This window comes from Corynebacterium sp. LK10, from assembly GCF_008042455.1.
Lineage (GTDB): Bacteria > Actinomycetota > Actinomycetes > Mycobacteriales > Mycobacteriaceae > Corynebacterium > Corynebacterium jeikeium_D.
Genome location: NZ_NOVT01000005.1, coordinates 173015 through 218175, shown reverse-complemented (window position 1 = coordinate 218175; position 45161 = coordinate 173015). Strand labels below are relative to the sequence as shown.

Below are 45161 nucleotides of genomic sequence, written 5' to 3'. Positions count from 1 at the left end.
AAGCAATCCGAATCCCCAAATGGACTAACTAATTTCCCGCCCCCACATTATCGCACACCCAATCGACACCCCCCCCCCCCCCCCCCCCCCCCCCCCCCCCCCCCCCCCCCCCCCCCCCCCCCCCCCCCCCCCCCCCCCCCCCCCCCCCCCCCCCCCCCCCCCCCCCCCCCCCCCCAGTAATGGCACTGATTTGGGGCTTGAGCAGTCAGCCGCTCAAGCCCCAAAAAATGCCCAACTTCCCCCCCCCCCACAACTCACCCCCAAATTTTCACTTTCCCAGAAACAATTGACCGTTTTCACACACTCGGTTAACACCGCTTCAAATGCTTAAGTCCCTAAAACGGGGTTGCATGAACTGGCGTGTTCCAATCATTATGGAATAGTGACTTCTCTCCTGTGCATCCTGTTCGTTACGGCAGCGCTTGCACCATGGACGATTAAGTGGCTCGGAACCCGCGGGTTCCTCGTACTCAGCCTCCCGCTGGCAGGCGGTGCCATCTACACCGGCACCCATCTCGTTCGCTTAGCTCTAGACAATGGCAACGGGGAAACTTCCGCACTCACGCAACCCGCCGTCACGCATTTTTCGTGGATGCCCATTATCCACTTGGATGTAAACCTGCGATTAGGTCCTATTGAATCGCTCTTCGGCACGCTGGTTTTGACCATCGGCTTTCTCGTACTGGTGTACTGCTCCGGTTACTTCATCAACCCGCCACTCGGCAAACGTCGCCGCGTAGGTTCCTTCGCAGCCCAAATGATCGCCTTCGCTGCGGCGATGTACGGCCTGGTCATCAGCGACAGCATCATGCTGATGTTCGTCTTCTGGGAAATTACCTCGGTTCTGTCCTTCCTCCTGGTGGGCTACTACGCCGAGCGCGCCTCCTCCCGTCGCGCAGCAGGCCAGGCGCTCCTGGTCACGACGCTGGGTGGCCTCATCATGCTGGTCGGTATCGTTCTGATGGGAGTGACCACCGGTTTCTGGAACTTCTCCGAACTCACCGCGCCTGGCGCTCTGACAGCGGCACAGCTGGACTCCACGGCAGTATCCACGGCCGCAATCCTGCTGGTCGTTGGTGCGCTGTCGAAGTCCGCTATCGCGCCCTTCCACTTCTGGCTACCCGGTGCAATGGCCGCCCCTACCCCGGTTTCTTCCTTCCTGCATTCGGCAGCGATGGTCAAAGCCGGTGTGTTCCTGGTTGCCCGGCTCGCGCCGACCTTCAATGACACCAACGCGTGGCAGCCAATCATCATCCCGCTCGGCCTCTTGACCATGATCATGGCCGGCTGGATGGCCCTGCGCCAGAAGGATCTCAAGCTGATTATGGCGTATGGCACTGTCAGCCAGTTGGGATTCATCATCACAGTCGCGTCGATAGGCACGCGTGCGACGATGCTGGCAGCCCTGGCACTGACGCTCGGCCATGCCATGTTCAAGGCCGCGCTGTTTATGGTCGCGGGCACAATTGACAGGCTGACTGGTACGCGCGATATCCGTGAGCTCTCTGGGCTCGGTAGAAAGTCGCCGCAGTTGCTGGTGATTTCGATTCTCGCCGCTGCATCGATGATGGGTGTGCCGCCGTTCTTCGGCTTCGTCGCCAAGGAAGCTGCGCTGGAGGCCACGCTCAATGCTGATCCGCTGCATGGGATGCCGTCGGTGTTTACCACCATTGGCCTCGTCGTGGGTTCGATTCTGACCGTAGCGTACTCGCTGTACCTGCTGCGCGCCGCGTTTGCGACCAAGTCCAGCACCCACGCCAGCGGCGGTGGCACTTCCCCTGCCGTGGCAGAGATGGATTCCCCGACGTGGGATCAGATTGGCCCGGCTTGGCTGTTGGCGCTGGCAGGTTTGGTTTTCGGCCTGGTTCCCCGCGTCCTCGACTCGATTATCTCGCCCTACCTCACCAGCGCATTCCCGAATACGGAAGCAGAAACGCACCTGGCGCTCTGGCACGGATTCACCCTTCCGCTGGCACTGACGGCCACAATTCTACTCGTGGGTGCCATCATGCATTGGCAGCGTAATCTGGTGCGTCAGCTGCAGTTTGATCAGCCGGCTCTCGGTAGTGCCGATGCGCTTTACGACGGAATCCTGGACTTGGCCCGCCGTCTTTCTCTCCGTGTCACTGCTGCGACCCAGCGTGGTTCCCTCCCGTTGAATGAAGCGGTCATTTTGCTGACCCTCATCGTGCTGTCCATCGGTGCGTTGTTGCTCGGCGAGCGCGATGAGCTGCGAATGGAACTGTGGGACTCTGCTCCGCAGGGTGCAGTTGCGCTCATCATGATTATCGCGGCGCTGGCCGCTACCCGGCAGAAGAACAGGCTTTCCGGGGTCATCCTGGTAGGCGTGACAGGCTACGGCTTGGCCATTATTTTCGCCATGTACGGCGCTCCTGACTTGGCCCTGACGCAGCTGCTGGTCGAGACGGTCTCAATGATTATTTTCGTGTTGGTGTTGCGTACGCTCTCCCCGCGGGCACCGGCATCGAACCCGAGGTGGACACGACACCGTGCTTGGTTGGCCATTGCAGTCGGTGTCACGGTTCCCGTGTTGGCCGCCTACGCCATGGGCTCCCGTCGTACTGAGCCAATCTCGGGCGACATTCCGCCGCTGGCGCACGATATTGGACACGGCCAGAATGCAGTCAACGTACTGCTTGTCGACATCCGCGCCTGGGACACCTTCGGTGAAATCACCGTGCTGGTGATGGTGGCTCTGGGGATTACCTCACTGGTCTTCCGCACGCATACCATGCATATGCGTTCAAAGATTAAGCCGCAGCGGAATCGAGCTCGCCGCACCAACCGTTGGTTGAACACTCTCGATGAGTCCGGTGAAGCCGAGCGGTTGCGCTACCCGATCATGGTGCTGGTGGCATCGCGCGTGCTCTTCCCCGCCATGATGGTGGTTTCCTTCTATCTCTTTTTTGCCGGCCATAACGATGTCGGCGGTGGCTTCGCCGGTGGTCTCGTGGCTGCGCTGGCACTGACCATGCGTTATCTCATCGGTGGTCGTCGTGAGTTGGCGGCAACTCTGCCGATTCCTAACGAGATGCTTCTCGGCGGCGGTTTGCTGGTGTCGGCACTCAGCGCGTTGTGGCCACTGTTTGTGGGGTGGGCACCGCTAACTTCTACGTATGGCTCGCGGGAAATTCCGCTGCTCGGAGATGTCACTGTTGTCTCCCCGATGCTCTTTGACCTGGGCGTATACATGATCGTGGTTAGCACGATTGTCTACATCCTGCGCAGTTTGGGCGGTGGCATCGACGCTCAGATAAACCTTCGCGCTGAGCGTGATCGTTCACGTCGTGTGAATCGAGCCGCACTCGGCCAGTCCCGCCAGCTGCGCAGCAAGTTGGCGGCGGCTAAGCCCGCAGGTGTTAAGTCCGCAGGCGCTAATCCCGCAAGCGTTAAACCTGCCGGCACTAAACCCGCAGACTCTGCCAACACAGCCACCTCAGAGGCTTCAGAACCGACAGCCCCAGCTAGGACCGAAGGAAAGGACACACACCCGTGATTCTCAATTTTGTTCTGCTAGCAACTGTCGGCACGCTGATTGCTACAGGGGTGTACCTGTTCCTCGATCGTTCGTTGACCAGGATGCTCATGGGACTGTTGCTGATGGGCAACGGTATCAACCTGCTCATCCTGCTTGGCTCTGGTTCGCCGGGACGGCTACCAATTTGGGATAGGGAATCGCTGGTCAGCGATGCTCAGGCAGACTCACTGCCCCAGGCCTTTATCCTCACCGCAATTGTTATTTCCATGGGCATGACCGCATTCCTGTTGGCTCTGCTCTATCGCCAGCACCGCTACCGCATCGGCGATCACGTGCAAGATGACCACGAGGACCGCAGCCTGGCAATGCGTCGGGCCAGCGACCCATCAGCTGCTCCGGACCACGACAAGTCCGACGATCCCACCACCGGTCGTCCCACAGAGGCCGGCGATAGCTTCGGTCCGGCCAGTTTCGAAAAGCCCGTGACCCCGCCATCAAACTCCCCAGGAGGTGACGACGATGACGACTGAGCAAATAATTCTGGCACTAATTCCGCTGCCTATCATCGTCCCCGCCGCCACCGCCGCAATTGCTCTGCTGCTGGCACGTTTTCCCAAAGCACAGCAGGCGATCGCGCTAATCTCGCTCGGCAGCCTGCTGGGAGTCGCCAGCGCCTTGGTGTATCTCATCTACGCGCACGGCGTCCACACGGTCCAGGTGGGCGGCTGGGACGCACCAATCGGCATCACGCTCGTAGCCGACAACCTCGCAGTGTTGATGATCACCGTCTCTCAGCTGGTCCTCTTTGCCGTGATGTGGTTCGGCATCGGCCAGGGTATTAGCGATGGTGACGAAGATGAGCCGATCTCCGTCTTCGTTCCGACGTACATGCTGCTCAACATGGGCGTCTCCATGGCCTTCCTGGCCGGCGATCTGTTCAACATGTACGTCGGCTTCGAGGTTCTGCTCGTAGCCTCCTACGTGTTGCTCACGCTGGGGGCATCGTCGTCACGCATTCGCGCAGGCGTGTCGTATGTGATGGTCAACATGTTGTCCTCGATGGTGTTCCTGCTGGCGATTGGCCTGGTTTATCAAGCGGTCGGCACGGTGAACTTCGCACACATTTCCCTGCGCATGGAGGACATCCCCGATGGCACCCGCACCGCGATCTTCGCAGTGCTGCTCGTCGCCTTCGCAGTGAAGGCGGCGGTGTTCCCGCTGTCGGCGTGGTTGCCAGACTCCTACCCCACCGCACCGTCGATGGTTACCGCGGTCTTCGCGGGGCTGCTGACGAAGGTGGGTGTCTACGCGATCATCCGCACGCGCAGTGTCGTTTTCCCAGACGGCAGGCTTGACGACGTCCTGATGTGGGCTGGCCTAGCGACAATGCTCATGGGCATTCTCGGTGCCATGGCCCAAAATGACATTAAACGTCTCTTGTCTTTTACGCTGGTATCCCACATCGGATACATGATCTTCGGTATTGCCGTCGGCAATACGCTGGGACTCGGCGGCGCGATTTTCTACATCGTCCACCACATTCTGGTGCAGACGGCATTGTTCCTGGTGGTCGGGCTTATCGAGCGCCAGGCGGGCTCGTCCTCCCTGCGCAGCCTCGGTAGCCTGGCCAAGACGTCGCCGCTGCTGGCGTTGCTATACCTCGTGCCCGCGCTCAACCTCGGTGGTATCCCACCGTTCTCAGGCTTCCTGGGCAAGGTCATGCTCATCGAGGCCGGCGCACAGAACGGATCCGCCACCGCATGGATTCTGGTTGCGGGATCTATCATCACCAGCCTGCTGACCCTCTACACCATGATTCTCGTCTGGTCGAAGGCCTTCTGGCGCGACCGTTCCGACGCCCCCGAGGGCGACACTGTGCTTGCGCAGCCAGCCGCGCTCCGGGAAAGGACTCAGATGGTTGCTATCGCAGAGCGTGACGACGTCGGCAAGATGCCACTCGGCATGGTGATGCCGACGGCTCTGCTGGTGATTGCTTCTGTGGGGGTTACCGTTCTGGCCGGGCCACTGTCCAATGTGGCTACCGAAGCGGCAAGCAACGTCGCGAATGTTGATGAGTACCGCGCAGCGGTCCTCGGTATCGACTCGGCCGATGACAAGGGCCTGGAGCAGCTGGAAAACCCAGGCCGCACCAAGAGCCCATGGAAGTCGGATTCGGCGACCGAACGTGCCACCAGCACGCTGGAAGGAGCAGGTGAAAGCTGATGAGTAAAACGCGCGCCAAGGTGGCTGCAAAGCGACCACCACGTATTTCAATCCTGCTCTTTTTATTCACAGTGATTATTTGGGTCATGCTGTGGGGCGAGGTGACATTTGCCAATGTGCTCTCGGGAATCCTGGTAGCCACGTTGCTGAACCTCGCCATGCCTATCCCGCCAAACAGCGCGCTGGATATCAACTTCGGTGGCATGGTGCGACTGTTCGGTTCTTGGACAATCGACTTTGTGAAGGCCTCTATCAGTGTCGCCTGGCTGGCCATCCGACGAGATGATCCGCCACCGACTGCCATTATCAAGGTCCCCATGCGGACCAATGACGATATTTCGCTCACGACTGCAATGGCACTAATTAATCTGCAGCCGGGCGGCATCATCGTGGACATCGATAAGCGAAAAAAGACGCTGACCATGCATCTTCTCGACGCTTCGTCGACAGGCAAGGTAGCTGAACAAATCAACCAGTTGACCCGAATCGAGCGACGGGTGATTCGCGCGTTTGAGAACCGCGATGTACATGAGCAACCGACTAAGCCAGGCTCTGGCGAAGAGCAGCCGAGCAGTGCGAAAAGCGGCGAGCAAGGCGAAACGAGCAGCGAAAAAGGGGAGAAAGGAGTAGCCGATGAACCCGGAAGTTTTTAACATTCTGCTCGGAGTGGCTGCCGCAGGCTATTTCATTGCGGTGATGATTACCCTCGGGCACATGATCGCAGGACCAAACTCGCTGGACCGCCTGGTGGCGCTGGAGTCCATGACTGCAATGTTGCAGGGCATGCTCGCTGCGTTCATGGCATGGAGTTTGGACACTTCGGTGGTCTACCCAATGCTCATCATTGCGCTGCTCGGTTTCCTGTCTTCGCTGGCAGTCGCCAAGTTCCGTGTCCCAGACGAAGGAAAGAAACCCGCGAAGAGCGCTCGGAAGGGCACGGGGAAAGCTGCAAGCAAGGTCGCCACAAAGAAAACCGCACAGAAAGCAGCGCCTAAGGCAACGCCAACAGCAGCTCCGACAACCATAAAGGGAGAGCCCAAATGATTCTCGTGGCAGACATTATCGCCATCGCACTCATTATCACCGGAATGCTACTGTGCGTTGCAGCGTCCGTGGGATTAATACGCTTCCGCGACACCATCAGTCGCATGCATGCATCCTCCAAGCCACAAACGCTGGGGCTAATTCTGACGCTGTCGGGTTCGCTTTTGCACGTCGCCACGCACGCGTCAGCTCACACAACTACTAGTAGTGACTTGGCTCTGTTGACCCTGATTATCCTGTTTGCTCTGGGTACATCGCCAATTGTTAGTAACCGCGTTGGCCACGAGGCGTTCAAAGAGAGGCTCGTCGACGAGGACAGCCTCGCCCGCGATGACAGCCGGGAATAACGAGAGGACACTCCCCGTCAAGATTGGACCCCGACCTGGAGCGGAACCGGGTTCGACCGGGGCCGCCCAGGGGGGGCGCCTTTCTTCAGTTAGTGGCTAGGTTTATGCACCCCAAAAGTGCTATAGGCCTAGTCACTAATTTTTGTCTGGGCACACACCGCTTAACGACGGCTAGTCGTCTACTTGCTCGTGGAAATCTGCAGGCGCTATCGGATGCCCGGCGCGCAGTTCCTGCACCGCAAGATCCACGGCGGCACGCCACGGGGTGTGGCCAATGCGCTCTTCGTTCGCCCGTACGTCGTCCTCGGTAGCCATGGAAGGCAGCGCCCCGGCCGCATCCGCCACAGTGCGCTGCCGCTCGTATGCCGCGCCCATTTCCACGATGTTGTTGACGAATTCCAGTTCGGCTCGGCAACCCAGTTCGTCGGCAAGCGGGGCGAGTTGAACCACAAGTTCACGGAGTTCGTCGCGAACCCACCGCTCGTCGGTATCGCGATTGACGATGACCAGCGCGTCCATGCCGTAGCGGGCGGCGCGCCACTTGTTTTCGGCGATGTGCCAGGACTGCAGCGACGGTAGCTCCTCGCCAGCCTCCCACATGCGGTCGTAGTAAACCGTCAGACAGTGCGTCAATGCCACGATAGCGGCGAGTTCCTGCAGGTTAGAGGTAGCGTCAGCGACACGAATCTCAATGGTGCCGTACTTTGATGCCGGGCGAATGTCCAAGTGCATCGAGCCGGTGTGATTGATGACGCCGGAGCGGGACTGGTCGTGCATGTAGGACTCCCACTCGGGCCACGTGTAAATCGCCGGCGGCTGACCAGCGGTGGGAAGCTGCTGGTAGAGCAGGCTTCGGTTGGAAGCGTAACCCATGTCCTCACCGTTCCAGGCCGGTGAGGAGGCAGACAGCGCCAACATGTGCGGCAGCTTCGTTGCCAGGGCCTGAATGATCGGCCAAACGCGTTCGGAGTCCTTAATGCCAACATGGACGTGGACTCCCCAGATGATCATCTGGTTACCCCACCACTGAGTGCGGTTGATGATTTCGGAGTAGTGCCCCTTAGCGCTGACCTGCTGAGCAGTACCGCGGGCGAACGGATGCGAGCCCGATGACCACACATCCACCCCAACGCGATCAGCGGCCTCGAGAACCATGTCCAGCTGGCTTTGGAGCTCCGCTACGGCACCGGGCACGTTCGTGTGCACACCGGTGACGAGCTCTACGGTGTTGGCGAGGAACTCTCGCTGGAGCCCATGTCCGGGATGCTCCGCATCGATGATGTCGAGCACCTCGGCGGCAGCGGGGGCGGTGTCGCGCGTTCGTCGGTCAACGAACGCCACTTCCCATTCCACTCCCAGTGATGGCTGCGCCGATCCGGAAAATTGCTCAGTCATACCGCTATTTTTTCACACTAGGAGTCGTTTTCCTCAGTTGGCTCCGTCCAGGTGACGGTTTTTGCGCAGGAGGCAAGGTCACCGTTGGAATCGACAAGCGCAACTGTGGTGAAACTGTCTTCATCCACCTTGGACGGAACGTTCCAGACATCTGCATTCCGTTTGTCATCGACGTGCACTTCGCCGATGACACCCAACCCTTCGGTTGCGGGGCTGCCGATGCCACTGCAGCCAGATGCACCGCGCGCCTGCACTGTGTACTTGCCCTTATCCAAGGTAGTGAACTGACCTTTTTCGTCGGAAAGACCCATCCATCCCTTGGCGCTCATGACCTGTACAGTTGCCAGCATTTTCATTGATCCGTCGTCGTTTGTTCGGATGAAGTTATAGGCGCTGACTCGCTCGGTCAGCTTCGGTGCAGCCGGATCTACGCTCACTGGCGCAGTGCTTGTCGACGCGCCTGCGTTCCCGTCCTTGTCGCTGCTGGATTCAACCCCCGAGCAGGACACCAACAGTGTTGCAGCACAACCCAACGCGGTGGCGACAGCAACACGACGACGCTTTACGGCGAACATAAAAACCTCACAGACCTCACTGGCTACTAGCAGAATTCTAGTACCCCTTTTTCAGCCGTGATCTGTTTGAGACTGCAAAATATGCAAAAGCCCCGCGTAAGCCATGAAATGTGTGGCTTACGCGGGACTTGGAAAGCTATGGGGCTTCGCACCACGGCGGCAGGTTTTGACGCTTAGGCCGCAAACCTTAGTGAGAGACCAAAGCCTGGTGGGCCGGGAGTCTAGTGAGCCGGGTCAGTGGCGACCACGACGATTCCCGCCGGAGCGTCCCGGAGGCGGTCATCGCGAGGTGCGGCTTCCCAACCGTTGTCATGCGCGATCTGCTCAGCGGCGGCCTTTTCCTCTTCGTTCCTCGGGTCGAAGTAGACGGTGGTCTTCTCCCACACACCCATCTTCTCTTCAGGAGCATTGCCGGTCTCGCCGGCGCCCCAGCCCTGCTCGCCCATCTGCTTGGACAGGTCATCGGCGAGGCCCACGACCTCAGAGTTATTCAGGACACTGACCTTGACAGTCTTGCGGTCAATCTGGGGCGCTTCGTTGGCCTCATCCTGTGCCGGCGGATTCTCAGCGGGAGGAACCGGTTTGCCTGGCTCATTTGCCGGTGGCGGCGGCGGAACCTCGCCGTCACCATCTCCAACAGCACCATCCTTTGCCGGATCACTGCCGTTGGCCGAGTCAGCAGGCACACCAGAGTCAACCGGAGCGGATGCCGAGGTGTCATTCTGGCCGGTGTTCTCGGCATCGTCGCCACGTGTGCTGAGTGCATAGGCACCGTAGGCGACCAGGCACACGCCGATAGCGAGCAGCACGATAGCGAGAACGCGCATGTAGCGGCCATCACCGGCACCGTCGCCGATGTCGCCGTCATCAGCACCATCAGCAGCTGCGGAATTGCTAGCAGCAGCCCGAGTGCCAGCACCGGTAGTGGCGGCGGTGGCACCAGCAGCGGCTGCGCCGGCGGCCGGGGCCGCAGATCTTGGCGCTGCGTGTTGAGCATCCGACGGCTCGGAGTACGCGTGAGCGCCGCCAGCGGCGGGAGCCTCCGCGTAATCGCTGTACTCATCGAAGTCGTCGTAGTCGTCATCGAGTCGATGACGGCCCGGACGCGGCGAATTCTGAGGGTTTAGTTGGTCAGACACATCCCACATCCTATATGTTCTGCCGCCGAACCGTGAAGTGAAACTTGAACCTTATGCGTCTTGGTTGTCCCGCACGGCGCGCAGCCGATGAACCAACACGGGTTCGGCCGCTTCGGCTGCCGGAGAATCGAGAAGTCGCGAAAGTACCTGGTGGTAACGGATTGTGTTGTTGCCGAAGTCCTCGGCAAAGCGACGCCGAATTGCCTCCTGCCGCGCACCGGCCATACGCGGCCCACGGCGGGCAACTTTCAGCCATTCCTTCTCAAAATCCAGCATTTTCTGCGCCAAAATGGGCTCAATGCCGCCGGTATCGCCCGCGAGTCCGGGATGCTCGGATGAGTCAGGCCGCAACTCAGTCTCAGGTTCGTGGCTGCCGCCTATGGGCTTCTTGCTCACCATTTTTCTGCACCCCGCTTTCCTTCTCAGTCGCCCTGATTTTCTATTCTGCACGACACTGCTTATGCAGATACTTAGTGAAGATACATAGTAAGGCTCAGCCACCCAGCCCTACATACCACTTCCGACATCGCCCAACGTCTCCAAGACCCCTGACATCACCAGGCGATTTAGAAAAGATGGACGCCGAGTAGAATCAGCGACATGACTATCCGTCCCATTGTGATTGCCGGAGACCCCGTTCTCCACACTCCTACCCAGCCGGTGACCGAGGACATCTCCGAGCTGCGTGAGCTCATCGAGGACATGTACGAAACCATGGACCGCGCCCACGGTGTGGGGCTGGCTGCCAACCAGGTGGGTGTCGGCAAGCGTCTGTTCGTCTACAACTGCCCCGATGACGACGATGTCTGGCACCGCGGCTGCGTCATCAATCCGGTGCTGACCACCAGTGAAATCCCGAAGACTATGCCTAACGACGACGGCTCCGATGACGAAGGTTGCCTCTCTGTGCCCGGCCTGTCCTTCCCCACCAACCGTGCGGAGAAGGCTGTTGTCACCGGCCTGGATGAAAACGGCGAAGAGGTCCGCATCGAGGCCACCGGTTTCTTCGCCCGCTGCATGCAGCACGAAGTCGGCCACCTGGATGGGTTCCTCTACACCGACTGCCTCACGGGCCGTTGGAAGCGCATGGCCAAGAAGGAAATCAAGCGCGCCGGTTGGACCGAGGGCGGCCTGACCTGGATGCCGGGCGTGGATCCGGATCCGTTCGGCCACGAGGATTAAATCGTGACGGATAGGCAATTGGAGTCGTCGGCAAGCGAAAATGCAGCCCAGAAGCTACCGATTTCCCGTTGGGGTGTCGGTGAGGTAGCGGTGGGACGTCGTGTCATTGTGCGGCGCGCGCTAACCGATGAAGAGGCGCTGGCCAGCGGCAAGAAGACTACGGACGTCATTGGGCATGTGCTCAGCATGGATCCGTTCGTCGTGCGTCCGCAGGTTCGTGCTGGCGTGCGTGCCGACGAGTCCGTGGCAGCGGTGGACTTTAGCGATAAGCACATTTTGATTGTGAAGGCCCTGCCGGATCATCCGGTGCGCAATTCGGACATTCGCGCCGTGGAAACTGCGACAGCGAAGGCCTTCCCGGGTATCGCGCATGTGGTGGAGTCGGGCTGGCTGCTGCGTGCGGGCGATGGTATTACGGAGCGTTCCAACTCCGCGCTGCCGCTCGAACCCGGAGCCAGCACTCAGCCGGTGCCGTTGGAGAAGATTAAGTCGTTTTACGATTCCCACGATTTGCCGGTGCGGATTGCGATTCCGGATAGAATCGCCAAACCTGCACAGGCGCTGGTCGCGGGGCCGGAGTGGACGGTCGGGCCGGACATTGTGGTTATGACGCGCTCACTCGATGGGGATTTGCCGCCTGCTGAATTGGCAGCTGAATCGCACAGCGCCGTACAGGTGCTTGATGAGCACAGCGCCGAACAGGTGCTCGATGAGCACAGCGTCGAGCTTGCAGACGTGCAGGTGGATATCGCTGATCAACCTGACGACGACTGGCTGGGGCTCTACCATTTCCGCGGTACCACGCTGTCCGAGCATGCACTACAGCTTCTGCGCAATGAAATTGATGGCCGCATGTGCTTCGGACGCCTGCAAGTGCCTGCCAACAATGCGCCTGAAGGCATACGCACGGTAGCCATTACGCGCGGCACGCTGACCGAATCGGACGACGGCCGTGTGTGGCTCGGGTTCTCCGCTGTGGAAGTCGCAGCCGATATGCGCCGCCGAGGACTTGGCACCCTACTGGGAATTCACATGATGCACTGGGGCGCACAACACGGGGCAGATTCTGCATATCTGCAGGTATTGGGCTCAAATGAGCCTGGCATTGCGCTATACCGGACACTCGGTTTTACCGAGCACCACCGGCACCGCTACGCGGAGCTGACAGGGGCTTAGGGGCCGGGGGTTACGTTTCGGCCCTGCGCTGCTCGCCCTGATCGCCCTACTTCCCGCGCTTAACCCTTTTAATCCGCTTCAGCTGCTTGCCCTGCTGCTCTTTGCTACCCATGCGATTGTCCATGCGGCGCTGCCCGCGCGGCAGCTCGCGCGTCTCCGGCTTTTCCACCACACGGGTGTGGACCGAGAGTTCATGACGACCTCTCCCCAGCGGATCGCGGGACGCACCCATCGCAATCCAGCCAGCCAGGCCCGCAGAGACAAACCAACCGGCGACCGGAATCATCGACGGCAGAATCCAGGCATTGCGCACAAAACCATCGCGGGCTGAGACTGGCATCCCGTGTGCACCTTCGATTTTCATGCCCATGGCGTGTTTACCCGGCGACCCGTCGAAGATGGAGTCCCCCGCCACGCGGTAGAGGTAAAAACCACCGGGACCGAGGAAGAGGCTGATCAGCATCACCATTACGCCGCTGTCCGATGTCCCCACGATGCTAGTGAGAACTGCAATGGAGGCAATCAATGCAGTGTAGATGACAGAATCCACCAACAGCGCACCACCACGACGTGCCACTGAGCCATTGGCCAGATTGGGGTCAAAGCCCAGGTGTACTGCCATTTGAGCGGTCAGCGGCGCGACTTTGGGATTAGCACTGAGCTCACCGAAGGAAGACACCCCATAGCTAGCGGGGTACCCGCTTTCATAGCCGACCGGAATGTTTGCTACCGGATATGGCACTTCCTGATACGGCATTGCCGCATCGTACGCCGCATATGCGTCGTGTTCCCGATAAGCGTTCCTGCCACTACTACCCAGGTAATCCGTCGGACTGTACTCGCCGCCGTAACGGCGATCGTCCCAGTTAGCCAACCTCGAAACTCCCTTTCCTACCGGGCTTCCGCCCACCTTATCCGTTTTTGTCCGCCTATTTTGTCACTGCTTTGTTCAACGCATGAGGCCGCCGTTTCGTTCCCCTTTTACAATCGTTGATATGCGAATCTGTGTCTGGAACGTCAATTCGGCTCGAACTCGCCTCGACCGAATGGTGGAAATGCTGCGCCGGAATGACATTGATGTCCTGGCCGTCCAGGAAACCAAGTGCAAGGACGACCAATTCCCCACCGCTGCTTTTGAAGAGCTGGGATACCAAGTCGCCCACCACGGCCTGAATCAGTGGAATGGCGTTGCCATCATCTCCCGCGTCGGCCTTGAGGACATCCAGGCAGAGTTCCCCGGTCAGCCCGGTTTCAACAAGGACCCCGACGCAACTCCCGCATTGGAGGCCCGCCATATCGCCGCTACCTGCGGTGGCGTGCGCGTCCATAGCCTCTACATCCCGAACGGCCGCGACATCACCGACCCGCACTTCGAGTACAAGCTCGAATTTCTGGAGCGGCTCCGTCAGCACATCATCGCCACGCTTGACGACGACCCGGAGGCCACCTTCATGATGGGCGGCGACTTCAACATTGCCCCGACCGACGGCGATGTCTGGTCAATGGCAGCCTTCGCAGGGAAAACACACGTCACACCGCCTGAACGCGCAGCTTTCTATGCGCTGGAGCAGGCGGGCATGAAGGAAGTAACTCGCCAATTCACCCCAAACCAGTGGACCTACTGGGATTACAAGGCTGGCCGCTTTTTCAAGGATGAGGGCATGCGCATCGACTTCCAGCTCGCCTCCCCCGACCTCGCGGCAAAGGCGTCCGCCGGATTCATCGACATCGAAGAGCGTCAGGGCAAAGGCGCATCCGACCATGCTCCGGTGATTGTGGATTACGAAGTGTAGATAAACGGGCGGAAAAGCGCGTAGGCCTAGTTCCTACTAGGGGGTGTCGCTGGGGCCGTCGTAAAGCGGAGTCTTTGCTGCCAGCCCCTAAAATCAGGGGCAGAAATGGGCGATAAAGCACCCGCACAACACTTATGAGTCTAACTTTTTGTTCAATCTACAAATTTTCACCACAGAAAGTTATTTCGACGATATAAGGTGTTTATTCAGAACATCAATTCATTACGTCGGGAAGGAAGATCATGACTTCTGCACGCTCCCCTCAGCGCACCACTACCCCGGAGCCAGCGAGCGGCTTCCCCACCGCGGATGACTCGACTGAGTCCGATGAATCCCTGCGCGAAAGCGTGCAGAAGATTTCCATCGGCCTGTATGACTTCCTTGCATCGACTCGCCGCCTCGGTGAGCGCCCGAATGCCAGGATGGACATTTCCCAGTCGGAAATGGAAGTACTGCACTTTATTTCAACCCACCCGGGCTGCGGCGTATCCGACATTGCACGCCTGCGTTTCCTACGCCCGTCCAACGTTTCGGCAACAGTTCGCCGTCTACTCGACAACGGACTGATTGAACGCGAGAACAACGCAAAGGATCGCCGTGCGCAGAACCTCTATGTCTCCAGCGATGGCGAAACGCTGCTGGAGCAACTTATCGACCACTGGGGTGCGCTGGTGTACGAAATTGTGCGGACAATGTCGCAAAAGGACGTTCGTGCGCTAATTAAGGCACTGCCCTCGCTACTAAAGCTGGCGGAGCACTCGGAAAGCTATGTTGAGGAGCACCAGCGCCGCCAGGAGCCGTTCTAAAAGCGCGCCGCCAAGCCCTTCTTACTAGGTACGATGATGCTTATGGCTATTACTTTGAAGAAGGCAAAAGACGTAAAGACCGCTCCATTGGTGGCCACCGGCCTCATCGGCGGCTGGCTCACCGCTCGCGAAACAGGCATTCGCCCGCTCGGTGGCGTCATCTTGGGCGCCGCCGGCGCATATGCAGCACGCACCTGGAACGCAAAGACCGGCGCCCTGGGAGCCACTGGTCTGGTGGCCGCCTACCTCGGCGCTTTCGGCCTCTCACACCCGCTGGCCAAGAAGATTGGCGCATGGCCGTCCGTCCTGACCGTCACCGCGCTGGCTGCTGGCGCAGCAGCAGTTGCCGACTCCAAGTAGTCGACGCAGAGAGCGCCGGTAGGTGCGAAGCCGACACCTAGTCAAGGGCCTCCAGCAGTTTCTCGAGGTGCGCGCGCACCCGGGGCCACGATTCCACAAAAGGCGGCAGCAGATCGAGGCTGTCGACGTCGTCAAGCGGAACCCAGCGCAACTCTAGGGACTCCTCGTTCGGATTCGTCTCCAGCTCTTCGGCAGCTAGTGCGTAGACCGTGTGGTATTTCCAGCCGCCGGCGAGCTCGGGGCGATTCGGATCGGCTGGGAAGGGACCGGTGGTGACCTGCGTGTCGAGGATGCGAAGCTGATGCTCCAGCAGCCCAGTTTCCTCAGCCGTTTCACGCAGCGCGGTCGCCTCAGGAGCCTCATGAGAATCACAAGCCCCCCCAGGAACACCCCACGTTAGGGGGAACGATGTCCAGTCAGCTCGATACTGCATAAGCACAGTGCGCTGAGGGCTCACAATCAGCAGCCCTGCAGCTCCGAAGCGTCCCCAGCAGCGCGTACCGTTGGGGCCGGCTGCCCAACCATTTCCATCCTGAAGCATGTCTCCACCCTACGCCAGATACCCTTGTGTTTTCCGTCACAAGCCCGAGCGACTAAGATTTGCAAGGAACTAACGTTGCTCTGAGCGGAGAGATCGTCGCGGGCGACTTCGGTCACGTCGGAAGGACACGTGCACATGGGTGAAACCACTTCAAGTGCGCCTCATTCCCGTGCCCACGACAAAAACCGAAACCCATTCCACCGCAAGAATCGTGCTCCACGCCGAACTCGTTTCAGCGGTCGCACCACTCCTGGTGGCGAAAGCTTAGACACACACACTGCGGCTCAGGCGGCAAAGGAATCGAAAGATACTCCCGACACCACCCCGGCTACCGAGAGTGCGGCACCATCAACTGCTCTGGAAACTACAGAGTCCTCGGCTAATGCCCCAGCAACGGCCACAACCCCAACAGTCCTAACAGACTCTCCGCGTGATACCGACCTGCGTGTGGATGCCCTGGAAATTGGCCCGCGCAACCGGAGATTGACACGTTTTCTCGGTGAGCGTCTCTACGACAAGCTCGGCCCGTCGGCCACGTATGTGCGCCGGTCAGCGTCATTTTTGATGACGTCACCGGGCCGATTGACCACAGTCGCCCTCATCCTCATCGTCGCTATTCTGGCCGCCGGCCTATCCATGTGGCAAACAACCTCGCAACGCCAGCAGCAGCTCACCCGAATTTCGCAGCTGAGCGAGCCGATGGCCAATGCCTCGCAGAATCTCTATGCCTCGCTGACGATTGCCGATGCGTCGGCCAACACCGCCTTTTCCCGCGGCACACTCAACAGCAGCCAGGACTTGGTCAGCAACTTCGACGATGTCATCGCACAAGCATCCATGTCCGCTACCCGCGCAGCTACGGGCATTGAAAACGTCGATGCCCCAGAGATGAAGAATATCGCGACTGTACAGCGGCTGTTGCCGGTCTACACCGGCATGGTCGAGACAGCTCGCGCGAATGCGCGCCAGGGCAATCCCGTCAGTGTCGCGTACCTCGCCTCTGCCTCAAACTTGATGCAGGTCCAGATTCTGCCAGCTGCAAAATCGCTCTACGAACGCACCAGTACCACCACTAATGATGAGCAGCGCCAACTATCGAAGCCACCTCTTTTCCCGATGTCGGGCCTGGCAGCGGCAATTTTGATGCTGCTAATCACACAGTGGTGGCTGACTCGCCGCACCGGTCGACTATTCAACGTCGGCCTGTTTGGTGCAACCATGCTGATGGCCATCGCACTTGTCGGTGTGGGAATTGCCACCACTCAGCCGTGGCAGTCCAACTCTCTCTTCGGAGAGCAGCGCCCGGATGTTCATGCCCTAACCCAAGTACGCATTGATGCCCAGCAGCTACGCGCCAGCGAAACCCTCGGCTTAGTGCGCCGTCAGCCCGCGGATGCGGAGTCCTTCTCGCAGTCGGTGCGCACCCTGGTCGGCGAGCTGGAAAGAGTGGACGCCAATGCGCCGGACGACGATGTCAGAGCCGCCATCCACGGTATCTACAGCTGGGAGTCCGGTCACAACCTGATGATGGAGCACTTGAGTTCAGGCGACTACGCCGGTGCGGTTCGCATCGCGACCGATGTGGATAATGCCAGCTCGTCGGCGGCTGCGTTCAACCAGGTCGATGAGTCGCTACAGAATTCCATCGCCGAGTCCCGCCTGACCGCCCGTGAGAACCTCGACCAATCCCGTCGCGCTATCGCGGCACTGTCCCTCGCCACGGTTACACTGACCGTCATCGCGGCAGTTCTGGTTGTTTTCGGCTTCCGACACCGGCTTCTGGAGTACCTATGATCGTTCCGTTCTCCCCATCGCTCCGCGGTCTCGCCGGCTGGCGGCGCAGAGCCATCCTTGGTGCACTCACCGTCGCGGGCCTCACCGTCAGTGCCTGCGCGACCGATTCGCTTGCCGACGATCCCTACTCGCGCACAATCCTGGAGGCCACCGGTGACTTTCCCCTGCCACCGGGCGCGTTCTACGACAAAGCCTCCTCGAGGAAGCCTGCGGCAGAAGCCAACACCCCAGATCTGTCCACACTCGCCCCCGATGACCAAACACCGGAAGAGCGAATCCCGGAGATTTACCAGCGCGGCCGCATCATCGTTGGTGTTGACCAATCATTGAACCTGCTCAGCTTCCGCGACTTCAGCAGCGGAGAGCTCTCGGGGTTTGAAGTATCCCTGGCACAAGAGATTGCCCGGGACATCTTTGACAATCCCGATGCTGTCGAGTTTCGGTTCGTCGACAGCAACGAACGCACTGCCGCACTCGAAGACGGCACTGTCGATGTCGTTTTGCGCACTATGACGGTCACCGATGCCCGGCGCGAAAGGGTGCTGTTCTCCACACCGTATTTGACAGCACGAGCTGGAGTTCTAGTCTCTTCGCCGGGTGGCGATGCTTCCCCCGAGGACGTCGAGGACGGTCGCATCTGCGTTTCCCGGGGATCCACTACCGAGGATTTGATTCGACGGCTCTCGCCGAACAATACGCTGCTGTTGGTCGGTAACTGGTCGGACTGCCTCATTTCACTTCAAAACAGCCAGGCAGAGATTGTCGTTGCCGATGACACCATCCTCGCTGGTATCAACGACCAAGATCCGGCTACCGCCATTGTCCAGCGGGGCTTGAACGAGGAAAGCTACGCGGCCGGTGTATCCAAGGGGAACCCAGGCCTAGTTCGCCAAATCAACGCGACCCTGGAGCGTATGGCCAGCGATGGCACCTGGCAGTCCCTCTACGACACTTGGTTCGGCCCCTTCCTGCCAAGCGGTACACAGCCATCGCCACAGTACGGCGACGATGAAGACATACTTGGAATCTCCCCCACACCGGAAGCTGCTCCAGAAGGCGAGGTGGATAACCGATGAGCGACGAAAACCAGTTCTCCGAACAAGCCCAGCAATCCGAGCAAGCCCAGCATCCCCAGTACACGCCGGAGCCCCAGGAGGATGCTCACGCAGAGGCAGAGGCAGCTGCCACTCAGGCCGTCGCCTTCGACCCATTCGCCGATGAAGACGACGAACAAGAGCCCGGCACTGCCGCTGTCGCCTTCGACCCTTTTGCGGACGATGATGACGATGACGAAGAGTTCGATATCGCCGAATTGTTGGGGCGCGGGGGCTCGTCGTCAAGCGCGACGACCCAACCCGGCGCCCAGACGCCAGATCCGTCGATGGCCTCGCACCGGAAAGCGTTGGAGGACTTCCGCCGGAGGCGATCGAATGCACACCGCGGACGCACTGTCGCCGACGGCATGGTGCACCTGCCGTACATCACAACGCAGGATCCGCGCGATGCAGTAATGAGTGATGAGAAGATTCGAGCGACGAATAAGCCGGCGCCGAGCCTGAAAGCCGGCGATATCGTGGCGGATCAGTACGAGATCGTAGGCCCGATTGCCCACGGCGGGCTCGGCTGGATTTACCTGGCGATTGACCACAATGTCTCGGATCGTTGGGTCGTGCTCAAGGGCATGATGGCAGCGAAAAACGAGAAGGATTTCGCCGTAGTCCAGGCGGAACGCGAGTTCCTCGCGGAAATCTCGCATCCGGGAATTGTGAAGATCATCAACTTCATCGATGAGACGGACGCCAACAGCGCCACCGGCTTCATTGTGATGGAGTACGTCGGCGGCCCGTCGTTACGCAAGCAGCGACGGAGCTACCCCGACGGCGTCATGCCCTGTGACCTGGCGATTGGCTACATCCTGGAGCTGCTCCCCGCGCTGGATTACCTGCACTCGCGCGGCGTTGTCTACAACGATTTGAAGCCGGACAACGTGCTGCTCAGCGAAGACCACGTCACGCTTATCGACGTTGGCGCGGTCACCGGCATCGGCGCCTACGGCCATATCTACGGCACGCCCGGTTTCCAGGCGCCGGAGATTGCCACGACGGGACCAACGATTGCCAGCGATATCTACACAGTCGGCCGCACGCTGGCCTCGCTGATTCTGAAGTTGCCGGCGACCAACGGCGTCTACGACCCGGGGCTACCCTCACCTGTCGAAGAGCCTCTATTCCGCCGTTTTTACTCGCTCTACCGCTTCCTACTACGCGCTTGCCACGAGAACCCGGAGGCTCGCTTCGGTTCTGCCGAAGAGATGAGTGTGCAGCTCATCGGCGTATTGCGCGAGATTCTGGCGGTGCGCGACGGCGTGCAATTCCCGCAGGCGGTGTCGAATTTCTCGCCGCAGCGTTCCACGTACGGCACCAAGCACCTGGTGTTCCGCACCGATCAGCTTGTCGACGGCATCACCCGCGGCGTGGAAATCACTCCGCAAGAAGTGACCTTCGCGCTGCCTGTACCACTGATTAACCCGACAGATCCGGGTGCGCGCATCTTGAGTGCCTCGTCATTTACGGAGCCCAACGAACTTATCGAGGCACTGACCAATGCTCTGTCCGAACCCGAGTATGGTTCTTCGGTGGAAATTCCACTGGGCATCGTGCGTGCGAAACTGGACCTCGGATTAATTGATGAGGCCCGCGACAGCCTCCGCGATGTCTCTGAACGTTTGCAGCGCGATTGGCGTTACCACTGGTACGAGGGCGTGACTTATTTGCTTCTCGACCAATTCAACGATGCCCTCGCCTCGTTCCACCACGTGCTGACGATGCTGCCCGGCGAGCCCGCCCCGAAGTTGGCGCTGGCAGCGACTCTCGAGTTGATTCAACAGCGCTTGGGCATCGCCAACGCATCTCTCCTCGAGCCCGCTGTCGCCCGCGCCGCCGCGAACTTGAGCAGCGCGCTGGATAATGTCGCTGCCGATACGCCCGAGATCTTCTCCCCCGCCTGGGCCAGCGAGTCCCTGTCGCCTCAGACCATTCGTTTCAACACCCTGCGTCTCTACGCCGTCGTGTGGGCGGCCAACCCGACGACGGTATCCTCCGCCTTCGGGCTAGCTCGTCAGCTGGCCTCTGAGCGCCAACACGAAATGGCTATCTCCCAGCTTGACCGCGTACCCGGTAACTCCCGTCACCATCGCATGGCACGTTTGACGACGATTCTGATGCTCACCTCAGGGATGCCCTCCGAGTTAACTGAATCGAGAATTCGCCGTGCTGCGCGTCGTCTGGTGGAGCTGCCGACGAATGAACCGCGCATGCCACAGCTACGCATCGCCGTGATGGCGTCCGCGCTGAACTGGTTGCGCAGCTCGAACCTCGACCATGCAGCTAGCTCCAATGGTCTTTTCGATGCGCCCTTTACCGTGGCCGGCCTGCGTGAAGGATTGGAAAAAGACTTACGGATGCTGGCACGCTCTTCGCAGTTTCCGCGACACCGCTACAACTTGGTGGATATCGCAAATCTCATTCGGCCACGGACTTGGCGTTAGCTCTCTAACAGCTCCTTACCGAACCTGGTCAAACATGCTGTTGTGGGCCTGAGCGCCACCCCAGAATTGGTGAATAAAGAGAGAATTGCCTTTCGTGGTTTAAGATATCCTCTATGTTTGCCTCTTCGAAATCCTCTCTCCGCAGCGCTAAGCGCGTAATTATCAGCGCTGCAGCCCTCACCACTGCCTTTGGTATTGGGTCCGGCACTGCCGTTGCCCTGCCGGTTTCCCCAGACCTGCAGTCGCTTAGCCAGAGTGTTCGGGACCTCAAGCTGCCGGAGATCTCGACTCTGAATTCGGGCGACCTTGCCCCTGAGCTCTCTGAGGTACTGGATTCCTCTTCGGTGAAGCTGCCGGATTCGGTCGTCGCTCTGATTAATGAAAACTTCAAGTTCGCTGAAAACAACAAGCAGGTGGCGGACAAGGTCAAAACTCAGCTGCTGAGCGCCATCGACAGCCTGCCGTTGCCAGCCGCACAGAAGGCCGAAGCCACCCGCGTTGTCAACGAGATTTTCGGTTTGCTGGGGGGCCAGGACGAGCCGTCGCAGCCTGAGCCGGCGCCTGCCCCTGCTCCACAGCCAGAGCAGAAGCCACGCCCTGAACCACGCCCAGAGCCAAACAACCCGTGCCCGCCGAACGCCCGCGCATGCGTTGACCTGGCTAACCAGAAGACCTGGCTGCAGGAAAATGGCAACATCACCTACGGTCCGGTGCCAATGTCCTCCGGTATGCCAGGTTACGAAACCACCCGTGGCCACCTGAGCGTTACCCGCAAGGTCCGCGATGAGTGGTCCCGTCCTTACAACGGCCCGATGCCGTTCTCGGTGTACTTCACCAACGACGGCGAAGCTTTCCACGAGGGCTCTGTTAATCAGATGTCCCACGGCTGCATCCACCTGAACCACGATGATGCTGTGAAGTACTTCGATACCCTGCAGGTCGGCGACGGCGTCTACATCTGGTAGTTAGCTGCGCTGATGCGTTGAAACGATGACCGGGTGACTGAGCCTGTTGAGGCATAGGCGCAGTCGCCCCGGCGGTGAAAAATGAGCTCGCCCCACTAGAGTCTTCCAGTTTGGAGGACAGTGGGGGCGAGCTCATTTTTGTTGAGTTTTTGTTGAGTTACAGTCGCGGATTCAACAGGTGAGGTACACGGCAGCCGTCGATTACGGGTTACCGCAACCCTGCCTACTCGTCAGGGTTCCGGTCCAAAGAACTAGTCCACGAAGCTCATTGCGTAGCGGGCAATGGCCAGTTCCTCATTGGTCGGTACCACGAAGACCTTGACCTTCGAGTCATCCGCCGAAATCAGACGTGGGCCGTCATTCGGCTGGGAGTTGAGCTCGTCATCAATTTTGATACCGAAGTTCTCAAGCTCAGCCATCGAATCACGGCGGATACCGACGTGGTTCTCACCGACACCGGCGGTGAAGGTGATGGCATCGAGACGACCGAGAATCAGCATGTACGAGCCGATGTAGCGGCGCAGCTGGTGAACATACATCTGGTATGCAGCCCAAGCATCCGGGTCGTGGTCATCCATGCGCTCCTGCAGGACTCGGAAGTCATTGACACCAGAGACACCCTTCAAACCAGACTGGCGGTTGCACAGATTGTCGATCTCATCGATGCTCATGCCGTTGCGGTAGAGGTGGAAGATGACGCCCGGGTCAATGTCACCGGTACGAGTGCCCATCATCAGACCAGCCAGCGGAGTCAGCCCCATCGAGGTATCCACTGCCTGGCCACCTCGGATAGCCGCACACGACGCACCGTTACCCAGGTGCAGCGTAATCTGGTTGATTTCCTCTGCCGGCTTATTCAGAAGGTCCGGCACCTGCTTGGAAACAAACTCATGCGAGGTGCCGTGGAAGCCGTAACGACGGATATCAAACTTCGATGCGACCTCTGCATTTAGCGGGTACAGAGCAGCAGCTGGCGGCATGGTGTGGAAGAAACCAGTGTCGAAGACGGCGACGTGCGGCACGTCGGGAAGCAGCTTGCGAGACTCTTCGATGCCTACAATATTGGCCGGGTTGTGCAGCGGCGCCAGCGGAATAAGGTCGCGGATCATGCCCACGATCTCGTCGGTAATCAGCTCCGGTCCAGAGAACAGGCGACCACCGTGAACGACGCGGTGACCGACGGCGGCAATATCCACCGACTCCGGACCAACACCGTGCTCATCCATCAGCTCGAACGCGCGGTCAAGGCCACTGGCATGGTCAGCGATAGGCTCAGTGATTTCAATCTTCTGTCCGGAGAACTTCAGATTAATAATGCCGTCTTCTTCACCAATGCGCTCCACCAGACCGGAGACATACGGCGGCTGCGTTGAGTCCTTCTCTGGATCTACCAGCTGAAACTTGATAGAGGAGGAACCGGAGTTCAAAACAAGTACGTGACGGGACATAATAATTAGTTTCCTCCAGCCTGAATAGCGGTAATTGCAACCGTGTTGATGATGTCCGGCACCGTGGCGCCACGAGAGAGGTCGTTGACCGGCTTGTTCAAGCCCTGCAGAATCGGGCCGATTGCCAATGCACCACCACAGCGCTGGGCAATCTTGTAACCGATGTTACCGGCGTCCAGATCCGGGAACACGAAAACAGTTGCCTTACCCGCAACGGAGGAATCCGGCATCTTCTTCGCAGCCACAGACGGGTCAATAGCGGCATCGAACTGCAGCGGACCATCGACAGCGAGGTCCGGGGCCAGCTCCTTGGCCTTGGCCAGACCCGCCTTCACACGGTCAACATCCTCACCTGTGCCGGATGCTCCAGTGGAGTAGCTCAGCATGGCGACGCGGGCGTCGATACCGAAGGAAGCTGCAGTCTCGGCGGATACCACCGCGATTTCACCCAGCTGTTCCGGAGCCGGCTTCGGCAGCACCGCACAGTCCGCAAAACCCCACAGCGAGTTGTCCATAACCATGAGGAACAGCGACGACACCGTGGAAGCCGACGGCTTGGTCTTAATGATTTGCAAGGACGGACGAATGGTGTGCGCAGTTGTGTGGGCTGCACCGGACACCATGCCGTCGACAAGCCCGTTGTGAATCATCATCGTCGCAAAGTAGGAGATGTCCTGCATCGTCTCACGGGCCTGCTCCAGCGTGACCCCCTTGGCCTTGCGCATCTCTGCGAACTGTTCCGCGAACTGCTCAACATATTCGGAGGTCTGTGGGTTCCAGAGATGGGCGGCGTCGATGTCAAAACCAAGTTCGGCGGCGCGCGCCTTCATAGCATCCGGGTCACCGAGGATAGTAAGCTCACAGATGTCCTCGCGCAGGAGGTAATCAGCGGCCTCAAGAATGCGGTCATCATCCCCCTCTGGCAGCACAATGTGGCGCTTATCAGTCTTGGCGCGCTGCAACAGCCACCACTGGAAACGCTGTGGAGTCATCACTGCGGTGACCTCGCGGCTTACGACCTTGCGAAGCCCCTCAGCATCGTCAACGGCAACAACGGGAACGTCGAGATCGAGAGTCTTAGCAGCCTCGACTGCTTCCTCCCCTGTGAGAACAACAGCGAGTACCTCGCTGTGACGCTGAGCTGCACTGCTGAGCGCCAAACGAACGCGAGCCTTTGCGGCCTCTGTGTGACAGCCCTCGCCACCAGCGACAACGATGACACCGGCACCGGCGACGGTGGCGATGCGGAAGTCAAAATCGAGGTTGCCGGAGCCGGTCAGAACAGCCGCCCCCTCGTTAGCAGCGCGGTCGTCCTCAACAGCACTGACGATGGTGTCAAGCGCGGATTCCGGATCCACAACAACCTGATCCACAGTGGCGCCGTGAGCCCCACCGACAGTGTGGAGGCAACGTGCCCCACCCAGTGCCTCAGACAATGCCGTAATGACATCCTGTAGATCGTCTGCGCGGTCCACTGAAGTAATCAGGACTGCGGAGTTGTTGGTGGACGCTTGGGCGTTCTTATCGCTCACCGACGTTCCTTTCTCGCACTGCGCTTAATCGTTGACTTATTTGAACGTTGACTTGGCTCGAGCCATTGGACTGCCGGAGGCTCAAGATCATGCTGAGCTTCCAATCCCGCTGAGTCCCAAATCATTATTTTCATCTTATTGTGAGTCACCTTACATCTCACGACGGACTCAAACCTCTTTGGTTACCCCTGGTAGCCACACTTTTCCCCACAGATTCCAACAATTTTCCCGCACAATCGCGCCTTTTATGCGGTTTTTCTAGTGAACTATCCCAAATTCCCACATTGGACGTGACTAAGGTCACATTTAGTTTTGTACGCCTTCAAAAGCATCTCACCGATGATGTGATGCTCGCCTCTCGATTTTTCGTAAGTTATCGCTACGATTGGGGGCGCTACCATTGGGAATGTCGAATAAACCGATAGCTCACCAATAACTCCTTTCCCCACGAGGTCACCGCTGGCAGCTACTTACGCCGCGGTCTCGTGGCCGTCGTAAAGCATTAGAGAAAGAAGGACACGCTTCATGAATCGCCCGCTCCGCGTTGCCGTAATTGGCTCTGGCCCGGCCGGTGTTTATGCTTCCGATGCACTGATGAAATCCAGTACTGACGTGGAAGTCGATCTGTTTGAAAAGATGCCGGCTCCATTTGGTCTAATCCGCTACGGCGTCGCCCCCGACCACCCACGTATCAAGGGCATCATTATGGCCTTACACCGTGTGATGGAAAAGCCGGAGCTGCGCCTGTTTTCCAACGTTGAGTTCGGCAAGGACATCACGCTCGACGAATTAAAGGAGCATTACGACGCCGTCATCTTCGCCACCGGTGCCGTCGGCGACCGCGCGCTGCCAACGCCGGGTGCGGATCTGCCGGAGCACTTTGGTGCTGGTGAATTCGTGGGCTTCTACGACGGCAATCCACTCTTTGAGCGCACCTGGGATCTCTCGGCGGAGTCCGTGGCCGTCGTCGGAGTCGGCAACGTCGCGCTGGATGTCTCCCGAATCCTGGCGAAGACCGGTGAGGAACTGCACGTCACAGAAATCCCGGACAATGTCTACGAGGTTCTGAAGACAAATAAGGCCAAGGAAGTCCACGTCTTCGGCCGCCGCGGCCCGGCACAGGCCAAGTTCACCCCGCTGGAGCTCAAGGAGCTCGACTACTCACCGAACGTCGAGGTCGTTGTCGATCCGCGCGATATTGATTACGACTCCGCATCCGAGATTATGCGTCGCAACTCCAAGATCACCGACCAGGTCTGCACCATCCTGGAGAACTACGCCATCCGTGAGCCGAAGAACGCACCGCACAAGCTCTACATTCACTTCTTCGAGTCGCCAGTGGAAATCCTCAGCGAGGAGGGTACCGACGGCCAGCAGCATGTGACAGGCTTGCGCACTCAGCGCATGGAATACGACGGTGCTGGCGGGCTGCGGCCGACCGGAGAGACCACCGACTGGAAGGTCGGCGCTGTCTACTCCGCCGTGGGCTACCGCTCTGATGCGCTGCCGGGTATCCCGTTCGACAACGTGAAGAATGTCATTTCCAACGTCGGTGGTCGAGTCATCGAATCCGACAACACCGAGGATGAAGCAGCCGAGGCCATCACTGGCCTCTACACCACCGGTTGGGTTCGCCGCGGACCGGTCGGCCTGATTGGTAATACCAAGGGCGATGCCAACGAGGCCGTGGCCAATCTGCTGGCCGATGCCGCAGAGGGCAAGAAATTCAACCCGTCGAAGCCGGAGTTGTCCGCTGTCAACGAGCTGCTGGAGTCCAAGGGTATCGACTACCTGGACTGGGAAGGTTGGCACAAGCTCGATGCTGCGGAACGCGCCGCTGGCGAGGCCGAGGGCCGCGAACGCAAGAAGTACGTCGAGTGGGATGAGATGGTCACCCACTCCAAGGGCGAGTAACGGCGAGTAACTAGGACGGATAAAAAGCGTCGGCTACGCCACTACCTTCACGTCCGTGTACGCGGCGCGCGAGTCCCAGCGGCAGCACACAATCGGCGCCAACAGCTCGGCCAATGGCTCACCAAAAGCCACCTGACCAGCACCGTCGGCAGCGCCCGCATCGATGACTCGATCCCACAGTAGGCCCGGCGCGGTAAACAGCGGCACCACTACGAGTCCGCGTCCGCGCTTGGCCGCGCGCTCCTGCGCCGCGGCCACAGCATCGGCTCCCTTGATTTTCTCAGGACCGACCACGAATGCCGCGCTCACATGTCCCGGCAGCATCCCGCCAAGATTTGCCGCAAACTGGTGCACCGCCGCATTGGCATCCTCATCGGAGGAGCCGACCCCCATCACCAGCGCATCGACCGGCCAGGAAAAAGATGCATTCTCCGCCGCTTCGATGATTCGCTTTACGACGGCGCGCTTCGTGCCGTCGCCAAGCCCGAGTCCTTCAGCCACTGTGATGTCAACACCATGCCGATCGCAGAGTCGGACCTGCTCGGGAACGTCGACTCGAGAGTGGAACGCATCGGTGAACAGCAGTGGTACGGCCAGTGCCTGAGTCTCGCCGGCAGCGGCGAGCTCGGCACATACGGCATCCAGCGAGGGCTTGTCGAGGTCCAGCCAGGCGAGGCGAATCTGAGAGGGCGCATCCAGGCGGGTGAGCGGCATCTTCTCGCGCACGAGCGCGACCACGTCTTCGAGCACCGGTTTGGTCTCTGAGTGCCGAGAACCGTGCGCAAGCAGAATCAGTGCGGTCATCGATGGTCTCCTCAGGCTCGCTAGCTGTACTTTCTGGTTTCTCTACCTGGCGGCTCTACTGGGCAGCGCCACGCACGAGGCCTGCGGTGAGGGTGTCACCGGTGCCCGGCTCGATGAGCAGGAATGCACCGACACGGCCACCGACGCGGTAGGCATCGACCGGCAGCGGCTGTGCGACCTCGACGGTGATCTCAGCGACGTCGTTGACTGCAAGCTGATCAGCCACACCGGTGGGCTCACCGGTTTCGATATCGATGAGCGCATCGACGGAAGCGATACGACCACGCACCAGCGCGGCACCATAGCGCACCTCTACGACGCGACCGACTGCCAACGGCTTGTCTGCAAGGTGGACGGCCACGGCGGAGAAACGGCGCACGTCTTCCGGGCGCGTGCCACTGATGAGGTCGCCACGGGCTAGGTCGAACTCGGCATCCAGGCTGATGGCCACCGACTGGCCGGCCACGGCCTCAGTGACATCCTCAGCTGCCACGGTGATCTTCGTGACCGTAGCCTGACGGTTGGCGTCTACGGAGACAACATCGCCCACACGCACGCTACCTGCGGCGATACGGCCGGCGTAACCACGGTATTCAGTGGCGTGATCGCGAATGACATAGTCGATGGGCAGGCGCAGGTCAGCCTCGGCATCGGTTTCCAGGTCGGCACCGATGTTGAGGTTTTCCAGCAGCTCCAGCACGGTCGGACCCTCGTACCACGGAGTGTGCTCAGAAGAATCGACAATGTTGTCGCCGACCAGAGCCGACACTGGAACAACGAAGGTGTTCTGCAGACCCAGGCGCTCTGCTAGTGCTGCCACATCCGACTCAATCTTGCGGAAGGCCTCTTCGCTGTAGTCCAGCAAGTCAATCTTGTTGACAGCAAAGATTACGTGGCGAACGCCCAGCAGACCGGCCACCGTTGCGTGACGCTTGGTCTGCGTCACGACGCCGTTGCGCGCGTCGATAAGCAAAACGACGGCCTCGGCGGTGGACATACCAGTGATGGTGTTTCGGGTGTACTGCTCGTGACCAGGGCAGTCGGCGAGGATGAACGAGCGGACGTCGGTGGCGAAGTAGCGGTAGGCGACGTCGATGGTGATGCCCTGCTCGCGCTCGGCCCGCAGACCGTCGACCAGCAGCGACAGGTCAGGGTTTTCCTGACCGCGCGCCTGTGAGGAGGCGACGACGGCCTCGTACTGGTCAGCGAGGATGTTCTTCGTGTCGTGCAGCAGGCGACCGACGAAGGTGGACTTACCGTCGTCGACGGAGCCAGCGGTGCACAGGCGAAGAGTGCGACGAGCGCGAGTGGCGCGGTCAGCGGTAATCAGGGTAGCTGGGGAATTTGGCTGGCTCATCAGAAGTAACCTTCCTTCTTGCGGTCTTCCATGGAGGATTCGGACAACTTGTCATCTGCGCGGGTAGCGCCGCGCTCGGTGAGCTTGGATGTGCGAAGTTCCTCCATGACCTCGGCAATAGTGGTGGCAGTCGATTCGACAGCGCCGGTGCAGCTCATGTCACCGACAGTGCGGTAGCGGACAGTGCGAACCTCGAGGGTCTCGCCGTCGCGGGGTCCACCCCACTCGCCCGGTGCCAGCCACATACCGCCGCGGTTGAACACCTCACGCTCATGGGAGAAGTAGATGGGCGGCAGTTCGATGTCACGGGCTTCGATGTAGGCCCAGACGTCGGCCTCGGTCCAGTTCGAGATCGGGAAAACGCGGACGTTCTCTCCGGCGGCGTGGCGACCGTTGTAGAGCCCCCACAGCTCAGGGCGCTGACGGCGTGGATCCCAACCGCCGAAGGAGTCGCGGACGGAGAACACGCGCTCCTTTGCGCGGGCCTTCTCCTCATCGCGGCGGGCGCCACCGAGAACGGCATCGTAACCACGGTTGGCAATGGTCTCCACCAGCGGCACTGTCTGCAAGGGGTTGCGGGTGCCGTCGGCACGCTCGGTGAGCACGCCGCTGTCGATCCAGTCTTGGACCTTGGCTACGTGCAGCTTGATGCCCGGCTGAGCGGCAATCTTGTCGCGGAATTCAATAACTTCGGGGAAGTTGTGGCCGGTGTCGACGTGGAGCAGCTCCAGCGGGATACCCGCCGGTGCGAAGGCGCGCTTGGCCAGCTCGAGCACGACGACGGAATCCTTTCCGCCGGAGAAAAGTAGTGCCGGACGGTCGAACTGACCAGCGGTCTGGCGAATAATGTCGATGGCCTCGGCTTCCAGCTCGGCAAGCCGCGGGTCGAGGCGGTTTTGTACGGAAACGGTGGTTGAGCTTGTCATGGGGTTCTTTCTGTTGTGGCTGTGTTAGCTGTGTTAGCCTTTCGGCTGTTTTAAAAAAAACTGTCTGTATAAGCTGCAGGTCGCAGCTAGCCATGAGCAGCAATTGGCTAGTGACTAGTGGCTGTCGGTATCGTCTAGCCGCCAGCCACTCAAACTAGAGATGCAATCCGCACTCTGTCTTCTCGCTGCCCGCCCAGCGGCCCGAGCGCGGATCCGCACCCTCTGCCACTCGCGCAGTGCATGTCGCGCACCCAATCGACGGGAACCCCTGTTGTGTCAGCGGATGCACAATGAGGTCGTTGTCCTCGATGTACTGGGCAACGTCCTCATCCGTCCAGGTGGCCAGCGGGTTGAGCTTGATGCGACCGGTCTTATCGATTTCCAGTACCGGCGTGTGTGCGCGGGTCGGCGCGTCGACGCGCTTCAGACCTGTGACCCAGCCCTCGTAGGGGCGCTTCACAGCTGACAGCGGCTCGACCTTCCGCAGTGCGCAGCATCGCGTCGGGTCGGTCTTGTACAGGTCGACGCCCTCTTCGGCGTCTTGCTCGGCGCGGGTGCGCTTCGGCTCAATCGACAGCAGTCGGTTGTCGTAGCGCTGTGCAACCTGCTCCGCCACATCAAGGGTCTCCGGGAAGTGGTAACCCGTATCCAGGAAAACCAGGTCGGCTTCCGGCGCGTGCCGAGCAGCCAGTTCCGCCAATACCGTGTCCTGCATCGACAGGGTCACAGCCAGTGGCGTGTGCAGGTGCTCCGCACCCCATTCCAGTACTTCCCCGGCAGTGGCAGTCTCCAGCTTGGAGCCCCACTCCAGCGCGAGCTCGATCAGACGACGAGCGGTCTCCGGATTGTCCAGCACATCCTGACGCGCGAGCGCCTCCTGAGTCTTAATGACTTCAGCGGTTTTCAGTCCCGTGCTCATGACGCCACCTTCCTATCAATATGACCATGCAGTTTCACTGTGAATACCCGGCAACATTCGCGGCATTGCCAGGCGTAATCGGTTTCCACATCGGGCCACAGATCATCACCGCCGCAGTAAGGGCAATGCATCACCGCGCCCCGGTTCGGATTGGGGTGTGCACTTCGGCCACCGATCCCCAGTCGCGCTGGCACCTCGTCTTTTTCGCTTGCCGACGGCCCCTGCGACCGAACCTCGTTGGGAGATTCACTCACTTCAGGTCCTCCTCATCAGCGCGGACAATCCACTCGCGGAACTGTTCACCCTCGTGGCGCTGCTCCTTGAAATGATTGACGACGCGCTCGATGTAGTCACCCAGTTCTGCCGAGGTGACCTTGTGTCCGCGAACCTTGCGGCCGAAGTTGGCATCGAGCCCCAGCGAACCACCGAGGTGAACCTGGAAACCCTCGACACGGTTGCCCTCATCGTCGGTGACAATCTGACCCTTGAGTCCAATATCGGCAATCTGTGTGCGGGCACAGGCATTCGGGCAGCCGTTGAGCGCAATGGTGATTGGGACATCGAGGTCGCCGAGACGTTCCTCCAAGTCGCCCACCAGATCGATTGCGCGCTGGCGGGTGGTGACAAGTGCGAGTTTGCAGAACTCCAGGCCGGTGCAGGCCAGGATGCCCCGCCGGAATGCGGAAGGCTTGGCAGACAGGCCAATTTCGTCGAGCTCAGCGAGCAGGGAGTCGACCTGGTCGTCGGCGACGTCGAGGAGAATGAGCTCCTTCATGACAGTGGTACGGACGCGGGAAACACCGTGGCGCTCGGCGATGTCGGCGACCTTGACCAGGTCAGAGCCCGGAACACGGCCAACAGCGGGCTTCACACCGACGTAGTTGAGACCGTCGGCCTGCTTGTGCACGCCGATGTGGTCACGGTCGCCCTCGAAAGGCTCGGGCGCGGGGCCGTCGATAAGCTTGCGGTTGAGGTAGTCGTCTTCGAGTACCTGGCGGAACTTCTCCGCACCCCACTCGGCAACGAGGAACTTCAGACGCGCGCGATTGCGCAGGCGACGGTAGCCGTAATCACGGAAGATGCGGCACACGCCCGCCCATACCTCGGGAACCTCGTCCTCTGGGATCCAGGCGCCGAGACGCTGCGCGAGCATTGGGTTGGTGGAGAGACCGCCACCGACCCAAACGTCGAAACCGGGGCCGTGCTCTGGGTGATTGACACCGACAAAGGCGACGTCCTGGACCTCGTGGGTGACATCGAGACGCGGGGAACCGGAAACTGCGGACTTAAACTTGCGCGGTAGGTTGGAGAACTCGTCGCCGGAGAGGTACTCGTCCTTGATGCGGCGAATAGCATTGGTGCCGTCGACGATTTCATCGGCAGCAACGCCGGCAACCGGACTGCCTAGGATAACGCGGGGAACGTCGCCGCAGCCAAAGTTGGTGTCGAGACCAACCTGCTCAAGGCGGTCCCAAATCTCCGGCATGTCCTCGACGCGGATCCAGTGCAGCTGGACGTTCTGACGGTCGGAGAAGTCCGCGGTGTCACGAGCGAAGTCGCGGGAAATCTCGCCGATGGTGCGAATACCCTCGGTGGTGGTCTGGCCACCATCGAGACGAACGCGGAGCATAAAGTACTTGTCCTGCAACTCGGCGTTAGTCTTCACACCGGTGTGCTCACCGCTAAGCCCCTGCTTGCGCTGGGTGTAGAGGCCAATCCACTTAAAGCGCGGAGCTAGGTCTTCCGCAGGGATAGAGTCAAACCCCTGCTTGGAGTAGATGTCGATAACACGCTGCTTAACGGCAAAGCCAGCATCTTCTTTCTTGATGCGCTCGTCGTCGTTAAGTGGCTCGCGGCCGTCGATAAGCCACTGTCCCTGTGGCTTCGGTGCACGCTTCTTACGTCGGGTAGCCGCTGCGGAAGCCGGACGCTCGGCGGTTTTCGTAGGAGAGCTCATGGGGAATCTACCGAATCACTTTCGTTTTGTTCTCGTTGACCGAATTAGTTTCTAATCTTTATAGACCGTTTGGTCTACGTTGCATTGCAGGCAACATTAGACCGACCAGTCTGGCTAGTGCAAGCCGGGGCATGCTCGGATACTTAGCGAACCCCCGCTTCGCCCATGTGGACACCGTTTTCTGCGCCCACTTTGACGCCTCCAGAAGTATCCCCAGCCCCGACATCAACCGAAGCCGGTGATGGAGATCCAGAACTAGACACATCAGCCGAGGAAGACCGAGAAGCCGGCTCGAGCTGCACACGCTGACGCAGACCCGGAAGTGTGTCGTGCGAACGCGCCCACAGCACCAGCACCACGACAGCAAAAGCCCACACGAGCAGCACTGTCGCCAGCACACCGCCGGAAACCAGCGGCGAGAACAGAGTGCGAATATTCAGCCCCACCAACACGCCGCCGATCACAATTCCAAGCAGGCGCGGATTAATGCGCCCCACCAGGTACGCAGCCAAAGGCGCGGCAATTACACCGCCGCACAGCAAACCAATTACCGGTGCGGCATGCTGAGTGAATTCCTCCCGCAGCTTGGGCAAAAAGCCCAGCACAGCAGCTGAAGCGACAAGAAATTCCGCCGCAGAGACAGTGCCGATAATCTTCCGCGGCTGATCAGCTTCAGCGCCGAGCAACGTAGAGGTCGTGACAGGCCCCCAACCGCCGCCACCAGTGGAATCGAGCAGACCACCAAAGAGCCCCAGCGGAGCGAGCTTCTTCGCTCCCCAGGTCTTTTTCTTGCGCTTAACATTAGCCAGGAAGGCGAAGCGGATAATCACCCACAGACCGAGGAAAAGCAAGATTGTCGAGGTCACAGGCGTCGCGGCATCACCGTCGAGATTCGCCAAAAAGGTCGCACCAATAAAGGCACCGATAGCACCCGGCACGCCAAGACTCAGCGCGCGTCGCCAGTCGACATTGCCGAATCGCCAGTGTGAAATACCGGAGGCCAGTGTCGTACCCACCTCTGCTACGTGAACCACCGCCGACGCAGTGGCAGCACTACTACCAGCGACAATAAACAGCGAAGTAGCGGTGACACCGAAAGCCATCCCCAGAGTGCCGTCGACTAATTGCGCGCCAAGGCCGATTAGCACGAAGACTATGAGTTTTTCCATGACAAGCCCTTCCCCGCTTACCCAACCAGAGCCTGCCGTTGCCACGATGCTCGCACGACGAGCCCCTTTCAGAGCTCATTCAGCAGAAGCGATGCGCAGCAAAACCCTCTCAAGCCAAAGCAGTGATTCTTGCGGTGTTTTGTGTTTGCTTTTTGTAGACCAGTTTGTCTATATTCTGTTTCAGCAAGCATAGACCGGTTGGTCTACGATAAGCAATCGCGACAAAGAAAACGTAGAAAAAGGATTCCACCCAATGACCAACGACCAGACTGCAGCCCAGAACACGGCCGCTTCCTCACTGCCCGATCTCGCCAACTCCACCACGCCACTGCGTGTAGCCGTGGTTGGCTCGGGTCCGGCCGGTATCTACGCCTCCGACGCGCTGATGAAGTCCGGCCGCGATGTCGCCATCGACCTCTACGAGCGCCTTCCAGTGCCGTTCGGCCTCATCCGCTACGGTGTTGCGCCAGACCACCCGCGCATCAAGGGCATCATTAAGTCCCTCCACCGAGTGCTGGACAAGCCGCAGGTTCGACTACTGGGCAACGTGGACGTCGGCAAGCAGGTCAGCGTTGATGAACTGCGCCAGTTCTACGACGCCATCATCTTCGCCACTGGCGCGACCGGCGACCGTGATCTGAACATCCCGGGCTCGGATCTGCCGGAGCACTACGGCGCCGGTGAGTTCGTAGGTTTCTACGACTCCCACCCGGAGTTTGCTCGCGAATGGGACCTCTCTGCTGAGTCGGTCGCTGTGATCGGCGTCGGTAACGTGGGTCTCGACGTCGCCCGTATTCTCGCCAAGACTGCCGATGAGCTGCACGTCACCGAAATCGCCGACAACGTCTACGACGGCCTGGCAAAGAATGCCGCCCGCGAAGTCCATGTCTTTGGCCGTCGCGGTCCGGCTCAGGCAAAGTTCACTCCACTGGAGCTGAAGGAACTGGACCACTCTGACACCATTGAGGTTGTCGTGAATCCGGAGGACATCCAGTACGATGCCGCCTCCGAAACGTCCCGTCGCGAGTCCAAGATCACCGATCAGGTCTGTACGATTCTGGAAAACTACGCCATCCGCGAGCCAAAGGGCGCCCCGCACAAGCTCTTCATCCACTTCTTCGAGTCCCCGGTCGAAATCATCGGCGAGACCGGTGAAGATGGGGTACAGCACGTCAGCGCTATCCGCACCGAACGCACCGAACTCGACGGCGAGGGTGGCGTCCGCGGCACCGGCAAGTTCACCGAATGGCCGGTCGGTGCGGTCTACCGCGCAGTCGGCTACCGCTCCGACGCAGTCACCGGCGTACCGTTCGACACCGGCACGCACACCATCCCAGATGCCGGCGGCCGCGTGCTTGACGACATCGACGGCAACCACATCCAGGGCCTGTACACCACCGGCTGGATTCGCCGTGGCCCGGTCGGCCTAATCGGTAACACCAAGGGCGATGCCAACGAAGCTGTCGGCAACCTCATCGCCGACTGGGAGGCAGGTCGCCTGGCCGCACCTGCAAAGCCCACGCATAACGACGTCGACGAGTTCCTGGCCGACAAGGGCCTCCAGGTCACCACCTGGGAGGGCTGGCACGCACTCGACGCCGCCGAGCGTGCCGCGGGCGAAGCCGAAGGCCGCGAGCGCAAGAAGCTGGTCGAGTGGGCTGACATGGTTACGGCCTCCACGGTCGTCGCAAAGCAGCCAGATGCCGATGACGTGGCCGAAGCTGTGCACGAAGCTGTTGTGGAGACCGTCGCGAGCTAGCGCATCGGGTCTAACCGGACAGTTGATTATGCACGTCAGTCGATTTTCGGATTAGAGTTAATACATGGCTTATCATGCAGACTCATCCAACCTGGACGTCAAGGAAGTTCTGACCTGGGAAGGCTTCGGCGTCGCCTCCCGTGAACTGGCACAGCAGATTGTCGACTCGGACTTCGACCCGGAGATTATTATCGCCGTGGCCCGCGGTGGCCTGCTGCCAGCAGGCGCACTCAGCTACACCATGGGCGTCAAGCTCTCTGACGCCATCAACGTCGAGTTCTACACCGACGTGGCGGAGACCCTGCCGGATCCGGTTCTGCTGGAGCCGCTGCTGGACATCGAATCGATTTCCAACCGCCGCCTGCTGGTCGTCGACGATGTGGCTGACTCCGGTCGCACGCTGCATCTGGTGCTCGACCTACTCAAGAAGCACGGCGCTGAAGTCCGTTCCGCTGTGCTCTACGGCAAGTCCCGCTCGGAGATTGCACCGGACTACGCCTGGAAGCACACCGATGACTGGATCGTCTTCCCCTGGTCGGCCGAGCCACCGGTACAGAAGTCCAAATAGCTCACGCGCTGCCGGAGGCGCACAAAAAAGTGCGCTGCAGCGTTCCTTTCCCAAGCAACACCAGCAGCGCACACTAGGTCGTCGAACTACCCCAGTTCGACGACCTTAATCTTTGATGCCGCCTCCGATGCACGCTCACGAGCAGCGTCGACAGAATCTGCGGTCGAAACAGCAACACCCATGCGGCGACGCGGACCGGCAAACGGCTTACCAAAGATACGAATGTCTGTCTCCGGAATAGCCATGGCCTCAGCCAGGCCGGTGTAGCCCGGCTGCTCGATGTCAGCACCGCCGTAGACGACAGCGGAGGCTCCCGGGGACACCAGCGTGACGTCGATAGGCAGACCCAACACTGCACGCGCGTGCAGCTCGAACTCAGAGAAACGCTGGGTGCCCATGGTGACCATGCCGGTGTCGTGCGGACGCGGGCTGACCTCGGAGAACCACACCTCATCGCCGCGGACAAACAGCTCGACGCCGAAGATACCGCGACCGCCCAGCGCGTTGGTGATGCGCGCGGCGACAGAGCGCGCATTGTCCAGGGCGTTTTCACTCATGGCAGCCGGCTGCCATGACTCAACGTAGTCGCCGTCCTGCTGACGGTGCCCAATGGGCTCACAGAACCACGTTGCCCCCTCGCCGGTCTCCGGATCAACGGAGCGCACGGTCAGCAGCGTGATCTCGTAGTCGAAATCGACGAAGCCCTCCACAATGACGCGGCCGGACTCGACGCGGCCGCCACTCATGGCATAATCCCACGCGGCCTGGACATCCTCCGGCGAACGCAGCGTGGACTGCCCCTTGCCCGAGGAACTCATGACCGGCTTGACCACACACGGGAAGCCAATCTCATCGACAGCTGCGGTGAATTCATCAAAGCTGGAGGCGAAGTGATAGCGGGAAGTCGGCAGCCCAACCTCTTCCGCGGCCAGGCGGCGAATACCCTCTCGGTTCATGGTCAGCTGAGTCGCCCGTGCGGTTGGAATAACGGTGACGTCCAGCGTCTCGTCTTCCTCAACCTCTTCCAGCACCTCGGTTGCCAGGGCCTCGATCTCGGGGACGATGAAGTGGGGCTTGACCTGGAGAATCAGATCCCGCAGTGCACTGGAATCCGACATATTCAAGACGTAGGCGTGGTGAGCGACCTGGTGTGCCGGTGCATGCTCGTAGCGATCGGCAGCGTGCACCTCAACGCCAAGACGTTGGAAAGCAATGGTCACCTCCTTGCCGAGCTCGCCAGAGCCGAGCAGCAGAACTCGCGTTGCTTCCGGCTGGTACGGGGTTCCGGTGACTTCAGGGGTGAACATCGAGATAAACTCGCTTTCGTCTACGGCACGTACGCTGCACAACCAGCAGCTGTGAAATTGATTGTCTCCAGCATACGACAGCGAGCGGATTCACCGCGGCGGGCACGGGCGGGGAACCTAGCGCGGGAACACCCGTACGAACTCAGCCAACGCCGCCTCGCGGTCCGCAGCCAGAACCACGTTCGCCTCTGCGCCGGCAGGATCTTCCACCACCTGTCCGCGCCGCGCAGGCTCATCTGCAAAGGTTCGCTTATCGACGCCCACGAGACGCATCTTCTCCACTTCCCCGGTCACCGCACCGACGGCCACCATCGCGGCAAAGAGGTCATGAACCTGTGCCTTGTAACCGACTCCAACTCCCTGGTGGAACTCAAAGTAGAACTTCAGCGAGCGGCGCAGAACACGCAATAGCTCCGGGTTCATACCGGCATCTCGCCAGGACTCAATTTCGACATCGCTGATAGTGATGGTCTCAGTGACATTGAGCGGAACCAGCGTCGGCACCGGCGCGCCTGCGGCGGTGGCGATGCTGCGCACGGCATCCTCCGGGCGCTCGACGCCCACAGCGCCCGCGGTGCCGAAGACCTCGGTGACCGCGGTGGGGTCAACCCAGAAGTTCCATTCCGCAAACTCGGTGACGTTACCGTGGTACTCCACAGCACCGCCCATAATGGTCACGCCGTCGAGCTCCCGCATGAGTTCTGGGTACTTCTTCAAAGCGGCCACGTAGGTGGTCATAGGGCCAGTGACCAGCAGGTGCACCTTCTCCCCCGTCGACCGCGCCTGCTCGATGACCTGGCGCCACAGCGCCAGCGGATCCGCCGCTCCTGCGCGCCCCGGTTCGTAGATGACGGCCGGTGGAGCCAGGTTGTAGCCCAGCCCGTACGGGCCATGAGTCTCAGGCGTGGTGGTCAGCTCACGGTCAGCGGGCCCCTCGAAACCGCTGACAACCGGGACCTCCGGACAACCACAGAGATTCAACATGTACTTGGTGTTGCGAGCGGACCATGCCGCAGTGGTGTTACCACCTGCGCAGGTCACACCCACCAGCTCAATCTCACCTGCGGTATGCAACCCCGCGAGGTAGACGAGAGCAAGACTGTCATCGATACCCGTGTCAACGTCGGCAAGCACTTTCAAACGCGTCATAAGGTCAAGTGTGACACGAAACACGCTCAGCCCGCAGAGCTAAACACGGGCAAAACAGGGATACAGACGAGTTTCCGCTGGTGCTGGCCGGGTTTACTAGTTCGTCGACATCGCTGCATCACCCACCGGAGCGGACTCCGGCAGCGGCATATTCAGCTCGGCCAAGACCTCGCGCAGTCGCGTCGGGTAGTCGGTGATGATGCCATCGACACCAGCGGCAATCTGCTCGCGCATGGTCTCCTTTTCGTTCACCGTCCACGGCACCACCTTCATGCCGGCCTCGTGTGCGCGGGAAATCAGCTCCGGCGTGGCGACCGGTTGGTAGTCAGCATCCGACGGTGTCTTGCCGTAAGGAATGCTGTGCGTCGGTGAGAGCACCTGCACTCCAAGCTGCTTGGCGGCCTCGATGATGTCGCCATCAACCTCGTCGTAATTGACATCGCCGATCCAAGGAGAATCCTTCTTCCAGGTGGTTTCATCCCACAGCATGACCAGCGGAATCTCCGGGTTCCGTTCCGCGACCAGCGGCAACGAGCGCCAATCGAAGGATTGAATCATCACACGATCAGCCACACCCGCGCGGTCAATCTCGTCGAGAATCACATCGACGAACTCCTGCGGTTCTGCCGAGTCAGCGCGCTTTTCGCCCTCGATCTTGGTCTCAATGTTGAAGTGGATGTCCTGGTTATCCTTAGTCAGCTCGAACAGCTCCGGCAGGGTCATCATCCTATTGCCCTTGATTGGCTCCGCATCCGGGAAGTCCTCGAGCTTCTTGTCACAGACCAGGGTTTGTACCTGCTCATAGGTGAGATCATGTACGAGCTTGCCGACGTACGGGTACTGCGGGTCCCCCTCCGTCACTGGCTCGGTGTCCGAGCACTTGTCGTCTTGGATTTCCGGATCGTGCCAGACCATAGGCACGCCATCCTTCGTCAGGACGATGTCCAGCTCCAACGTCGTAACGCCCAGCTCCAACGAGTTGATCATCGCCTGCTTGGACTCCTCCGTCCACTCACCGCGACCACCACGGTGTGACTGCAGATCAAAACCCTCCGGCAGCTTAGCCATCGCAGCCGGCCGCACATTCGCGGCCGCATTCAGCTCAGCGACCTGCTGCTTTTCAAAGGTCTTCTCTTCGCTCGACGTAGTGCTAACCGCGCTTGCACTGCTTGACGACGACGCCGCGTCGTTGTCTGCATCATTGCTGCAGGCTGCAATAGGAGAAATAGCAAACGCGCCCATAGCGATGGCCGCGATTGCGCGGCGCGTGCCGTGGACGCGTGAATTCTGAGGCTGCTCGCTCTGCTTGGTCCGTTCGTCAAACATGGAGTCAGATGAGTTGCGAGAAGACATGGCCGGTGATTTTTCCTCTTTGGGCGTAGTGTTAGCGACTTCATAGCGACGGCATAGTACCGACAACACAGTGTCGACAAACTACCGTCGGAGGTTTACGGAACACAGAAATCTGGGTGAAAACTGTGTGGTGCGCCACTACTTTAAAACGGCCTGACAGCACTCGCATCTGGAGAGAGTGCGGGGTGAGCGTTTAATTCCCCTCTGCCTTTGGAATCTCGCCTTCTTGAGCAACCTCTGCCCCATCCCAGGAGTACGTAACGGGAGCGTTGTACTGGTCTTTAAAGGCGAAGGCACCGCCGTCTTCGATCATTTTATTGACATCGAAGAAATTGACGGTCACAGTTTTGCCATCACCCTCGACCGAGTTGATTGTCTGCGGACCACCGGCGGTCCCCACGTACTCGCCCTTATGAAACAGCAGCACTGCACCAGCGGTAGTTGAATGCGTAATTTCATTCTGTACTGCTGAGGCAAAGGTCAACTCGCTGGTGGTATCCCAGTTCGTATCGTCCGTGACTGTCCAACCGCTGCCATTGCCACCTTCCATTGAGTTCAGGTCGGCAACCGCTTCTTCGAAAGCCTCTTCCTGGGTTGGCGCAGAAGAACCCCCATCGGTGTCGTTATCATCGACATCCGGATTGGGGGTATCTGCACTTTCACTGTCATCCTCGACAGTGGTGGTCGTAGTGATGGTGGTCGTTTCTTCATCTACCTGAGGAGCAGAGGTCGGTGCTGCAGTCTCATCAGTGGAGCAACCGGACAAAGCCACTACACCTGCGACCGCCGCGCTAACCAGCATCGACCCGCGACGAACTGAACGACCACTCATGGCTGGAACCTCTTCTGTTCTCTCAAGTTTTCTCAAACACTTAGCGACGGCGGAGCATTACTTTCTCATGTCCGACTCTGAATTGAGTTTACTTGGAAAAAATCAAGAGTCCCCGCGAGTGCCCAAGAATTCTCGAAAGCTCTCGAGAGTTCTCGGGAGCCGTTAGGAAGCGGGCTTCGCGCCGCCGGGAATCTTCCCCTCGTGAACGACGTGATCGCCGTTCCAGAAGAAGTGAACATTAGAGGTGAACTTGGCCGCATCAGCGTTCGGCGCACCTGCGGCCTCCTGGGCCTCCCAGTCGTGGTAGATGACCGAGATGTTCTTACCATCAGGGGTCGGCGTCACCTTGTTGATGTGCTGAGGCCGGTCAGAGTCCGTACCAATGAACTCACCCTTGTGGAACATCAACAGCACAGTGGAGGACTGAGCGTTGCCCTGCTTGGCCTGATCTGCGAGAGCAAAGCTCAAATCGCTACACGGGCTGAAGTTGGAGGTGCCAGTGTACTTCCACCCATCATGGTTGTTCGGACGCTCCCTGTTGACCTTATCCAGGGCCTCCTGGATTTCAGGTGCTGCCGGGTTCGGGGTACAGCTATCTGCCTTCGCCGGAGCCGGTGCCGGCACTGGGGCCGGTTCCGCCTGAGCCGCGGGAGCTGCAACGGCTCCACCTACTGCGGAGAAAACCATCGCGCCGGAAAGTACGGCGGAACTTGCCAGTCGTTGTACTCGGTGTCCTGTGTTTTGCATGAAAACCACACGCCTTCTGTCGTTTGGACTTCTGTCGTTGGACCACGCGGTGAGGCCTACGATACAAAAATGACTCTGGGATGCCAGTGTCAACTGACAATTCCCAGAGCCTTCTCGTGGTTAGCAAATGTTCTTTTTTACAGCAGCCAGCAGTTTCGACACCGAAGATTTTTTATCTAACAGTTCGATAAAGCCGGGTCGAAAGCCGGACTATTTTCCGGCTAGTTCGCCACTGCCCCCCAGGCTAAGTACCCAGCGCTAGTTGCCCAGCGCTAGTTGTCCAGCACATCGTGGACAACGATGGTCTGGTCACGACCCGGGCCAACACCGATGTAGGAAATGCGAGCGCCGGAGAGCTCCTCCAGGCGGTTCAGGTAATCCTTGGCCTTGTCCGGCAGCTCATCGAAGGTGCGGCAGCCAGTGATGTCTTCGTCCCATGCAGGCATGGTCTCGTAAATCGGGACAGCGTGGTGGAACTCCGACTGGGTGAGTGGCATTTCGTCGTGACGCACGCCATCAACGTCGTAAGCGACACAAATCGGAATCTCGCCGATACCAGTCAGGACATCCAGCTTGGTGATGAACAGATCCGTGAAACCGTTGACGCGCGCGGCGTAGCGAGCCAGCACCGAGTCGTACCAACCACAGCGGCGCTTACGGCCGGTGTTGACTCCGACCTCACCGCCGGTGGTCTGCAGGTACTCGCCCCACTTGTCGAACAGCTCCGTCGGGAACGGGCCAGCACCGACGCGGGTGGTGTAGGCCTTCATGATGCCCAGCACCGAAGTGATCTTCGTCGGGCCGATGCCGGTGCCCACGCAGGCACCACCAGCGGTTGGGTTCGAGGAGGTCACGAACGGGTAGGTGCCGTGGTCGACGTCGAGCATGGTGGCCTGGCCGCCCTCCATGAGGACGTGCTTGCCGGCATCCAAAGCCTGATTGAGCTCAAACTCCGAGTCGATAATCATCGGGCGCAGACGATCGGCGAAGCCCATGAAGTAATCAAAGACTTCATCCGGGTCGATAGCGCGGCGGTTGTACAGCTTGACCAGAATCTGGTTCTTCTGAGCCAGCGAAGACTCAATCTTCTGGCGCAGAATCGACTCATCCAGAATGTCCTGGACACGCAAGCCCGTACGGCCGACCTTGTCGGCATACGTCGGGCCGATACCGCGGCCAGTGGTGCCGATAGCGCGCTTACCCAGGAAGCGCTCGGTCACGCGGTCCAGCGTCTGGTGGTACGGAGCAACCATGTGGGCATTGCCGGAAACGCGCAGGCGGGAGGCTTTTGCACCGCGAGCTTCGAGGCCATCAATCTCGTCGAAAAGCGCCTCGAGGTTGACCACACAGCCGTTACCGATAATCGGCACAGCGTTTTCCGACAGCACACCCGCCGGAAGCAGCTTCAGCTCGTACTTCTCACCGCCGACGACAACGGTGTGGCCGGCGTTATTGCCACCGTTGGGCTTGACGACGTAGTCGACGCGGCCACCGAGAATATCGGTTGCTTTGCCCTTGCCCTCGTCGCCCCACTGGGCACCGACGATAATGATTGCGGCCATAGTCCTACTTCAACTCCTGGGATTGCAGACGACGCATTAGAGTGTAGTCCTATGCGTATTGTTGTGCTGCAGTGTGGCCCCGATGTACCCGCGTTTCCCCAATTGCTCCGCCAATCATGGTCTACATCAGCACCGTCCACACCATCAGCACCAGCTACTCCGGCACCACCCGCCTATGCGCTTCACGACGTCGCGATGATCCCCACCCGCAAGGAGCTGGCTTTCATCGACGACCTGGCCAAGGACGTACTGCCTGTCGATACAGCTCCGACGCCGGAGGAAATCTCCAAGCAGAAGAAAGTCGACCACTTAGGCGCTCCGCAACCCGCTCCGCAAAAGCCGAGCGAGCCGTTACGAATTGTGGTCGTTGGCACCGACGCGGCACTGGCTACCGTGGCAACCTACCTGATGCGCAAGAACCTCCTGTGGATTGAAGTGGCACATGTCCCCACCGCACCGTCGACCGCGGCCAAAAACTGGGGCATCGAAGGAGGAGAAGGGCTCGATGCGGCGACCGCGCTCACACGCCCGACGACGCCAGTGCCGCTGATTCGCGATGACACCGGCCACGCAATTGTTGGTTACGCCCTACTGACAGAGCCGGGAATTACCGGAGTGTCCTCGGCAAACGGGTTTACTGGCGAGGTCTATGTCGACGAGCATCAGATGTTCTCCGGCACATCCACCGGCCTGCAGATTCGCCCTACCCCCGACGCCCCGGGCATCGTTGCGGCCGAAGTTCCGGCTCCGGAAGCGGAAATCGGTAACGAGGATGGAGGCAACAAAGGCCTGCTGAGCCGACTCGGATTGGGGCGCGGTGGCCGTCGTAAAGCGAAAGAAGCCCCGGCCCGCGAGCTACACCGTCCGATGACGGGTCGGGCAGTTCAAGTTGGTGGCCTGGGCTTCCGATATGTGCGCGATGGAGTCGAGTCTCGAAAGCCGCGAGAGAAGACAACTCTGTACCGACACCTTCGCGACTTGCAGATTGTGCACTAACTGCGTCGGGGCAATAGCCACGGTCTGCCCGTGAGAAAGTGGCTTGCGCGAAAGTGGCCTGCGCGATAGCTCGAGTACAGATAACATTTGGGTGTTAAAGCCCCTGCCCGCCACTGCCTCGATAGGACAGCATCATGACTGACAACACCCCACGGCTACGCGCTGGCGACCAAGCCCGCCACACTGCGCTGGAACGCTTGGAATGGGCATTCCGCGATGGCCAGATTGACTTTGCGGAACTGCAGGAGCGCACCGAGAAAGCCCAAAAGGCAACGTACATTGATGAGTTGCCCACATTGACACAGGACTTGTCGCTGCCCGCGAACCTGGCCGAGCCGACTCCACATGCGCACCCAAACCCTAACCTGCGCCCGAACCTGCACAGCGTCCCGGACGAGCACCATTCAGTGGCACCGAATGCAGCCAGCAATCATCAACCAGCTCGGATTGATAGCTCCGCCGCGGCAACTGGTTCG

General features: G+C 59.8%; 40 protein-coding genes (1 of these 40 cut by a window edge). 20 read left to right on the top strand and 20 right to left on the bottom strand.

Annotation, left to right across the window (positions count from 1 at the left end; all coding sequences use genetic code 11):
* Window positions 1–379 precede the first annotated feature (379 nt).
* From CHU70_RS02890 to CHU70_RS02865, 6 genes are read left to right on the top strand one after another with little or no spacing between them, the layout of a single operon-like run.
* The gene (locus CHU70_RS02890; RefSeq protein ID WP_049193803.1) at window positions 380–3517 is read left to right on the top strand and encodes a Na+/H+ antiporter subunit A; all 3138 of its coding nucleotides are present in this window, start codon (window positions 380–382) and stop codon (window positions 3515–3517) included.
* Window positions 3514–4029: a Na(+)/H(+) antiporter subunit C gene (locus tag CHU70_RS02885; protein WP_147739750.1), complete on the top strand. Its 516-nt coding sequence runs from the start codon at window positions 3514–3516 to the stop codon at window positions 4027–4029. The genes CHU70_RS02890 and CHU70_RS02885 overlap by 4 nt, the downstream gene beginning before the upstream one ends.
* Complete coding sequence (locus CHU70_RS02880; RefSeq protein WP_049193797.1) at window positions 4019–5722, top strand: Na+/H+ antiporter subunit D; 1704 nt, start codon at window positions 4019–4021, stop codon at window positions 5720–5722. Before CHU70_RS02885 ends, CHU70_RS02880 begins: the two co-directional genes overlap by 11 nt.
* Window positions 5722–6375, top strand: a complete 654-nt coding sequence (locus CHU70_RS02875; RefSeq protein WP_070601049.1) for a Na+/H+ antiporter subunit E — start codon at window positions 5722–5724, stop codon at window positions 6373–6375. Before CHU70_RS02880 ends, CHU70_RS02875 begins: the two co-directional genes overlap by 1 nt.
* A complete protein-coding gene (locus CHU70_RS02870; RefSeq protein ID WP_070601047.1) occupies window positions 6356–6766 on the top strand; it encodes a monovalent cation/H+ antiporter complex subunit F in 411 nt (136 codons plus the stop codon). The genes CHU70_RS02875 and CHU70_RS02870 overlap by 20 nt, the downstream gene beginning before the upstream one ends.
* The gene (locus tag CHU70_RS02865) at window positions 6763–7113 is read left to right on the top strand and encodes a monovalent cation/H(+) antiporter subunit G (protein WP_038626688.1); all 351 of its coding nucleotides are present in this window, start codon (window positions 6763–6765) and stop codon (window positions 7111–7113) included. Before CHU70_RS02870 ends, CHU70_RS02865 begins: the two co-directional genes overlap by 4 nt.
* Before the next feature lie 171 nt (window positions 7114–7284).
* Here the strand turns inward: CHU70_RS02865 and CHU70_RS02860 are convergent, their stop codons facing one another.
* The 4 genes from CHU70_RS02860 to CHU70_RS02845 all read right to left on the bottom strand — a co-directional run bounded on the left by CHU70_RS02860 (window position 7285) and on the right by CHU70_RS02845 (window position 10621).
* A complete protein-coding gene (locus CHU70_RS02860; protein WP_049193794.1) occupies window positions 7285–8508 on the bottom strand; it encodes a glutamate--cysteine ligase in 1224 nt (407 codons plus the stop codon).
* Between the two features lie 17 nt (window positions 8509–8525).
* Window positions 8526–9083, bottom strand: a complete 558-nt coding sequence (locus CHU70_RS02855) for a hypothetical protein (protein WP_049169906.1) — start codon at window positions 9081–9083, stop codon at window positions 8526–8528.
* Between the two features lie 221 nt (window positions 9084–9304).
* Window positions 9305–10231: a LytR C-terminal domain-containing protein gene (locus CHU70_RS02850; RefSeq protein WP_222865548.1), complete on the bottom strand. Its 927-nt coding sequence runs from the start codon at window positions 10229–10231 to the stop codon at window positions 9305–9307.
* Window positions 10232–10273: 42 nt separating this feature from the next.
* Window positions 10274–10621 (bottom strand): DUF3263 domain-containing protein, encoded by a 348-nt coding sequence (locus CHU70_RS02845; RefSeq protein ID WP_016421513.1) that lies wholly within the window; start codon window positions 10619–10621, stop codon window positions 10274–10276.
* Between the two features lie 201 nt (window positions 10622–10822).
* Here CHU70_RS02845 and CHU70_RS02840 point away from each other — a divergent pair, with 201 nt between their 5' ends.
* Together CHU70_RS02840 and CHU70_RS02835 are read left to right on the top strand one after the other, a co-directional pair.
* Entirely contained in the window at window positions 10823–11404 is a 582-nt protein-coding gene (locus CHU70_RS02840) for a peptide deformylase (protein WP_016421514.1), read from the top strand.
* A 3-nt stretch (window positions 11405–11407) separates the two neighbouring features.
* Entirely contained in the window at window positions 11408–12580 is a 1173-nt protein-coding gene (locus CHU70_RS02835) for a GNAT family N-acetyltransferase (protein WP_147739749.1), read from the top strand.
* A 46-nt stretch (window positions 12581–12626) separates the two neighbouring features.
* Here CHU70_RS02835 and CHU70_RS02830 read toward each other — a convergent pair whose 3' ends face one another.
* Entirely contained in the window at window positions 12627–13454 is an 828-nt protein-coding gene (locus CHU70_RS02830; protein WP_222865547.1) for an RDD family protein, read from the bottom strand.
* Window positions 13455–13575: 121 nt separating this feature from the next.
* Between CHU70_RS02830 and CHU70_RS02825 the strand changes: the two genes are divergently transcribed.
* The 3 genes from CHU70_RS02825 to CHU70_RS02815 all read left to right on the top strand — a co-directional run bounded on the left by CHU70_RS02825 (window position 13576) and on the right by CHU70_RS02815 (window position 15539).
* Window positions 13576–14373, top strand: coding sequence for an exodeoxyribonuclease III (locus CHU70_RS02825; protein ID WP_038626705.1), 798 nt, complete (start codon window positions 13576–13578; stop codon window positions 14371–14373).
* A gap of 242 nt (window positions 14374–14615) precedes the next feature.
* Window positions 14616–15179, top strand: coding sequence for a MarR family winged helix-turn-helix transcriptional regulator (locus CHU70_RS02820; RefSeq protein WP_016421518.1), 564 nt, complete (start codon window positions 14616–14618; stop codon window positions 15177–15179).
* A gap of 42 nt (window positions 15180–15221) precedes the next feature.
* Window positions 15222–15539, top strand: coding sequence for a hypothetical protein (locus CHU70_RS02815; RefSeq protein WP_172620224.1), 318 nt, complete (start codon window positions 15222–15224; stop codon window positions 15537–15539).
* A 37-nt stretch (window positions 15540–15576) separates the two neighbouring features.
* Here the strand turns inward: CHU70_RS02815 and CHU70_RS02810 are convergent, their stop codons facing one another.
* Complete coding sequence (locus CHU70_RS02810) at window positions 15577–16080, bottom strand: NUDIX domain-containing protein (protein WP_049169897.1); 504 nt, start codon at window positions 16078–16080, stop codon at window positions 15577–15579.
* A 135-nt stretch (window positions 16081–16215) separates the two neighbouring features.
* On the opposite strand from CHU70_RS02810, the gene CHU70_RS02805 reads away from it, so the two are divergent.
* The 4 genes from CHU70_RS02805 to CHU70_RS02790 all read left to right on the top strand — a co-directional run bounded on the left by CHU70_RS02805 (window position 16216) and on the right by CHU70_RS02790 (window position 22386).
* Window positions 16216–17874, top strand: a complete 1659-nt coding sequence (locus CHU70_RS02805; RefSeq protein ID WP_049169894.1) for a hypothetical protein — start codon at window positions 16216–16218, stop codon at window positions 17872–17874.
* A complete protein-coding gene (locus CHU70_RS02800; RefSeq protein WP_049169891.1) occupies window positions 17871–18950 on the top strand; it encodes a glutamate ABC transporter substrate-binding protein in 1080 nt (359 codons plus the stop codon). The genes CHU70_RS02805 and CHU70_RS02800 overlap by 4 nt, the downstream gene beginning before the upstream one ends.
* A complete protein-coding gene (locus CHU70_RS02795; RefSeq protein WP_070429382.1) occupies window positions 18947–21421 on the top strand; it encodes a serine/threonine protein kinase in 2475 nt (824 codons plus the stop codon). Before CHU70_RS02800 ends, CHU70_RS02795 begins: the two co-directional genes overlap by 4 nt.
* Before the next feature lie 113 nt (window positions 21422–21534).
* The gene (locus tag CHU70_RS02790; RefSeq protein WP_070429383.1) at window positions 21535–22386 is read left to right on the top strand and encodes a L,D-transpeptidase; all 852 of its coding nucleotides are present in this window, start codon (window positions 21535–21537) and stop codon (window positions 22384–22386) included.
* Between the two features lie 251 nt (window positions 22387–22637).
* Here CHU70_RS02790 and CHU70_RS02785 read toward each other — a convergent pair whose 3' ends face one another.
* Together CHU70_RS02785 and pta are read right to left on the bottom strand one after the other, a co-directional pair.
* Entirely contained in the window at window positions 22638–23834 is a 1197-nt protein-coding gene (locus CHU70_RS02785; protein ID WP_049193781.1) for an acetate kinase, read from the bottom strand.
* A 5-nt stretch (window positions 23835–23839) separates the two neighbouring features.
* On the bottom strand, window positions 23840–25165 hold the full coding sequence (gene pta, locus CHU70_RS02780) for a phosphate acetyltransferase (protein ID WP_224783755.1): 1326 nt from the start codon (window positions 25163–25165) through the stop codon (window positions 23840–23842).
* 726 nt (window positions 25166–25891) lie between these two features.
* Here pta and CHU70_RS02775 point away from each other — a divergent pair.
* Window positions 25892–27280 carry an FAD-dependent oxidoreductase gene (locus tag CHU70_RS02775; RefSeq protein ID WP_147739748.1) on the top strand — a complete coding sequence of 463 codons (1389 nt, stop codon included), beginning with the start codon at window positions 25892–25894 and terminating at the stop codon, window positions 27278–27280.
* 33 nt (window positions 27281–27313) lie between these two features.
* On the opposite strand, the gene CHU70_RS02770 is transcribed toward CHU70_RS02775, so the two are convergent.
* The 6 genes from CHU70_RS02770 to CHU70_RS02740 form a co-directional block, all read right to left on the bottom strand.
* A complete protein-coding gene (locus tag CHU70_RS02770) occupies window positions 27314–28084 on the bottom strand; it encodes a sirohydrochlorin chelatase (protein ID WP_147719454.1) in 771 nt (256 codons plus the stop codon).
* A gap of 55 nt (window positions 28085–28139) precedes the next feature.
* A complete protein-coding gene (locus CHU70_RS02765) occupies window positions 28140–29441 on the bottom strand; it encodes a sulfate adenylyltransferase subunit 1 (protein ID WP_048734531.1) in 1302 nt (433 codons plus the stop codon).
* The gene (gene cysD, locus CHU70_RS02760) at window positions 29441–30367 is read right to left on the bottom strand and encodes a sulfate adenylyltransferase subunit CysD (protein WP_070429385.1); all 927 of its coding nucleotides are present in this window, start codon (window positions 30365–30367) and stop codon (window positions 29441–29443) included. The genes CHU70_RS02765 and cysD overlap by 1 nt, the downstream gene beginning before the upstream one ends.
* A gap of 154 nt (window positions 30368–30521) precedes the next feature.
* A complete protein-coding gene (locus CHU70_RS02755; RefSeq protein ID WP_049193776.1) occupies window positions 30522–31286 on the bottom strand; it encodes a phosphoadenylyl-sulfate reductase in 765 nt (254 codons plus the stop codon).
* A 250-nt stretch (window positions 31287–31536) separates the two neighbouring features.
* Window positions 31537–33243, bottom strand: a complete 1707-nt coding sequence (locus tag CHU70_RS02745; RefSeq protein WP_147719453.1) for a nitrite/sulfite reductase — start codon at window positions 33241–33243, stop codon at window positions 31537–31539.
* A 143-nt stretch (window positions 33244–33386) separates the two neighbouring features.
* On the bottom strand, window positions 33387–34412 hold the full coding sequence (locus tag CHU70_RS02740) for a sulfite exporter TauE/SafE family protein (RefSeq protein ID WP_147719452.1): 1026 nt from the start codon (window positions 34410–34412) through the stop codon (window positions 33387–33389).
* 253 nt (window positions 34413–34665) lie between these two features.
* On the opposite strand from CHU70_RS02740, the gene CHU70_RS02735 reads away from it, so the two are divergent.
* The gene (locus CHU70_RS02735) at window positions 34666–36171 is read left to right on the top strand and encodes an FAD-dependent oxidoreductase (RefSeq protein WP_069358961.1); all 1506 of its coding nucleotides are present in this window, start codon (window positions 34666–34668) and stop codon (window positions 36169–36171) included.
* Between the two features lie 64 nt (window positions 36172–36235).
* Complete coding sequence (locus CHU70_RS02730) at window positions 36236–36739, top strand: phosphoribosyltransferase (protein WP_147719451.1); 504 nt, start codon at window positions 36236–36238, stop codon at window positions 36737–36739.
* Between the two features lie 86 nt (window positions 36740–36825).
* Here CHU70_RS02730 and purT read toward each other — a convergent pair whose 3' ends face one another.
* From purT to CHU70_RS02700, 6 genes are all read right to left on the bottom strand, one after another.
* Window positions 36826–38046, bottom strand: a complete 1221-nt coding sequence (purT, locus tag CHU70_RS02725; RefSeq protein WP_147719450.1) for a formate-dependent phosphoribosylglycinamide formyltransferase — start codon at window positions 38044–38046, stop codon at window positions 36826–36828.
* Between the two features lie 117 nt (window positions 38047–38163).
* Window positions 38164–39195: a nucleoside hydrolase gene (locus tag CHU70_RS02720; protein WP_147719449.1), complete on the bottom strand. Its 1032-nt coding sequence runs from the start codon at window positions 39193–39195 to the stop codon at window positions 38164–38166.
* Window positions 39196–39291: 96 nt separating this feature from the next.
* On the bottom strand, window positions 39292–40548 hold the full coding sequence (locus tag CHU70_RS02715) for a glycerophosphodiester phosphodiesterase family protein (protein ID WP_147719448.1): 1257 nt from the start codon (window positions 40546–40548) through the stop codon (window positions 39292–39294).
* 193 nt (window positions 40549–40741) lie between these two features.
* Window positions 40742–41380 (bottom strand): LppP/LprE family lipoprotein, encoded by a 639-nt coding sequence (locus CHU70_RS02710; protein ID WP_147719447.1) that lies wholly within the window; start codon window positions 41378–41380, stop codon window positions 40742–40744.
* 162 nt (window positions 41381–41542) lie between these two features.
* Window positions 41543–42127 carry an LppP/LprE family lipoprotein gene (locus tag CHU70_RS02705; RefSeq protein WP_016421541.1) on the bottom strand — a complete coding sequence of 195 codons (585 nt, stop codon included), beginning with the start codon at window positions 42125–42127 and terminating at the stop codon, window positions 41543–41545.
* Between the two features lie 272 nt (window positions 42128–42399).
* Complete coding sequence (locus CHU70_RS02700; RefSeq protein WP_016421542.1) at window positions 42400–43689, bottom strand: adenylosuccinate synthase; 1290 nt, start codon at window positions 43687–43689, stop codon at window positions 42400–42402.
* Between the two features lie 51 nt (window positions 43690–43740).
* Between CHU70_RS02700 and CHU70_RS02695 the strand changes: the two genes are divergently transcribed.
* Entirely contained in the window at window positions 43741–44685 is a 945-nt protein-coding gene (locus CHU70_RS02695; RefSeq protein ID WP_224784293.1) for a hypothetical protein, read from the top strand.
* A gap of 134 nt (window positions 44686–44819) precedes the next feature.
* A protein-coding gene (locus CHU70_RS02690; protein WP_070429388.1) for a DUF1707 domain-containing protein crosses the window boundary here: on the top strand, window positions 44820–45161 show its beginning. It continues 351 nt past the right edge of the window; the window shows 342 of its 693 coding nt (coding positions 1–342); it begins with the start codon at window positions 44820–44822; the stop codon falls past the right edge of the window.

Excerpts from the sequence above, each read along its gene's own strand:
- CHU70_RS02880 (WP_049193797.1), top strand. The coding sequence starts at position 4,019 with ATGACGACTGAGCAAATAATTCTGGCACTAATTCCGCTGCCTATCATC.
- CHU70_RS02875 (WP_070601049.1), top strand. The coding sequence starts at position 5,722 with ATGAGTAAAACGCGCGCCAAGGTGGCTGCAAAGCGACCACCACGTATT.
- CHU70_RS02870 (WP_070601047.1), top strand. The coding sequence starts at position 6,356 with ATGAACCCGGAAGTTTTTAACATTCTGCTCGGAGTGGCTGCCGCAGGC.
- CHU70_RS02865 (WP_038626688.1), top strand. The coding sequence starts at position 6,763 with ATGATTCTCGTGGCAGACATTATCGCCATCGCACTCATTATCACCGGA.
- CHU70_RS02860 (WP_049193794.1), bottom strand. The coding sequence starts at position 8,508 with ATGACTGAGCAATTTTCCGGATCGGCGCAGCCATCACTGGGAGTGGAA.
- CHU70_RS02855 (WP_049169906.1), bottom strand. The coding sequence starts at position 9,083 with ATGTTCGCCGTAAAGCGTCGTCGTGTTGCTGTCGCCACCGCGTTGGGT.
- CHU70_RS02850 (WP_222865548.1), bottom strand. The coding sequence starts at position 10,231 with ATGTGGGATGTGTCTGACCAACTAAACCCTCAGAATTCGCCGCGTCCG.
- CHU70_RS02845 (WP_016421513.1), bottom strand. The coding sequence starts at position 10,621 with ATGGTGAGCAAGAAGCCCATAGGCGGCAGCCACGAACCTGAGACTGAG.
- CHU70_RS02840 (WP_016421514.1), top strand. The coding sequence starts at position 10,823 with ATGACTATCCGTCCCATTGTGATTGCCGGAGACCCCGTTCTCCACACT.
- CHU70_RS02825 (WP_038626705.1), top strand. The coding sequence starts at position 13,576 with ATGCGAATCTGTGTCTGGAACGTCAATTCGGCTCGAACTCGCCTCGAC.
- CHU70_RS02820 (WP_016421518.1), top strand. The coding sequence starts at position 14,616 with ATGACTTCTGCACGCTCCCCTCAGCGCACCACTACCCCGGAGCCAGCG.
- CHU70_RS02815 (WP_172620224.1), top strand. The coding sequence starts at position 15,222 with ATGGCTATTACTTTGAAGAAGGCAAAAGACGTAAAGACCGCTCCATTG.
- CHU70_RS02810 (WP_049169897.1), bottom strand. The coding sequence starts at position 16,080 with ATGCTTCAGGATGGAAATGGTTGGGCAGCCGGCCCCAACGGTACGCGC.
- CHU70_RS02805 (WP_049169894.1), top strand. The coding sequence starts at position 16,216 with ATGGGTGAAACCACTTCAAGTGCGCCTCATTCCCGTGCCCACGACAAA.
- CHU70_RS02800 (WP_049169891.1), top strand. The coding sequence starts at position 17,871 with ATGATCGTTCCGTTCTCCCCATCGCTCCGCGGTCTCGCCGGCTGGCGG.
- CHU70_RS02795 (WP_070429382.1), top strand. The coding sequence starts at position 18,947 with ATGAGCGACGAAAACCAGTTCTCCGAACAAGCCCAGCAATCCGAGCAA.
- CHU70_RS02790 (WP_070429383.1), top strand. The coding sequence starts at position 21,535 with ATGTTTGCCTCTTCGAAATCCTCTCTCCGCAGCGCTAAGCGCGTAATT.
- CHU70_RS02785 (WP_049193781.1), bottom strand. The coding sequence starts at position 23,834 with ATGTCCCGTCACGTACTTGTTTTGAACTCCGGTTCCTCCTCTATCAAG.
- CHU70_RS02775 (WP_147739748.1), top strand. The coding sequence starts at position 25,892 with ATGAATCGCCCGCTCCGCGTTGCCGTAATTGGCTCTGGCCCGGCCGGT.
- CHU70_RS02770 (WP_147719454.1), bottom strand. The coding sequence starts at position 28,084 with ATGACCGCACTGATTCTGCTTGCGCACGGTTCTCGGCACTCAGAGACC.
- CHU70_RS02765 (WP_048734531.1), bottom strand. The coding sequence starts at position 29,441 with ATGAGCCAGCCAAATTCCCCAGCTACCCTGATTACCGCTGACCGCGCC.
- cysD (WP_070429385.1), bottom strand. The coding sequence starts at position 30,367 with ATGACAAGCTCAACCACCGTTTCCGTACAAAACCGCCTCGACCCGCGG.
- CHU70_RS02755 (WP_049193776.1), bottom strand. The coding sequence starts at position 31,286 with ATGAGCACGGGACTGAAAACCGCTGAAGTCATTAAGACTCAGGAGGCG.
- CHU70_RS02745 (WP_147719453.1), bottom strand. The coding sequence starts at position 33,243 with ATGAGCTCTCCTACGAAAACCGCCGAGCGTCCGGCTTCCGCAGCGGCT.
- CHU70_RS02740 (WP_147719452.1), bottom strand. The coding sequence starts at position 34,412 with ATGGAAAAACTCATAGTCTTCGTGCTAATCGGCCTTGGCGCGCAATTA.
- CHU70_RS02735 (WP_069358961.1), top strand. The coding sequence starts at position 34,666 with ATGACCAACGACCAGACTGCAGCCCAGAACACGGCCGCTTCCTCACTG.
- CHU70_RS02730 (WP_147719451.1), top strand. The coding sequence starts at position 36,236 with ATGGCTTATCATGCAGACTCATCCAACCTGGACGTCAAGGAAGTTCTG.
- purT (WP_147719450.1), bottom strand. The coding sequence starts at position 38,046 with ATGTTCACCCCTGAAGTCACCGGAACCCCGTACCAGCCGGAAGCAACG.
- CHU70_RS02720 (WP_147719449.1), bottom strand. The coding sequence starts at position 39,195 with ATGACGCGTTTGAAAGTGCTTGCCGACGTTGACACGGGTATCGATGAC.
- CHU70_RS02715 (WP_147719448.1), bottom strand. The coding sequence starts at position 40,548 with ATGTCTTCTCGCAACTCATCTGACTCCATGTTTGACGAACGGACCAAG.
- CHU70_RS02710 (WP_147719447.1), bottom strand. The coding sequence starts at position 41,380 with ATGAGTGGTCGTTCAGTTCGTCGCGGGTCGATGCTGGTTAGCGCGGCG.
- CHU70_RS02705 (WP_016421541.1), bottom strand. The coding sequence starts at position 42,127 with ATGCAAAACACAGGACACCGAGTACAACGACTGGCAAGTTCCGCCGTA.
- CHU70_RS02700 (WP_016421542.1), bottom strand. The coding sequence starts at position 43,689 with ATGGCCGCAATCATTATCGTCGGTGCCCAGTGGGGCGACGAGGGCAAG.
- CHU70_RS02695 (WP_224784293.1), top strand. The coding sequence starts at position 43,741 with ATGCGTATTGTTGTGCTGCAGTGTGGCCCCGATGTACCCGCGTTTCCC.